Source organism: Collinsella sp. TF11-5AC, assembly GCF_003436775.1.
GTDB lineage: Bacteria > Actinomycetota > Coriobacteriia > Coriobacteriales > Coriobacteriaceae > Collinsella.
Genome location: NZ_QSQO01000019.1, coordinates 338 through 45,040, shown reverse-complemented (window position 1 = coordinate 45,040; position 44,703 = coordinate 338). Strand labels below are relative to the sequence as shown.

Annotated in this window: 35 protein-coding genes and 2 tRNA genes; 7 read left to right on the top strand and 30 right to left on the bottom strand. The window is 61.2% G+C overall.

All coding sequences use genetic code 11. The features are described from left to right. Nucleotides 1–424: 424 nt before the first annotated feature. Nucleotides 425–2,668: a DEAD/DEAH box helicase gene (locus DXD16_RS08150; RefSeq protein ID WP_117655758.1), complete on the bottom strand. Its 2,244-nt coding sequence runs from the start codon at nt 2,666–2,668 to the stop codon at nt 425–427. Nucleotides 2,669–3,228: 560 nt separating this feature from the next. On the opposite strand from DXD16_RS08150, the gene DXD16_RS08145 reads away from it, so the two are divergent. The 4 genes from DXD16_RS08145 to DXD16_RS08130 all read left to right on the top strand — a co-directional run bounded on the left by DXD16_RS08145 (nt 3,229) and on the right by DXD16_RS08130 (nt 6,878). Beyond that, complete coding sequence (locus DXD16_RS08145; RefSeq protein WP_117655757.1) at nt 3,229–5,568, top strand: cation-translocating P-type ATPase; 2,340 nt, start codon at nt 3,229–3,231, stop codon at nt 5,566–5,568. A gap of 147 nt (nt 5,569–5,715) precedes the next feature. Beyond that, nucleotides 5,716–5,937, top strand: coding sequence for a heavy-metal-associated domain-containing protein (locus tag DXD16_RS08140; protein WP_006235338.1), 222 nt, complete (start codon nt 5,716–5,718; stop codon nt 5,935–5,937). Between the two features lie 48 nt (nt 5,938–5,985). Further along, a complete protein-coding gene (locus tag DXD16_RS08135) occupies nt 5,986–6,258 on the top strand; it encodes a metal-sensing transcriptional repressor (RefSeq protein WP_055285698.1) in 273 nt (90 codons plus the stop codon). 146 nt (nt 6,259–6,404) lie between these two features. Continuing rightward, nucleotides 6,405–6,878: a hypothetical protein gene (locus tag DXD16_RS08130; RefSeq protein ID WP_117655756.1), complete on the top strand. Its 474-nt coding sequence runs from the start codon at nt 6,405–6,407 to the stop codon at nt 6,876–6,878. Between the two features lie 133 nt (nt 6,879–7,011). Here the strand turns inward: DXD16_RS08130 and DXD16_RS08125 are convergent, their stop codons facing one another. From DXD16_RS08125 to gltB, 5 genes are all read right to left on the bottom strand, one after another. Beyond that, nucleotides 7,012–8,382 (bottom strand): amidohydrolase family protein, encoded by a 1,371-nt coding sequence (locus DXD16_RS08125; protein ID WP_233502677.1) that lies wholly within the window; start codon nt 8,380–8,382, stop codon nt 7,012–7,014. Nucleotides 8,383–8,790: 408 nt separating this feature from the next. Next, on the bottom strand, nt 8,791–9,867 hold the full coding sequence (locus DXD16_RS08120) for a hypothetical protein (protein WP_147326473.1): 1,077 nt from the start codon (nt 9,865–9,867) through the stop codon (nt 8,791–8,793). Nucleotides 9,868–10,144: 277 nt separating this feature from the next. Beyond that, nucleotides 10,145–10,852 carry a hypothetical protein gene (locus tag DXD16_RS08115; RefSeq protein WP_117655753.1) on the bottom strand — a complete coding sequence of 236 codons (708 nt, stop codon included), beginning with the start codon at nt 10,850–10,852 and terminating at the stop codon, nt 10,145–10,147. Between the two features lie 354 nt (nt 10,853–11,206). After that, complete coding sequence (locus tag DXD16_RS08110; protein WP_117655752.1) at nt 11,207–12,688, bottom strand: glutamate synthase subunit beta; 1,482 nt, start codon at nt 12,686–12,688, stop codon at nt 11,207–11,209. Nucleotides 12,689–12,693: 5 nt separating this feature from the next. Further along, nucleotides 12,694–17,391, bottom strand: coding sequence for a glutamate synthase large subunit (gene gltB / locus DXD16_RS08105; RefSeq protein WP_117655751.1), 4,698 nt, complete (start codon nt 17,389–17,391; stop codon nt 12,694–12,696). Between the two features lie 566 nt (nt 17,392–17,957). Here gltB and gpmA point away from each other — a divergent pair. Further along, nucleotides 17,958–18,704 carry a 2,3-diphosphoglycerate-dependent phosphoglycerate mutase gene (gpmA, locus tag DXD16_RS08100; protein ID WP_199408180.1) on the top strand — a complete coding sequence of 249 codons (747 nt, stop codon included), beginning with the start codon at nt 17,958–17,960 and terminating at the stop codon, nt 18,702–18,704. A gap of 75 nt (nt 18,705–18,779) precedes the next feature. Beyond that, entirely contained in the window at nt 18,780–20,036 is a 1,257-nt protein-coding gene (locus tag DXD16_RS08095; protein ID WP_117655749.1) for an Nramp family divalent metal transporter, read from the top strand. 307 nt (nt 20,037–20,343) lie between these two features. Here DXD16_RS08095 and DXD16_RS08090 read toward each other — a convergent pair whose 3' ends face one another. The 6 genes from DXD16_RS08090 to DXD16_RS08065 form a co-directional block, all read right to left on the bottom strand. Further along, nucleotides 20,344–20,487 (bottom strand): rubredoxin-like domain-containing protein, encoded by a 144-nt coding sequence (locus tag DXD16_RS08090; RefSeq protein ID WP_055251878.1) that lies wholly within the window; start codon nt 20,485–20,487, stop codon nt 20,344–20,346. Between the two features lie 89 nt (nt 20,488–20,576). Beyond that, on the bottom strand, nt 20,577–21,080 hold the full coding sequence (locus tag DXD16_RS08085) for a flavin reductase family protein (protein WP_117655748.1): 504 nt from the start codon (nt 21,078–21,080) through the stop codon (nt 20,577–20,579). A 155-nt stretch (nt 21,081–21,235) separates the two neighbouring features. Further along, nucleotides 21,236–21,706, bottom strand: coding sequence for an SsrA-binding protein SmpB (gene smpB / locus DXD16_RS08080; RefSeq protein ID WP_006235325.1), 471 nt, complete (start codon nt 21,704–21,706; stop codon nt 21,236–21,238). After that, entirely contained in the window at nt 21,696–22,613 is a 918-nt protein-coding gene (locus DXD16_RS08075; RefSeq protein WP_055251875.1) for a hypothetical protein, read from the bottom strand. The genes smpB and DXD16_RS08075 overlap by 11 nt, the downstream gene beginning before the upstream one ends. A 95-nt stretch (nt 22,614–22,708) precedes the next feature. Further along, nucleotides 22,709–22,785: transfer RNA gene (locus DXD16_RS08070), tRNA-Glu, on the bottom strand. A 17-nt stretch (nt 22,786–22,802) separates the two neighbouring features. After that, nucleotides 22,803–22,876, bottom strand: a tRNA-Gln gene (locus DXD16_RS08065). 276 nt (nt 22,877–23,152) lie between these two features. On the opposite strand from DXD16_RS08065, the gene DXD16_RS08060 reads away from it, so the two are divergent. Next, on the top strand, nt 23,153–23,563 hold the full coding sequence (locus tag DXD16_RS08060; RefSeq protein ID WP_117655747.1) for a hypothetical protein: 411 nt from the start codon (nt 23,153–23,155) through the stop codon (nt 23,561–23,563). Nucleotides 23,564–23,635: 72 nt separating this feature from the next. Here the strand turns inward: DXD16_RS08060 and DXD16_RS08055 are convergent, their stop codons facing one another. The 18 genes from DXD16_RS08055 to DXD16_RS07970 form a co-directional block, all read right to left on the bottom strand. Further along, nucleotides 23,636–23,995, bottom strand: a complete 360-nt coding sequence (locus DXD16_RS08055; RefSeq protein ID WP_117655746.1) for an arsenate reductase family protein — start codon at nt 23,993–23,995, stop codon at nt 23,636–23,638. A gap of 92 nt (nt 23,996–24,087) precedes the next feature. Further along, nucleotides 24,088–25,140: a MupG family TIM beta-alpha barrel fold protein gene (locus tag DXD16_RS08050; RefSeq protein WP_117655745.1), complete on the bottom strand. Its 1,053-nt coding sequence runs from the start codon at nt 25,138–25,140 to the stop codon at nt 24,088–24,090. 117 nt (nt 25,141–25,257) lie between these two features. Continuing rightward, nucleotides 25,258–26,688 carry a PTS transporter subunit EIIC gene (locus DXD16_RS08045; RefSeq protein WP_035137407.1) on the bottom strand — a complete coding sequence of 477 codons (1,431 nt, stop codon included), beginning with the start codon at nt 26,686–26,688 and terminating at the stop codon, nt 25,258–25,260. Nucleotides 26,689–26,745: 57 nt separating this feature from the next. Beyond that, nucleotides 26,746–27,669: an N-acetylmuramic acid 6-phosphate etherase gene (gene murQ, locus DXD16_RS08040; protein ID WP_117655744.1), complete on the bottom strand. Its 924-nt coding sequence runs from the start codon at nt 27,667–27,669 to the stop codon at nt 26,746–26,748. A gap of 10 nt (nt 27,670–27,679) precedes the next feature. Continuing rightward, nucleotides 27,680–28,531, bottom strand: a complete 852-nt coding sequence (locus DXD16_RS08035; protein ID WP_117655743.1) for a MurR/RpiR family transcriptional regulator — start codon at nt 28,529–28,531, stop codon at nt 27,680–27,682. A gap of 204 nt (nt 28,532–28,735) precedes the next feature. Next, a complete protein-coding gene (locus DXD16_RS08030) occupies nt 28,736–29,317 on the bottom strand; it encodes a VanZ family protein (RefSeq protein WP_158566981.1) in 582 nt (193 codons plus the stop codon). Between the two features lie 104 nt (nt 29,318–29,421). Continuing rightward, complete coding sequence (locus tag DXD16_RS08025; RefSeq protein ID WP_089572227.1) at nt 29,422–30,027, bottom strand: recombinase family protein; 606 nt, start codon at nt 30,025–30,027, stop codon at nt 29,422–29,424. 177 nt (nt 30,028–30,204) lie between these two features. Continuing rightward, complete coding sequence (locus DXD16_RS08020) at nt 30,205–32,340, bottom strand: ribonuclease R family protein (protein WP_117655741.1); 2,136 nt, start codon at nt 32,338–32,340, stop codon at nt 30,205–30,207. Between the two features lie 135 nt (nt 32,341–32,475). Beyond that, the gene (gene ftsX / locus DXD16_RS08015) at nt 32,476–33,396 is read right to left on the bottom strand and encodes a permease-like cell division protein FtsX (RefSeq protein WP_089572231.1); all 921 of its coding nucleotides are present in this window, start codon (nt 33,394–33,396) and stop codon (nt 32,476–32,478) included. Further along, a complete protein-coding gene (gene ftsE / locus DXD16_RS08010; RefSeq protein ID WP_117655740.1) occupies nt 33,383–34,603 on the bottom strand; it encodes a cell division ATP-binding protein FtsE in 1,221 nt (406 codons plus the stop codon). The genes ftsX and ftsE overlap by 14 nt, the downstream gene beginning before the upstream one ends. A 451-nt stretch (nt 34,604–35,054) precedes the next feature. Beyond that, entirely contained in the window at nt 35,055–35,996 is a 942-nt protein-coding gene (locus DXD16_RS08005; protein ID WP_006235309.1) for a transketolase family protein, read from the bottom strand. A gap of 1 nt (nt 35,997) precedes the next feature. Continuing rightward, nucleotides 35,998–36,828 (bottom strand): transketolase, encoded by an 831-nt coding sequence (locus DXD16_RS08000; protein WP_117655739.1) that lies wholly within the window; start codon nt 36,826–36,828, stop codon nt 35,998–36,000. Between the two features lie 207 nt (nt 36,829–37,035). Next, nucleotides 37,036–37,926 carry a YitT family protein gene (locus tag DXD16_RS07995; protein WP_117655738.1) on the bottom strand — a complete coding sequence of 297 codons (891 nt, stop codon included), beginning with the start codon at nt 37,924–37,926 and terminating at the stop codon, nt 37,036–37,038. 165 nt (nt 37,927–38,091) lie between these two features. Continuing rightward, nucleotides 38,092–39,240 (bottom strand): peptide chain release factor 2, encoded by a 1,149-nt coding sequence (gene prfB / locus DXD16_RS07990; protein ID WP_117655737.1) that lies wholly within the window; start codon nt 39,238–39,240, stop codon nt 38,092–38,094. Beyond that, on the bottom strand, nt 39,240–42,047 hold the full coding sequence (gene secA, locus DXD16_RS07985) for a preprotein translocase subunit SecA (protein WP_117641062.1): 2,808 nt from the start codon (nt 42,045–42,047) through the stop codon (nt 39,240–39,242). Before secA ends, prfB begins: the two co-directional genes overlap by 1 nt. Before the next feature lie 307 nt (nt 42,048–42,354). After that, entirely contained in the window at nt 42,355–42,780 is a 426-nt protein-coding gene (rpmE, locus tag DXD16_RS07980) for a 50S ribosomal protein L31 (protein ID WP_006235303.1), read from the bottom strand. A 366-nt stretch (nt 42,781–43,146) separates the two neighbouring features. Continuing rightward, complete coding sequence (locus tag DXD16_RS07975; RefSeq protein ID WP_117655736.1) at nt 43,147–43,491, bottom strand: hypothetical protein; 345 nt, start codon at nt 43,489–43,491, stop codon at nt 43,147–43,149. Between the two features lies 1 nt (nt 43,492). Beyond that, a partial coding sequence (locus tag DXD16_RS07970) for an ATP-binding cassette domain-containing protein (protein ID WP_199408175.1) occupies nt 43,493–44,703 on the bottom strand: 1,211 nt, incomplete at its 5' end.

Here is a 44,703-nt window from a genome sequence, read left to right as displayed (position 1 = left end):
GGACCTCGGGACGCTCTTACACCACGTCTGCGCGCGCCACCAACGTGACCGCGCCAGCACCGCCGCGGGTGGGCAAAACTGTAGGGCGCCGTATCGTTCTAAGTCCCGACATGGCGAGAATGACGCGCCCCTGCTCCGGAAAACGGCGAAATCTGACTCGGAACGCTCGCTAGGGATATCCGAAGGCCACCGTTGGCGACGTCGAATCATATGCAGACAACTCGAACTGCAGAATACTCCAAAAAATGCACGGCGCACCCCATAGGACCCATTGCTGCATGGCGGAAAATAGGTCCTCAGCATCCCCCAGATGCATTCCCGAGAAAATCACGTTTGAATTAGCGATGGACACGGCAAACAAAAGGGCCCGAGCGTTGTTTGCTCGGGCCCTTAGCTTGTCTCACGCTAGCGCGCGATGCGCATCTTACTTGCGCTTGCCGCCGCCGTCACCGGGGCGACGGGAGCTGCCGCCGCGCTTGCCACCACGGCTGTTGCCATAGCTGCCACGGTTATCGCGACCGCCGGCACGGCCGCCACGGGAGCCGGTCTGGTTGCCGCCACGCCCGCCACGATAGCCGCCACGACGCTCCTCGCGGGTATCGTCGTAGTTGCGCCAGTCATCGCGACGATCGCGGCTGGCACGCGGGTCACGACGATCGCGCGACTCGTTAGAACGACCAGCGCCGCCGCGGCCGCCATTGCCGCGAGCACCCTCGCGACGCTCGCCGCCGCGGCTACCGCGCTCTTCAAAGCGCTTGCCGCCACGGGACTCGCCGCCGCGGGTGCTACGCTCACCACGGCCTTCGCCGCCACGGCGCTCATTGCGCCCGCCGCGCTCGCCATCGCGACCGGAACGACGACGGTCGCCCGCACCGCGTTTGCCGCCACGCGAACCGCGGCCCTCGTCCTCGCGCTCAACACGGCGACGACCTCCACGGTCCTCGTCCTCACGACGACGGCGGTGTGCCTCGCCCTGGAACTGCTTGGCACGGCGCTCGGCACGGTTGCCGCGCGGGCCCTGCTCAACAGCACCAGCGCGCTCCTCGGCAGCCACCTCGCGAGCCACGCTCTCCACAGCCTCGTCCACGCGAGCCTGAACGCCCTCGCGCACGCGGGTCTTGCCGCCGCGCTTAGGACGGCTCGGACGCTCGCCGTCGCCGCGACGCTCGTCACGACCGCGGTTGGAACGACCGGCCACATCACCGTAATCGTCGCCGTTGCGCTTGCCGTCGCGACGCGCCTGCTCAAGCTTCTTCTTGCTCTTGGACTTGCCTCGCTTGGTCTTCTTCTTCACCTTAAAGGCCGCAGGGTCGCGCTCGGGATCAACCGCGGGCGGATTGGGGCCCACGTGCAGGTCGCCGGCCTCGTAGATGTCGGCGGTCTTGTCCATGAGCTTCTCGATCTCGTAGAACTCATCGACATCCTGCTCGGTCACGAACGTAATGGCCCAGCCCAGCTCGCCGGCGCGGCCCGTACGGCCGATGCGGTGGATATAGTCGGTCGGCTCGGCCGGCACGTCAAAGTTCACGACGTAGCGCACGTCGCTAATGTCGATGCCGCGGGCGAGCACGTCGGTTGCCACCAACACGTCGACGGTACCGTCGCGGAAGGCCGAAAGGGCACGCTCGCGCTGGGCCTGGCTGCGGTTGCCGTGAATCGCGGCGGCCTTGATGCCCTTGCGCTCCAGGCGACGGCAGCAGCTGTCGGCACGGTGCTTGGTGCGCATAAAGACGATAGTGCGCTCCGGGCCCTCCTTCTTGAGGAACTCGGGCAACAGGTTATTCTTGGCCTCGATGGACACCGGGAACACAAACTGGTCGACGGTGTCGGCGGTCGACGTGGCAGGCGCAATCTCCACGCGTGCCGGGTCGCTCACCAGGTCGGTGATCTCGCCCACGGCCTCCTCGTCGAGCGTCGCCGAGAACAGCAGCGTCTGGCGCTCGGCAGGCGTCTCGCGCACAATGCGACGGACGGCGGGCAAAAAGCCCATGTCGAGCATGCGGTCGGCCTCGTCGAGCACCAGCACCTTGACCTCGTCCAGGTGGCAAGCGCCCTGCTCAATCAGATCGACCAGACGGCCCGGCGTGGCGACCAGGATGTCGCAGCCGTACTTGAGGGCCGCGGTCTGGGGCTTGTAGCTCACGCCGCCCACGACGGTCACGGCAACATGGCCCGTAACGTCGGCGATCTTGCTCGCGACCTCGTCAATCTGCTGTGCGAGCTCGCGCGTGGGGGTGATGACGAGCATCACGGGACCGCGGCCGTTGCCCTCGGGCTTTTTAGCACCGCGACGGCGGTTGCGGCCGCTGCGCTCGCGCACAGGCTTGGGCGGAGCGATGTGCTCCAGGTTGTTCATGGTCGGCAGCAAAAAGGCAGCCGTCTTGCCGGTGCCGGTCTGAGCGGCGGCAAGCAGGTCGCGGCCTTCGAGCACCACGGGGATCGAGCCGGCCTGCACGGGCGTCGGCGCCGTGTAGCCCAGGTTCTCGATAGCACGAAGTATCTCGTCCGAAAGTCCCAGCTCGTCAAAGGCGGGCAGGTTCTCGGTAGCGGACTCGACGGCCTGGGCAGCATTGGCCTCATCGGCGGCATCGAAGGCAGCCTGGGTCATGGCCTCGCGGGTCTCGTCCAGGATCTCGGCGTCGGTGACGTCGGATACAGAATTACGCATATGTTGTTGTTCCTTATCTGCACGCGCAATGGGCACGGCATGCGGCCGCGCGGGCGTGCTTGGTAGTGCGCTAATACATACAAAAACGGGTGCGCACAGAGAGGACGTTGCTCAGCACGCTGGCGATCGCTTTGGCAGCCCTATCACGCGCCGTCCAGACGCAGCAGCTCTAAGCGATGGAGCAGATTCGCCGCTGGTTAGTATACCCGTGCATCGCATGCCCCCACGTAAACCACAGATGACGAGGCGGACGCAGCGGACCTGGGCCAATTGTCTCAATCTGTAACAGATACTCAGCAAAAACCGGTCCAGCTGTTATAGATCGAGACAAACTCAAACCTCGCAAAACAAAATCTCGATCTATAACAATTAGAGGTCATTTTCCCTGCTAGATGTTACAGATTGAGATGTTTGGCAGGGACTGCCAACGATTGAGCAGCCGCCCTCATCTGTAATGAAAAGTCATACATTCCAACTATTACTAGACACCCCCAGGGGGTATGGGTGTATAGTATCGGTTGGTTAACAATTCCAACACTAAACTACAGAAAGGAGAAGCCATGGCTCAAGATAAATTCGATGTGGGTGGCATGACGTGCGCCGCCTGCCAGGCGCACGTAGACCGCGCCGTGAGCAAGCTCGACGGCGTCGAGAGCGTCGCGGTCAATCTGCTCGCCGGCTCTATGCTGGTGGACTACGACCCTGCGCAGGTCTCCCCCGACGATATCTGCACCGCCGTCGACCGCGCTGGCTACTCGGCCTCACCCGTCAGCACGGGCACCGACGCCGCCCAAAGCGGCAGTACGCAAGCCAGGTCCGGCGCCGCCCATATGGAGTCGCCGACCAAAAAGTTGGAGGCCGCCGCCTCTGCCATGCGCACCCGCCTCATCGTCTCAATCGTCTTCCTCATCCCGCTGTTCTACATAGGCATGGGGCACATGCTCGGTTGGCCACTGCCCGGCGTCTTCACCGACCACACCCACAGCATGACGCTCGCCCTCACCGAGCTCGTCTTGCTCATCCCCATCGTCCACGTCAACGACGCGTACTTTATCAACGGCTTCAAGTCGCTCGTGCACGGCGCGCCCACCATGGACGCCCTCATCGCCGTCGGCGCCACCGCTTCCATTGCCTGGTCGCTCTACGCCATGTTCATCATGGCCGACCAGCTAGCCGCAGGTCAGGTGCACGAGGCCATGATGACGGGCATGGACAACCTCTATTTTGAGAGCGCGGGCACGATTCTGTCGCTCGTCACCGTGGGCAAATACCTCGAGACGCGCAGCAAGTCCAAGACCGGCGGCGCCATCGAGGCGCTCATCGACTTGGCGCCCAAGACCGCGACCGTCGTTGCCGATGACAGCACCGAGACCACGGTGGACGTCGACAGTATCCTTCCCGGCCAGGTCCTGCGCGTGCGCCCCGGCGAGTCTATCCCCGTCGACGGCGTGGTACTCGAGGGCGCGTCGGCCGTGGACGAGAGTGCGCTCACCGGCGAGTCCATCCCCGTGGAAAAGACCGCCGGCGACACCGTCAACGCCGCCACCGTCAACCGCACCGGTTCGTTTACCTTCCGTGCCACACGCGTGGGCGCCGACACGTCGCTTGCCAAAATCATCCAGCTCGTCGAGGACGCCAACGCCACCAAGGCGCCCATCGCCCGCCTGGCCGACAAGGTCGCCGGCGTGTTTGTGCCCGTGGTGTTCGTGATCTCGGCCGTGACCTTTGCGGTATGGATGGCGCTGACCGGCAGCATAAACGAGGCGCTCACCTCCGCCGTGGCCGTGTTGGTGATCAGCTGCCCGTGCGCACTCGGCCTGGCCACGCCCGTCGCCATTATGGTGGGCACCGGCAAGGGCGCCGAGATGGGCATTCTGTTTAAGAGCGCCGAGGCGCTGGAGAATCTGCGCAACGTGGGCACCGTGGTGCTCGATAAGACCGGCACCGTCACCCGCGGCAAGCCGGCCGTGACCGACATTGTGGTTGCCGTGCGCGCCGACGGCTCGCCCGCCATGAGCGAAAAGTCGCTGCTCAAGCTGGCCGCCGCGTTGGAGCGCTCGAGCGAGCACCCGCTGGCCGAGGCGATTATGGCCGAGTGCGAGGCACGCGGAATTGTCGCGCGCATGGTCGAGGACTTTGCCGCCGTGCCCGGTCGTGGTGTAACGGCGCGCGAGGGGCAGAATGTCATCGCCGCCGGCAACGTACGCCTGATGAACGAGTTGGGCGTTACCGTGCCCGCGGGTCTTACCGAGCAATTTGCCGCCGAGGGCAAAACACCGCTGTTCTTTGCCAAGAACGGCGAGCTTGTCGGCACCATCGCCGTGGCTGACGAGGTCAAAGAGACGAGCGCCGGGGCCATCGCCGCGCTCCGCAAGCTCGGCGTCGACGTGCGCATGCTCACCGGCGACAACCGCGTGACGGCCGAGGCTATCGCCCGCCGCGTGGGACTCACCAGCGAACAGGTCATCGCCGACGTCCTCCCCGCCGACAAGGAACGCCACGTGCGCGAACTGCAGGATGCGGGCGGCAAGGTCGCCATGGTGGGCGACGGCATCAACGACTCCCCCGCCCTGGCGCGCGCCGACGTGGGCCTTGCGATCGGCACCGGCGCCGACATCGCCAAGGAGGGCGCCGACGTGGTACTCATGCGCAGCGACCTCATGGATGTTGCGCGCGCCATCGAGCTTTCGCGCGCCACGATCCGCAACATCAAGCAGGACCTGTTCTGGGCGCTGTTCTACAACGGCATCGGCATTCCGCTGGCGGCAGGCGTGTTCTTCCCCCTCACCGGTTGGCAGCTCTCGCCGATGTTCGGCGCCGCGGCCATGAGCCTGTCGAGCGTGTGCGTCGTAAGCAATGCGCTGCGCCTACGAACCTTTAAGCCTAAAGTGGCAAAATAGGTTCACCCTTAAGTCCATTTAGAACGGGTTTTCCAGGTGCCCGAGATTGACCTGAAAGAGGAGCGACGCGTACTTTGGTACGCGAGCGACGGCTTGAAGGCCAAGGTCGGGTGCCTGGGAAAGCCGACACAACAGAGAGGAATACCGATGCGATACACAATCAAGACTTCCGGCCTCATGTGCGGCCACTGCGACGCCACCGTCGAGACGGCGTTGCTCAACGTTGCCGGCGTGACCGACGCCGACGCCGATCACGAGACCCAGACCGTCCAGGTTGAGTGCGCCGACACCGTGACCGCCGAGCAGCTCGCTGCCGCCGTCGAGGGCGCCGGCGAGAAGTTCCACGCCCTGTCCGTGACCGCCGCGTAGCAGCTACCAGAAGCATTCGACCCCATCGACCAGAAACGAGGACCCGCCATGATGGCAGACCACAAATCGGTGACCCGCATGCTCAAGACGGCACGCGGCCAGATCGACGGCATCTTGCGGATGGTCGATGAGGACCGCTACTGCGTCGATATTTCCACGCAGCTCATGGCAACGCAGGCGCTCATTGCGCGCATCAACGCCGACGTGCTCAAGGCGCATATCGAGGGCTGCGTGACTTCGGCAATCGAATCGGGCGACGAAGACCTCAAGGCCGCCAAGCTCGCCGAGATCGAACGCGTCGTCGACAAGCTCTCCAAGTAATTGGGGCATTGGGGACGGACTGCTTTGCACCTTCTTGGTGCATCGGGGACAGGTATGTTTGCACCACCTTGGTGCAGATTGACCTGTCCCCCTTGCTCTAAATCGGGTATAAAGGCGTGCAGCATATCGAACGAAAGGCAATTTGCATGAATGACTTTATGAAGGGCCGCAATGGCGCCGATGAGCTCACCATCGTTATGGGCTTTGTCGGCATCGTCATCGCGATGATCGGATCGATAGCCCATATCCAGTGGCTCAGCTGGATTGCCATCGCCGTAATCGTGATTGGCGTGCTGCGCGGCCTGTCCAAAAATATCGATGCACGTCGCAAGGAAAACGCGGCCTTTGTCGCCGCGACCGCTAACGTCCCCGGCCTGGGCAAGTTCGTAGCGAGCTTGGGTAGCGGCACCGCGGCTGCCAACGCCTCGCGCACGGCCGGTACCAGCAAGGAAGACTTTGAGCGTGCCAAGCGCACGGCCAAGAAGATGTGGAAGGGTCGCAAGACCACAGCATACCTCAAGTGCCCCAACTGCGGCCAGATGCTCTCCGTCCCCAAGGGCAAAGGCAAGATCCGCGTCACCTGCCCCAAGTGCCACGCCAAGATGGAAACCCGCTCCTAGCGCCCGCACGCGGGACAAATTAATCAGGTTTGTTTGTCCCAAATCTTAAGTATTTGTTCGATAAAAAAGCCGAGGCCTCGTGTTGAGACCTCGGCTTTTTGCATGCGGCAACGGAGCTGCCCCTTTGTCACATCTACGCCACACCGTCGCGGGCGAGCTCCTCAGCCAGCGCTTCGGCAGGCATGGCCATAATCGCGTCGAGCTCGGCGTCCACCTCGGGAATACGCTTCACCTTGAGTTTGCGCACCAGATCACCACGGCACATCACGTACGTCGGCTCACGCAGTGCGCACAGATCATCGAGCGGGTTCTTGCGCGTTACCAAGATATCGGCAGCCTTGCCGCACTCGATCGTACCGGTCTCGCCGCCCAGCCCCAGCAGCTCGGCATTGATCTGCGTAGCCGTATGCAGCGCAAAGGCGTTGCTCACGCCCACGTACTTGGCAAAAAAGGCAACCTCACGCCACATGTCGTACTGCGTCACAAACGGGCAGCTCGAGTCCGTGCCCAGGCCCACCTTAACGCCAGCTTCCAGTGCGGCACGGGCGCTCTCGATGATGCCCGAACACACAATGTCGCCGTTCTTCTTTTGCGTGTCGGTCGAATGGGTCTTCTCCGGATCGAGCAGCACAAACGGCAGCGCGGGGCTGATAGTGCAGGTAACGCTGGGCGCACGCCCCTCAAGCTGCGTGCCCGCGGCGCCGCGGTACAGTTCCAAGATCTCGGGAGTCATCGGGGCACCGTGCTCGATCGTATCGACGCCGGCCTCAAGCGCGGCCTTCACGCCCTCGGTGCTCTCGACATGAGCCATAACCGGCAGGCCCACCTCGTGCGCAGCCTTGCACGCCGCCGCGGCAACCTCGACCGGCATGCGCAGCACGCCCGGCTCACCTACTTCGGTCGCGTCGAACACGCCGCCCGTCACGAACAGCTTGATGACGTCGGCACCGCGCGCATACAAGTCACGCACTTGTTCGGCCGCCTCATCGGGGGTATCGGCGACCTGCGCGAACAGCCCCGCACCGTGACCGCCCGGCACCGTGACACCCGTTCCCGGCGCCACCAGACGCGGACCCTGATACTTGCCGGCGTCGATAGCGTTGCGCACGGCAATATCGGCAAACAGCGGGTCACCCGCACCGCGCACCGTGGTCACGCCGCTTGCCAACTGCTGCTGGGCGCTGCCCTTAAGAATATGGCGCACGATGGCGCGCCCCACGGGATTATCGAGCTTCTTCATCAGCGCGCCCGCATCGCCGGCCGAGACAGGCTTGCCCGAGCCGCACAGGTGCACATGCATATTGATGAGGCCGGGCATGAGGTACGCGCCGGCCAGGTCGATGACCTCGGCACCTGCAGGCGCCTGCGCCACAGCACTCGGCCCCACCCACGTGATGACACCGCGCTCAACGGCCACGGCCATATCGGGTTGCGGCTCCATATGCTCCGAGCCATCCAGGACGGTCGCATTGATAAACAACGTGGAACGATCGGCAGACGCCATATCGAGCTCCTCCCTCACGAGCAACTTGAACATTTGTCCATTATCACCCAGTGCGGCAGGGTTGCTGCGGACATATCGGTTAACGGAGAAAGGATGAGACACGGAGAACGGAATGCATTGCAGTCCCATCCCAGCGACATCCGGGAAATGTCTAGATCTGTAACAGGTAGACCGGGTTTTAGCAGCCAGATGTTACAGATCGAGATCTTTCGGCACCGCGTCCAACCTTTGTCTCAATCTGTAACAAGTAGACAGGTTTTCGGCCTCTAGATGTTACAGATCGAGATATTTTAGCGGCAGCCAACCTTCTGTCTCGATCTGTAACAGTTGCGAGGCCAAACGGCCCCTTGTTGTTACAGATCGAGACAAACTCGGCAGGAACAACCACATCCGCGTCAGTTACACCCCTCAGCGCCCATACCACTGCCGCCTCCACTGCTCAGCCAAATCGGCCCGCTGTGGAATTCCCGCCAGTCTCATCTTTTCAGCCAGGTTCCCCGGGTTCTTGAGTTCATCAAACGTAAACCGAAGCACCTTGTGTCCGAGCATCGTCAGATGAGACTCTCGCTGACGTTCTGCCACGAATGGGTCAACCGACTCCCGACCCTCGCCGCTCTGCAAGGTGTACTTCCCCTTTCCGTCGAGCTCGCCGATGACACACGTCCCGTCCTCGAGCCGCCAAAAATAGTCGACGCGAAACACCTGGCTCGGATCGAGCGGGTCGCGAAACTCCACCTGCAGCTCCGGAACCGGAAAGCCGTACGCAATAAAGAATGCTCGGAACCGAGACTCGCCGCCGTTTTCAGACAGCCCGTCCGCATACGACGCAATCACCTGTGCCCTGCGATACCCTCGCCTGCCCTCGCAATCGGCGCGGAGGCGCTCGCACAAATCCCCACGTGATACGCCTTTCGCCCGCAGTGCAGAATCGGCAATCGCCAACCCATAGGAGAACGGCGCACGCAGTAGGCAATCCTCCACCGTGCGCCAAAACGACGTCACCCGCACGCCATCAACATGCTCGAGTGCGCCCGCCATCTGCGGACGCAACAACCTGCACCCGCCGCTCAACGTCACCGAACAACCCGTCTTAACAAGAAAACGCGACCCAAGCAGATCATTCGGCACCTCCAGACCCCACAAAAGCGCCGCGTCATAGCCCCAAAACGCCCAATCGGGATGAAACTCTGCAAGCCCTTTGATGGTACGCAGCGTTCGCTCCGCCGGCGTCAGCACACCCCAATCATGTTGAAAGCAGAACAAATACGGCTCGGGCTCCGCAATGTCATCGGTTCCCACATGGCGCCGCAGCCACATGAGCTCGGCATTGTCATGCGTTGCGAGCAGCGCACCTTGCTCGGTCGCCTCCGTGAGTCGCGCGAGCATCCTATTCCGCGCCAACGTGTTGCGAGTCGTATGTTTGTGTTTGAGAACGGTATTAGGCACTTCCATCACCACCACATCGGACAAATGGACCATCGTCACCGTTGCCTCCGCTGATAAATGTCTTGATCTGTAACAGGAAGACCGATTTTTGGACTGTAGATGTTACAGATTGAGACATTCCCCCAGCCAGGTGCCAAACGTCTCGATCTGTAACAGTTAGACGTTCTCCAGGCCCCTAAACGTTACAGATTTAGACAAACCAGCGGCGCCCAAGCATTCGTCTCGATCTGTAACAGGTAGACCGGTGTTTTGCCCCCAAACGTTACAGATCGAGACAAAAAGGCAAAAGGCAAGGCAGGCGACAACTACCCATCCCCTACTCCCACTCCTGCTCGTAGATGTTGAGCGACTTTACGTACCGCCCCTGGGCGCCCATGATGTCGCGGACCAGACGCAAGAAGAAGCAGATGCACGAGGTGTCAAAGCCGTCCTGCAGGTCCTCCGGATGCACCGCACCCGGCCCATCGACCGCCGTATCGCTCAGCCGCGCGATGTCATACAGGTAGAGCTGTCCCGCCGTAAGCCAGACATCGTCGACGCAGGCGAGGCGCACCGCAATCGCGCCGTCACTCCAGTGCTCCTTCTGCACGATATGCGAATCGTAGACATCAAAGCGATGATCGGTGCGCGTGTCCTTCAGCGCGACCATACCAGTCGCAGGATCCTTGTCCAAAATGCCAAAGCGCGAGAAGTACTGCGTGTCGCGCACCTGCTTAAGTCGCCCAAGCGAGGCAGGAGAAATTGACGCTGGCGGCTCATCCACATATAGCTCAAGCAGCGTCTTGCCATGGCGATAGGGGCGCTCAAACAGCAGCCAATCGGTAAACGCCATGTTGTAGGCCATGATTTCGTTTTGAGAAGGTTCCTCGCAATAGCTGAGCCACGGATCGACGATAATCTCGAACTGCTCGCGCGCCGGCTCCAGGAATTGAAACTTCCGCAGCATCCAAAAGTGAGCCATGTCAGCAATATCGTTGCCGACGGCCTCGGCCAGCTGCGCTCGATCAAAAACTTGGTCAGTCATGGCATCCTCCTCAAACTGATGGACCTCAATTTGAGCTTACGAGGAGGGTGGGCAGCCACGACCAGCGCGGACAAAATAGGCCTCCGACTGCAAACCAGATGCTGACCAAACACCTGACGAAAAGCTTGACCGAAAATGCGCGCCGCAACAAAACCGCAGGTAAACATCGACGGCCAACCCGCCCTTTTGAGCCAGATGCCCGCAGCCACCACAGAAACAACAGGTGACCACAGCCCAAGAAGTCGACAAATGAACACCCGCACGTCGACAAACGAGCAAATTGCTCGCAAAGAGTGTCCCCAACGACTAGACAAAAAAATGGCTAGTCATTGGGGACGTTCTTAAATGACTACTTTACAGCTCCAGCGCCTCGGCGACTTCGGCTGCGCAGGCCAGGGCATCGGCCATGGCACTCACCACGAGCGAGCTGCCGTTGCGGGCATCACCCGCCACATACACCGGCGCGGCATCCGCGGCGACGCCCTCCGTGCGAGCCGCGAGATGCGAGCCCTCGGCAGCCATCACCGGCAGCGGACGACCAGCGGTGGCAACAGGCACGCTCACCGCATCGAACACACCGTACTCCGGACCCGTAAAGCCGCAGGCGATGAGCACCAGCTGCGCCGGCACCTCGTGCTCGGAGCCCGCGATGCGCTCGGGCTTTCCCGCCGACCAGTCCAGATCGACCACGCGCAGACCCGCAGCCGCACCCTTCTTGTCCAGCAGCACCTCGAGCGTATCCACGCCCCAGGCGCGCATCTCGCCACCCATCGCAGCAATAGCCTCCTGCTGGCCATAGTCGGCCTTCTTCACATTGGGCCACTGCGGCCAGGGGTTGCTCGCCGCGCGCTTATCGGGCGCAGCCGGCAAGAACTCAAACTGGCGCACGCTGCGCGCGCCCTGACGCACGGCAGTACCCACGCAGTCGTTGCCCGTATCGCCACCGCCAATAACCACGACGTCCAGGCCGCGTGCGTTCACCGCGGGCTCGCCGCCATCGAGCACCGAGACGGTCGAAGCCGTCAGATAGTCCACGGCATACACCACGCCGGGCGCATCGATGTTCGCAGCCGAAAGCCCGCGCGGGGCACGGGCGCCGGCAGCCACCACGACGGCGTCAAAGTCGTCGAGCCTGGCGGTAACCTTGGGATCGCTCACGTCGGCACCAAGCTCAAACACAATGCCCAGCTCACGCATGAGCGCTACACGGCGCTCGACCACAGACTTCTCGAGCTTCATGTTGGGAATGCCGTACATGAGTAGGCCGCCGGGGCGGTCGTCGCGCTCAAACACCGTCACGCAGGCACCGCGACGTGCAAGCTCCCATGCTGCCACCAGGCCAGCCGGGCCGGAACCAACCACGGCGACCGAGGGCGCGTCCTCCCCTGCCGGCTCAAAGCGACGTGGGCCGCCGTTGGCCCACTCATGGTCGCTTATCGCACGCTCGTTATCGTGAATCGTCGTGGGTTGGCCGTCGACCGAGCCCAGGTTGCACGCGGCCTCGCACAGTGCCGGGCACACGCGGCTCGTGAACTCAGGCATGGGCGAGGTGAGCGACAGGCGCTCGGCAGCCTCATCCCAGCGGCCGCGGTACACCAGCTCGTTCCACTCGGGAATCAAGTTGTGCAGCGGGCAGCCGCTCGGACGTGCCTTGCCAAAGCTCGCGCCCATCTGGCAAAACGCCACGCCGCACATCATGCAGCGGCTCGCCTGGGCGCGACGTGCGTCGTCGTCGAGCTCCACGTACAGCGGATCGAAATCACGGCTGCGCTCCTCCACGGGGCGAAGCTCGTGGGTCACGCGATCGATATCAAGAAAAGCACCGGGCTTACCCATGGCACTTACGCCTCCTTCTTGGTCGAAGCAACAGAGCTGGCGTCCACGGACGCAGCACCCGCAGCACCGCCCGCAATATCGAAGCGAGCGACATCCGCGGCGCTCGCGCGACCGGTCACAATGTCAAACGCCAGCTCCTCTGCCTGCGCATGTGTCTTGCCGGCAGCCTCGCTCGCGGCGACAATCGCCAGCACACGCTCGTACTCGGTCGGAATGACCTTCACAAAGTGCTTGCTCATCGTCTCAAAGCTGTAGAGCAGCTTGATGCCGCGCGGGCTCTGCGTCGCGTCCACGTGCTCCTGGATGAGCTCGCGAATCTGCGCCAGCTCGCCGGCAGTCGGGGCCTTGAGCTCAACGCTCTCGTGGTTCACGCGGGCATCGAGCGTGCCGTACTGGTCAAAGACATAAGCCACGCCACCCGTCATGCCGGCAGCGAAGTTCTGCCCGACCTCGCCCAGGATGAGCGCCAGGCCACCCGTCATGTACTCGCAACCGTGGTTGCCGCAACCCTCGACCACCACGGTGGCACCGGAGTTGCGTACGCCAAAGCGCTGGCCGGCCAGGCCGTTGATGAAGCCACGGCCGCTCGTGGCGCCAAAGAACGCAACGTTGCCCACGATGATGTTTTCGTCGAACTTATAGGTCGCATGCGGGTTGGGGCGCACCGACACCTCGCCGCCCGAAAGGCCCTTGCCAAAGTAGTCGTTGGCGTCGCCGCACACGTTGAGCGTAATGCCGCGCGGCAGGAAGGCGCCAAAGCTCTGACCGGCCGATCCATCGCAATCGATGGTGATGGAGCCGACGGGCAGGCCCTCGGGATGTGCCTTGGTCACCGCGTTACCCAGGATGGTGCCCACGCAACGGTTGACGTTGGCGATATCGGCGCGGAAGCGAATCGGGCGCAGGTGCGCGCGGGCGTCGGCCGTGTAGGGCACGAACAGCGTGGAGTCGAGCGTCTTGTCGAGCTCGCTGTCCGCGGCCATCTGGGGCAGGAAGTGACGGCCGTCGGCACCCGGAATATGGGCACCGAACTCGCAGGTCACGCTTGCCAACACGGGCGACAGATCGAGCAGGTTGGCCTTGCGGTTGCCCGGGACCTCGATCTGGCGCAAGCACTCGGGATGGCCGACCATCTCGTCGACGGTGCGGAAGCCTAGGCTCGCCATGACCTCGCGCAGTTGCTCGGCAACAAAGAGCATAAAGTGCTCGACGTGCTCGGGCTTGCCGCGGAAGCCGCGACGCAGGCGACAGTTTTGCGTGGCGATGCCGGCGGGGCAGGTATCCTGCTGGCAGTCGCGCTGCATGAGGCAGCCCATCGAGATGAGCGGCATGGTCGCAAAGCCAAACTCCTCGGCGCCCAACAGGCAGGCAACGGCGACATCGGTACCGTCCATGAGCTTGCCGTCGGCCTCGAGCACCACGCGCGAGCGCAGGCCGTTTTGCAGCAGCGTCTGTTGAGCCTCGGCAAGACCGAGCTCCAGCGGCAGACCGGCGTGCCAGATAGAGTCGCGCGCAGCGGCACCCGAGCCGCCGTTGTGGCCGCTGATCAAGATCTTGTCGGCAGCGCCCTTGGCCACACCGGTTGCGATGGTGCCGACGCCGGCCTCGCTGACCAGCTTGACCGACACGCGCGCGCCGGGGTTGGCATTCTTAAGGTCAAAGATCAGCTCTGCCAGGTCCTCGATGGAGTAGATGTCGTGGTGCGGCGGAGGCGAGATCAGGCCGATGCCGGGCGTGGACTGACGGACCTCGGCAATCCAGGGGTAGACCTTCTTGCCGGGCAGGTGGCCACCCTCGCCGGGCTTGGCGCCCTGGGCCATCTTGATCTGAATCTCGAAGGCGCTGCACAGGTAGCGGCTCGTCACGCCAAAGCGCGCACTTGCCACCTGCTTGATCGCGGAGTTCTTGGAATCACCGTTAGCCAGCGGGGTCTCGCGACGCGGATCCTCACCGCCCTCGCCGGAGTTGGAACGGCCGTGCAGGCGGTTCATGGCGATGGCCATGCACTCGTGTGCTTCCTTGCTGATGGAGCCGTACGACATGGCGCCGGTGTTAAAGCGGCGGACGATGTTGAGCGCGGGCTCGACCTCGTCGAGCGAAACCGGCGTGCGGCCGCTGGCATCAAAGTCGAGCAAGTCGCGCAGACGCACGGCACGGCCGGTGCGGTGCAGGCGGGCGCTGTACTCCTTAAAGGTGTCGTAGCTGTCCTCACGGCAGGCGGTCTGCAGCAAGTAGACAGTCTGCGGATCGATGAGGTGATCCTCGCCGCCGAGCGGGCGCCACTTGGTCAGACCCAGTGTGGGCAGCTGATCGGGAGCCGGGCTCTTAAGGATAGCGAGCGCGGCGTCGTAGCGCTCGTTTTGCTCGCACTCAACGTCCTCGACACCCATACCGCCCACACGGCTCACCGTGCCGGCGAAGTACGCGTTGACGAACTCCGGCGTAAAGCCCACGGCCTCGAAGATCTGCGCCGAATGGTAGCTCTGCACCGTGGAGATGCCCATCTTAGACATGATGGAAACGATGCCGGCGGTCGCAGCCTTGTTGTAGTTGGCGATGCCCTGCTCGACCGTCACGTCCAGGTCGCCGCGTGCCGCCAGATCGCGGATGCACGCATGTGCGTTGTACGGATAGATGCCGCTCGCGGAGTAGCCCACCAGTGCCGCAAAGTCGTGCGGGGACACGGCGTCGCCGCACTCCACCACGATGTCGGCAAAGGTACGCACGCCAGCGCGAATCAGGTGGTTGTGCACACAGCCCACGGCGAGCAGCGACGGCACGGGCACCTCGCCCGCAGCGGCACGATCGCTCAACACCACAATGTTCACGCCGTCGCGGACCGCAGCCTCAACGTCCTCGGCAAGCTGTTTGAGCGCAGCCTGCAGCGCGCCCTCGCCGGCATCGCGGCGGTAGACGGCACGGAAACGACGGGTCTTAAAGCCAACACGGTCGATGGCACAGATATGCTCGAGCTCTTCCTCGTTGAGCAATGGGCGCTCCAAGCGCACCAGCTGACAGGCCGTGCGGGAATCCTCGAGCAGGTTGCCGTGGTTGCCCAGGTAGAGCGTGGTCGAAGTCACCATGTGCTCGCGCAGGGCATCGATCGGAGGATTCGTGACCTGAGCGAACAGCTGATAGAAGTAGTCAAAGAACGAACGCGTCTTCTTGGACAGGCAGGCCAACGGCGCATCGATACCCATCGAGGCGAGCGGGGCCTTGCCCTGCTGGGCCATGGGGCGCACGACCTCGTCAACATCATCCCAGTGATAGCCGAGCTTGGCCATGCGCACGGCGGCGGGCACCTCGGCATCCTCGGCGGGCGCGGGCGCGGCGGGCTCATCGAGCGCGTCGACGGTCAGTGTCTCCTCGGCAATCCAGTCGCGGTAGGGCTTCTCCTTGGCATAGCGGGCGCGCAGCTCGTCGTTGTAGATCACGCGGCCGCGGGCAAAATCGACCTCGAGCATCTGGCCCGGTCCCAGGCAGCCGCTCGTCAGGATGTTCTCGGGGCTCACCTCGATGGTGCCCACCTCGCTTGCCAGCATAAAGCGGCCATCGCGCGTCACGTAGTAGCGGGCGGGGCGCAAGCCGTTGCGGTCGAGGGCGGCGCCCAGCGTGCGACCGTCGGTAAAGGCGATGGCCGCCGGGCCGTCCCAGGGCTCCATGAGCATGGACTGGTAAGCGTCGTAGGCGCGGCGCTCCTCACTCAGGCTATCGTTGTGGTCCCACGGCTCGGGCAGCAACATGGACGCGGCACGCGTGAGCGGGCGACCGTTCATGACCAAGAATTCGAGCACGTTGTCCAGAATCGCGGAGTCGGAACCCTCGCGGTTGATGATGGGCATCACGCGCTCAAGATCGTGCTGCAGCACGGGGCTGTACAGGTTGGGTTCGCGGGCGCGAATCCAGTTGACGTTGCCCTTGAGGGTGTTGATCTCGCCGTTATGGATGATAAAGCGGTTGGGGTGCGCACGCTCCCAGCTGGGCGTGGTGTTGGTGGAGTAGCGCGAGTGGACGAGCGCCACGGCCGTTTTGACGGCGGCGTCGTTGAGGTCGATGAAGAAGCGGCGCATCTGCGTGGCGACCAGCATGCCCTTGTACACGATGGTGCGCGAGCTCATGGAGCACACGTAGAAGATCTTGTCTCGCAGGGCAAACTCGGCATCGGCCTTCTTTTCGATGGTGCGGCGGCACACGTACAGGCGACGCTCAAAGGCATCGCCGGCGGGCGTGTCGTCCGGACGGCCCAGGAAGGCCTGCAGGATAGTGGGCATGCAGGCGCGGGCCGTCTCGCCCAGGTCGTGCGGGTCGACGGGCACCTCGCGCCAAAAGAGCAGCGGCACGCCGGCCTCGGCACAGCCCTCCTCAAACACGCGGCGGGCATCCTCTACGCCCTTGTCGTCCTGCGGGAAGAACAGCATGGCCACGCCATAGTCGCCCTCTGCCGGCAGAATCTGACCGCACTTTTGAGCCTCTTTACGGAAAAAGTGATGCGGAACCTGGAACAGGATGCCAGCGCCATCGCCGGTATTCTTCTCGAGTCCCGTGCCGCCGCGGTGCTCCAAGTTGACCAGAATGGACAGTGCGTCGTCCAGAATCTGGTGATGGCGCTCACCGTTGATATCGGCAAGCGCGCCGATGCCACATGCATCGTGGTCGAATTCGGGGCGATAAAGGCCCTGCTGCTGAGCGGAATCTGCCTGCATCGCGATCCTCCCCTAGATATTTAGACAGTCAGTTGAATAGGCATAGTAGGAGCATCGTCGGCCCGTTGTGTTTCCCACCCGTTTCGAAACAATCGCGTAACGCACGCCCTACGAGTGGACACCGCCGACCTCAAGGGCGAAAACATAGGCCCCAAGTTCGGCCTGCAAACTCACCTCTTCAAACATCTCAATCTGTAACAGTAAGACCCAATTTCGACGACTAACTGTTACAGATTGAGATGTTTTCGAGAGACGGTTCCAAATGTCTCAATCTGTAACATGAAGGGCCGGTTTTTGCAGCTAACTGTTACAGATCGAGATTTTCCATAGGACCATTTCTTCCTGTCTCGATCTGTAACACCTAGGCCCAATTTCCATCCCTAGTTGTTACAGATCGAGACATTTCGGCAGCCCCCCTTCACCATCCCATTCAAATAGAACAATTTTGTTAGTCTTGGTTAACTTTCAAGCTTAAAACGGGTATCCTTTGCGGCGTCAAGCAAACGGCACGCACACCGTGCCAGATCAAGGAGGCCCCTATGGCGCACCAAGCAGACCAGCAGACGATGCAACTCGTCCTTATCCGTCACGGAGAGTCCGAGTGGAACAAGCTCAACCTGTTCACCGGCTGGACCGATGTTGAGCTCACCGACACGGGCCGCGAAGAAGCCGCAGCAGGCGGTCGAGCCCTCAAAGAAGCGGGCTTCGACTTCGACGTCTGCTACACCTCGCGTCTCAAGCGCGCAATTCACACCCTCGACATCGTGCTCGGCCAAATGGATCGCGAGTGGTTGCCCGTCATCAAATCCTGGAAGCTCAACGAGCGCCACTACGGAGCGTTGCAGGGTCTCAACAAGGCCGATGCCGCAGCGGAGCACGGCGACGAGCAGGTGCTCATCTGGCGCCGCTCCTTCGATGTCTGCCCGCCGGCACTCGAGCCGGACGACGCGCGCGATCCCCACACCCAGGAGCAATACCGTGATGTCGCGCCCGATCAGCTGCCCTATACCGAGTGCCTCAAGGACACGATCGCCCGCGCCTGGCCTTATTTCGAAGACGAGATTCGCCCCCAGATGCTCGCCGGCAAGCGCGTACTCATCGCCGCACACGGCAACTCCCTGCGCTCACTCGTCATGAAGCTCGAGCACCTCACGCCCGAGGAGATCCTCAAGGTCAACATCCCCACCGGCGTGCCGCTCGTCTACAACTTCGACACCGATTTCAACGTCCTCGACAAGCGCTACATCGGCGACCCGGCGACCATCGCCGCCAAGATCGACGCCGTGGCCAACCAGGGCAAAGCGCACAAGTAGCCCCAACCCAAATCCGACGCGTGGTGCCGCACGACCCAGATGCGACGTCACGCCGCCCATACGCAGGAGCGCACCATGCTCAACCATCTCAAACAACACTTTGGCTCCCGACGCACCGGTGGTCACGGAGGCCTAGACATTGCGCGGCATATCGGCCCCGGGCTGCTCGTGACCGTCGGCTTTATCGACCCGGGCAACTGGGCCTCCAATATGGCCGCGGGCTCGCAGTTTGGCTACGCGCTGCTGTGGATCGTCACGCTGTCCACGATTATGCTCATTGTGCTGCAGCACAACGCGGCGCACCTGGGTATCGCCACGGGCGCCTGCCTTGCCGAGGCCACGACACGTTACCTCCCCCGCTTCGTTGGACGCACGGTACTCGCCAGTGCCTATCTCGCGACTGTCGCCACCGCCATGGCCGAAGTCCTGGGTGGCGCGATTGCCCTTCAAATGCTCTTTGGGCTGCCCGTGCGCGCGGGCTGCGTCATCGTGGCGGCAGTATCGATGGCGATGCTCATGACGAACTCCTACAAGCATGCCGAACGCTGGATCATCGCCTTCGTAGGCGTGGTAGGACTCTCGTTTTTGGCCGAGCTTGCACTAGTCAAGGTCGACTGGCCGCAAGCCGCCGCAAGCTGGATCACGCCTAGTATGCCCACTGGCTCTGCCGCGATTATCGTGAGCGTTCTGGGTGCGGTCGTTATGCCACACAACCTTTTTCTGCACTCCGAGGTCATCCAATCCATGCACTTCGAAGGCCAAGGCGAGCAGGTTATCGAAGAACGCCTGCGCTACGAGCTCTTCGACACGCTCTTTTCGATGGGCGTGGGCTGGGCAATCAACTCGGCCATGGTCATCCTTGCCGCAACGACCTTCTTTGCGCACGGCATGGTCGTAGACGACCTCGCCGTCGCAGCGGCCACGCTCTCCCCCATCTTGGGCCCGGCGAGCTCGACCATCTTTGCGGTAGCGCTGCTGTTTGCGGGCCTCTCGAGTAGTGTGACGGCGGGCATGGCGGCGGGCACCATCACCGCGGGCATGTTCGACGAGGAATACGACATCCACGACCGACATTCCTCGATCGGGGTGGCGGCCTGTTTCGTCGGCGCAGTGACGGCGTGCCTGGTCGTCCCAAATCCTTTTGAAGGTCTCATCTGGAGTCAGGCGCTGCTGTCGCTTCAGCTGCCGATTACGGTCTTTGTGCTCATACGGCTCACCAGCTCACGCCGCGTCATGGGCAAATATGCCAATTCGCGCCCGCTCAACGCGCTGCTCGTAGGGATCGGTGCCATCGTGACGATTCTCGATGTCGTGTTGTTGACAGGGATGTAATGGGGCGGGGCACCTACTCAGGCAAACGTCTCGATCTGTAACATCTAGACCCGCTTTCGATGTCTAGATGTTACAGATTGAGATCTTCTGCCGGACGGTTTTGGTTTGTCTCGATATGTAACAAGTGGGCCCAATTTCCACCGTTAGATGTTACAGATTGAGACAAAAGGTCGGCCGGACTCACGACGGACAGGATCGACTAACAGCAGCCGTGATCCCTTGGGGGCGGAGGAAAAGGGCCCCGGCCGAGAATTCGACCGAGGCCCTTGGACAGAGCTATGTTCGGCTTTCGCCGTGTGTCTGCGAGCTACTCCTCGACGAGCTCAAACTGATCGGGACCGACGCCGCACACCGGGCACACATAATCCTCGGGCAGCTCGGGCGTATCGACCTCAACCTCGTAACCGCAAACGACGCACACGAACTTATACGTCTTCTTCTCCTCAGCCATGATGTTCTCCTCTCGAACGCGACTGGTGATGTACTTCATTTATCAGTATAAATTCTCAATAATATAATGCAAGTATTTTTAAAACATTTCTAGCCTTGATACGAGGACGCCTTCGGAGGCGTCTTGCCCTTCAGGACCTTATGGTAGTAATCGTAGGTGAGCGGCGTCTCGTCACTCAAGCGCTCGGCATCCTCGACCTCGCCGATAAACAGTAGATGCGTGCCAACATCCACAGTGTCGATCAAATGGCAGCTAAACAGGGCCGCCGCGTGCTCGGGCACATAGGGCATGCCCAGTGCGGTCTCGCGCGTCTCGTACTTGGCAAATTTGTCATAGTCGCTGCTGGTACGGAAGCCAAAGTTGCCAATGTAGAGCATATCGGCCGTCTGGTCGATCACCGTCAGTGCAAAGGCCTTGGCAGACGCGATAACGCCAGACGTGACGTTATCCTTGTTCACGGCAATCGAGATGCGTGGTGGCGCGGACGTCACCTGCACCGCCGTGTTGATGACGCAGCCGGCACGCAGTCCATCGGCCGCGGCGCTCACCACATACAGACCGCTCGGCATCGTAAAGAACGCAGTTTTGTCCATAACGATCACTCCCCTAACCCGGAATCGAACCTCACGGTTGTATGTACCCACAAAAAAGGCGCCGCCCATAACGGACGCCGCCCTTGAGGAATATGTGTCAAAAAAGTTAGGAAGACGGGACGGGCACAGCAGGGCAGCTCCCCGCAAATTCGTTCCTAGCGATTACGCTCCTTAAGCGCGCGGTCGATCTCGCGCTGAACGTCGCGCTTGGCCATGTCTTCGCGCTTGTCGTAGAGCTTCTTACCACGGCCTAGACCCAGCAGCAGCTTTACGCGGCCGTCGGTATTAAAGTAGAGCTCCAACGGCACCAACGCATAGCCGCGGTTGCGCAGCTTGCCGTCGAGAAAATCAATCTCCTTGCGATGCAGCAGCAGACGGCGCCGGCGATCGGGATCACGATTCCACACACCGCCGTGACTGTAAGGGTGAATATGCAGGCCCACCAGCCAGCACTCGCCGCCACGAATCAGCGCAAAGGTGTCAGTGATCTGGCAGGCGCGCTCGCGAATCGACTTGACCTCGGTGCCGCTCAGTTCAATACCGCATTCGAACGTCTCGTCGATAAAATACTCGTGATGTGCCGAGCGATTCTTGGAGATAAGCTTGCGCTCGCGCTTACTGGGCATCGCCGGCCTCCTTGGCGCCATCGGAACCCTTGCCCGCAGCGTCGCGCTTTGCCTTGCGCTCAGCATTGAGCTCGGCGTCGCTCTCGCGCACCAGTTTGATAATCGCTGCGCAGGCCTCCTCGCCCACCAGGTCGCGAGCACGCACCGTCAGGCGCGTCGCCTCCTGCTTGTCGCCGTCGCTCGCAGCATCGGTCGCACACATGATCAGGCAAATGGCAATCTCGGCCGAAGGCGAGGTCGGCACGCCCTGCAGGGCGAGCTCACCCATCACGTGCTCGTCGCTCTCCTCGGCGGCATCGGGATAGGCAGTATGAATCTTGTTGAGCAGGCGCGTCGTATGCGCATCGCCAGGCGCTAAGCGTAGTGCCAAACGCGCACAACCCACGGCGGCCGAGACATTCTCGGTCTCGGGCTCCAAGAAGTACTGCCCCAGGTTGGCATAAGCACGGGCGGCACACTTACCGTCGCTCGCACGCTCCAGCACCGAAAACGAAAGCGAAGCCCACTCCTGCTTGTCCTCGAGCGCGCGGAACAGCTCGGCCAGATCCAGGCGATAGTTACAGTTCATGGGGTCCCAACGCACAGCCTGCATCAGGGCATTACGAGCACTCACATAATCCTGCTGGCGAATGTAGGCAAACGCCATGTCGGAATACAGGCGATCAAAGGGCACCTCGACCTGCACCAGCTCGCGCGGATCCTTTTCCACGCGGCGGTAGGCCAGACGCTCAAACTTGCTATCGAAGCTAAAGTACTGACGGTTCTCCTCCGTCTTGCACTCGGCGTCGATATACTCCTCGGCGAGCTCAACCAGACGCTCCAGCAGCGGCGTCGCCGTGGTCAGGTCGCCCTGCGCCAGATAGTTCTCGGCATACGTGATGTCTTGCAAGCTGATGGGCAGATCCATGACTACTCCTCGATCTGGGCGAAACACGGCAGGCGCCGTATAAACGGTCGATACACAAAACCCGGGTCTCTTGCGAGGCCCGGGCGTTCATTTTGTGGTAGCCCGTACCAGATTCGAACTGGTGATCTCCGCCTTGAGAGGGCGGCGTCCTAAACCGCTAGACGAACGGGCCATATGTAGCAAATGCAATGGCTGGGATGGAGGGAGTCGAACCCCCATTGACGGAACCAGAATCCGCTGTCCTGCCATTAGACGACATCCCAATGACTGCATCGCTGCGCTCGGCTGTGCCTTTGCGCAAGAAAGAAATATACGGGAAGATCCGTCGTGACGCAAGCCCCAATTTTGACTTTTTTGAAATTCAGCCAAATTGGCCCGATTTAGTCCGACCCGTGAAGGACCTGTGGAGCTAGCCGCCGCACACGAAGGGCAGAACGCCGCGAACGGTAGCCGTCGACCGTTGGCAGATTCTATCGCGAAAACGATAGCACCAGGTAACACAATCGAAGTGACAATAATCGCGTAGACATCGAGGCACTATGGACGAAGAGCTGGATTACCTATGGGAGACCTTGGGGCTCGAGATATCCGCCGGACCTTGGCCCGACCGAGACAAAATCCATCCCACGCTGCGTCCCGCCATCACGGTGATGCAAGCGGAATACCGTCGCGCCTCGTTTTTAATTATGCGGACGTCATGGCACGCGGCGCTCCCCGACCTCAAGCGCATCCAGGCAAGCCTCGTCGAGCTGTCCGGCATGCCGACCGTCATATCCGAGACGAACCTGGAGCGGCGGCAGCGCGAGCGCCTGCAGCGGCAACGGATTCCGTTTATCTGCCCCGGCATTCAGGCATACCTGCCCTTTATGGACGAAGAGTACTGGAGCGGCAAGCCCAACAAGCACGTAAAGGTCTACGGTCCGCACGAATGGGCACAGCTCAAGGATTGAGCCGAGCGAGCCCTCCGATGGAAAACACGTCCCACCCCGAGCGCTCAAAACGGGTCGCACTTTCCGCAGCCGCTACAGCAGCGCCTCGGTCCAAGCTGCTTCCCTAAAGCCGGGAATCGCAAAGTCGTCGCCCACCAACAGCGGACGCTTGACCAGCATGCCGTCGGTCGCCAGCAGCTCGTAGCACTCCCGATCCGTCATGCCCGCATCTAGACGCGCCTTCAGGCCCAGCTCTCGATATTTCATGCCCGACGAATTAAAGAAGCGCCGCACCGGCAGTCCCGAACGAGCAATCCAGGTCGCAAGCTCATCAGCCGCGGGATTGTCCAAAACGATATCGCGGTCGATATACTCTACCCCGTGTTCGTCCAGCCATGCCTTGGCCTTCTTACAGGTCGAGCACTTGGGATATTCAACAAACAGTACGGTCATGGGAATCCTCCGAATATAGATCGGCCAACGCAGGCACACGCCACACGAGGCGCCTTCGTATGATGGGCCAATTGTAGCCCACGGGTCACACGCTAAACGAACCGTACCCCGAATCCGCGTCTGATGAACGGCAGCAGCTCCATTGCCTCGGGCGTGATATGGCCCGCAACGTTCATGCGCTCGTCACCGGGAAGATCGACCCGCGCAATCTCAAGCTCGCCTTCGTAGCGCCCATATCCGCTATTGCTCACAGCGATCGACCCCGCCTTTCGCGGCAGGCCGGCTCCGGCATCCGTCGGCACGGAATCCGGCTTATGCGTCGTACGTGACTCCTGAGACCTAAAGATGAGGACACTCGAGTCGGGCCGGTCGTGATGAATCTGCCCGCGCACATAGGCATAACCGGGCTCAAGCTCGCATTGCAGGTCCACGTATCCGGCGGAAACTTGAGCAAACTGCGCCCAGCCCGCATCGGAAAGATCGGGGTCGCCGACCAACACAATGTCGCAATCGGCGCCATGTGCAAGCTCAAGCATATTGAGGGCAACCTTTGACGCGCGACCGCGCTGCGTCTCGACCGTCGGCAGTCCCTCGAATACCGGCCCGCGAACGTTGGCATCGCCCGGCACAAAAGCCATGATTTCGAATCCAAGCGCCGCAAGACGAAGATTCACCCGAGCAATGTCCTCCAGAGCTAAACCGGTATAAGGCTTGGGGTAAAAATTGTGGCAGGCGGCAAAACGAGTCACATCGGCACCGGCCTCACGCCACGATGCGATTTCATCAGAACTCACCGTCGATGCATTGACCACAATGCGAAATACACCGGACAGCTCCGCGACCCGCCGGGCGCTAAAGCCATAGTCCAAACGAAGGTATTCCAACCCCAGATCGCGCAGGTCCTCGATGCGCTCAAGCCCGAGCAAATCGCACGTGCGCGGCCCCACATCGGCAATGAGCGCAATGCCGCGGGCGGAAAGCAGCGACAGCACATGACGGACCTTATCGGTATACGCCGCTCCCCCATCCTCGGGAATATGCAGCGAGGTGAACGCATAGCGCGCACCCGCCGCGGCACCGTGTTCAATCGTCCGCTCAATATCCTGCAGAGGGTTGGAAAGATAAATCGAAATACCCGTTTTCACGCTTCAACACTCCTTTAAAAAAGGCCGGCGGAGCAGTTAGCCCCGCCGGCACAACCATAGCATCAAGAAATCTGCCGCGCGCCGCGAGCCCTGAGCAACACGGCTCGCGATATCAAACTACTCGCCAAAGAACTCGTTGATCTTCTGCTCGTCGACGCCAAAGAACCACGTCAGGACAAAGCCGGCGGCATAGGCAAGCAGCATAGCGGCAACGTAGCCGAGCTGCTGACCAGGAACGACGATCAGCAGGCCAAACAGACCGGAAACGCCCTGAGAAACCGTGCCGATGTGAAGCAGCGCCGCGAGCGCGCCGCCAAATCCGGCACCCAGGCAGGCCGTTACAAACGGACGAACGAGCGGCAGCGTAACGGCATACATCAGAGGCTCGCCCACACCGAGGATTCCAACGGGAATGGACTCTGCGACGTACTTCTTGAGCTTGGCGTTCTTGGTCTTAAAGTACAGCGCCAAACCGGCACCGACCTGGCCGCCGCCAGCCATCATAAGGATGGGGAGCAGGTAATTGATGCCCTTGGTAGCGCCGTCGGGATCGTTGAGCATAGCGTGGATCGGCGTGAGCGCCTGATGCAGGCCGACGGAAACCAGCGGCAAGAAGCCTGCCGACAGGATATAACCGCCCAGGACGCCCAGCTTCTCGAAGATAAAGGTCAAAACGCTAAAGATGGCAGTCGTCAGCCATGCGCCAACCGGCTGGATGACGAGCATCAGAGCAAAGGCGCCGATGATGAGCACCAGCAGCGGGGACAAAAACGTGTCGAGTGCGTTGGGCATAACCTTGCGAATCTGACGCTCCATCCAGGCAAAAAATGCGCCGGCGATAAGAGCCGCGATCATGCCGCCCGCTGCGGGGTTGTACTGTGCATTGGTGAGCGGCAGCAGAATGGCAGTGGCAGGATCGGCCGCGCCAGGCGCAAGCAGGGGCATGGCACTGTTGGCAATACACATCATGCCGGCGATGCCGCCCAGCGCAGCGGAGCCACCAAACTCACGTGCCGCGTTATAGCCCACCAAGATGGGCAGATAGGCAAACAGGGCCCAGCCCATGGAACGAATGCCCTGGTACCACCACTCGCCTGCAAGCGCGCCTGCCGTCGAAACGTTAATGACGTTGCAGATACCGTTGATGAGGCCAGCCGCAATGATGCCGGGAAGCAGGGCGACGAAGACATTGGAAATCTTCTTGAGGAAGGCCTGAACCGGCTTGGACTCGTACTTTGCCTTCTGCGCGGCCTTGTTTGTGGCCGCAGCGTCAACCACGCTCTCGTCAGCAACGCCTTTCGCAAGGCCGGTGAGCTTGGAGAACTCCTCGAGCACCTTATTCACCTTGCCCGGACCCAGCACGATCTGCATCGTGTCGTCCTCGACCAAGCCCATCACGCCGTCGAGTGCCTTAATACCCTCCGTGTCGACGTTGCCCGTGTCTTTGACGGTCACGCGCAGGCGCGTCATGCACGCCGCGTTTGCCAACACGTTGTCTTTACCGCCCAAAAGGTCCAGCAGCTTTTGAGCCAGCTCTTTGTTCGTCATAACTCCTCCTTGTATTGGGTATCTCGTCTGGATGTCATATCAGCTCACGCCGCGCACCTATTGGGCATCGGCATTGCTCTTCTCATGGCCACTCACCGCAGCACGGACATGGCCTCTCGCTCGCTCAAGAGCTACCGCAGCCTGCTCGGCATCGCAGCCCAGCAGTACCGAGACAATAGCGGTTTTTACGTGGCCGCCGGCATCTGCAAGCGCCTGAATAGCGCGCTCGCGCGTGCAGCCGGTCGCCTCCATCACGATGTTCTGGCCGCGCACCACCAACTTCTCGTTCGTCTGCTGCACATCGACCATCAGGTTTTGGTATACCTTGCCGATCTTGACCATGGCACCGGTCGAAATCATGTTGAGAATGAGCTTTTGAACCGTTCCCGCCTTGAGTCTCGTTGAGCCGGTCAGCACCTCGGGACCGGGCACGGGTTCAATGGCAAGATCTGCGCTCTCCCCGATCTTCGACCCTTGGTTGCAGGCAATTGCAATGGTCTTGCACCCAGTTGCCTTGGCGTACACAAGGCCGCCCACCACATAGGGAGTACGACCGCTTGCCGCCAGGCCAACGACAAGATCCCTGTCCGAGAGTCCACGCTCCCGCAGGTCGCTCGCGCCAAGCTCCTCGCTGTCTTCGGCACCTTCGACAGCCTTGATAAACGCCGTCTCGCCTCCGGCAATGAGCCCGACAATCAGATCGGGTGACACGCCAAACGTGGGCGGACACTCCGAAGCGTCGAGTACGCCCAGACGACCGCTGGTGCCTGCGCCCATGTAAAAGACGCGTCCGCCGCGCTCGAGTGCCTCAGCAGCCCAGTCGATTGCTGTGGCAACCTGGGGCAACACCTTCGTGACCGACTGGACGGCACGAAGATCCTCATCATTCATCGTCGTGACGATTTGCAGCGATGTCATCGTATCGAGGTCCATTGAACTTTGATTACGCTGTTCGGTCGTGAATTTTGTTAAATCGAGCATTTCATTCACCTCATCTTTCCTGTTTCTCGATGTAGTTTTGCTTAATGACATGCGTCGCCCGTTCGTAGTCGCTGGCAACGTAAGCAGCGTACAGGGCATCGACAACCATAAGCTGGGCCATACGCGAAGCCATGGCACCGCTGCGGACCAAGGGTTCACTCGCAGCGACGCCGAGCACGGCATCGGCCACGGTGGCAAGCTTGGATGATCCATCTACTTTGGTAACGGCCACAACGGGACAGTTGTGACGTTGAGCCTCGGCGGTGCAGTCCAGCACCTCTTGCGTCAAGCCCGAGTAGCTAAAGGCGATTGCCATATCGCCCTCATGCATGTTCTTGGCACACAAGAGCTGATCATGCCAGTCGTCGTACAGATGGCACTCTTTGTCGACACGCATGAGCTTTTGCGCCAGATCGTGCGCGACCAAACGAGAGGCACCGATACCGAACAGATTGACTGCGCGTGCCCGCTTAAGATAGGCCGCGCATCGCTCCAAGACGGTGTAATCGAGCGTTCGCGCCGTCGCTTCGATCGTGCGCACGTTGCTTTTCATCACCTTCCCCACGATACGTTCGACGCTGTCATCCATGGAGATGTCCTCGAGGGCTACGTCTTTCTTGTCACCTAAGAGCGCCAGCTCGGCAATCAGTTCGCGCTGGAACTCCTTGTAGCCCGCAAAACCCAAACGCTTGCAAAAGCGCAAAATGCTCGAGGGCGAGGAGAACGTGGCATCGGCAAGACCGCGGACGGACAGCCCGACCACCTCGTGCGGATGAGCGCTCACATATGCGATGACATTGCGTTCCGCCGGGCTCGCGCTGAGCTCACGCTCGCGAAGCCGCAAAAGCAATCCGTTTGCCATCTCAAACACCTCCGTTGAGAAGAATTAAAGACCAACGAACGATTCGTACCGGATACAAACAGCTTTTACGGTACATTGTGCCGCATCGTGGCGCACAAAGGACGAGCGTTCTACCGCTCGCCCCTCAAATCCGACCGCTCGGAAATACGCGCGACACAAAATAGTTCAACAAGGTCGCATGATCAGAAACGGGTTTGTTACCGGCTAGCGCCTCGCATGGGCGCCGATGGGGCGCGTCTCGTGGTGCACCCATGCGGAGACCAGCAATACCAACAGCATCGCGGTGACATAGCCCGCAGCATCGAATCCTAAATCGATAACGTCGAAATGCCTGCCGGGAACAAAGATCTTATGTACCTGATCGCCAACGGAGCAGACGGCGCAAAAGAGCAACACGGGCACGCAACGGGAGCAAACGCTCCACGGACGCCTGGAAAAGCAAACCACGGCCACCGAGGCGAACAATCCGACGAAGAAAAACTCTACGGTATGGGCAACGCGACGGACGTTCGTGCCCACCCACATGCGAATGGAAGCAAGTCGGCCAGACCGGACATTCGAGGCAGCCGAATCGATGCCCCCGGTCATCCCGTTCTCGGTCTGAGCTTCACCCGTGGCATCGGCAGCCTGAACGCCCGTAGCCTGACCCTCCACCACGCGCGCGGTGGACTCGCTCAGCAACGACGTCTCCACCGCATTTTGCTCCGTCAGCACCCAGATGCCCGCCAGCGTTGCAGCGAACAGAATGATCGCGGTCCATCCGATTATTTGTTTTACGCGCGCCAAGGGCCTACCTCCTTTTTTGAATATCAGCGAGTGTAGCCCCAAATGACATCGTCACCGTATCAAAATTTGAATCGCAACAGGAAGCGACAAAGCGACGCAAACCCCTACCCCGCCTCGCGCATCCAGCGATCGAACGTCCCCACGCACACGCCCAGGCACTTTGCTGCCTGGCTGCGGGTAATATCGCCCGCCTCATAGCTATCGCGCACCAGCTCAAACTGAGGAGGGCACGGCTTGCGAGGTCGACCGAAACGGACCCCTCGCGCCCGCGCCGCTGCAATTCCCTCCGCTTGGCGCCGATGGATATTCTCGCGCTCCACCTGCGCCACGTAGCTCAGCAGTTGCAGCACAATATCGGCAATCAGGGTATTAGTCACATCCGGCGTGCCGCTTGCCCTGGCGCGCGTGTCAAGCAATGGCATGTCCAACACCACAATGGCAACCCCGAGCTCCTTGGTAATGCGACGCCATTCCTCAAGAATCTCGGAGTAATTACGACCAAGTCGGTCGATAGAAAGCACCACCAGCACGTCCCCGTCTCCCAGGACGTGCAGCAGCTCGCGATAGCGCGGTCGATCGAAGTCCTTGCCGCTCGCATGGTCGGCATAAATATTCGCCGAGCCCACGCCATAGGCGCCCAGCGCATCCAGCTGCCGATTAAGATTCTGATCGCGCGAACTCACCCGCGCATAACCATACACCGTCGCCATCTCATCCCCGCTTTCTTGTAAACCTGCCAAAAAGGGACAGGTTTATTTTGGTAGGATTTACCTCTCCAATAGCAGGTAAGCGGGCGGCCGTGCAGACGGCAAGGTAGCCATGATCCAAATGCGGAGGGCGGCCCCGAAAGACCGCCCTCCGCTCTCCCGTCATGAGTCGAGATTTGGCTAATGGATAAGCTTAAAGTCCAAGTGCCCACGCGTGGTATTGACGCGCGAGACCTCGATAATCACGCGCTGGCCCAGTTCATAGCGAGTCCCCGTGTCGGCACCTGTGAGCGTGAGCGCATCCTCGTCGAACTCGAACCACTCGTTGCCCAGGCTTTTGATCGAAACCAAGCCTTCGACCTGCGTCAGGTCCAAGCGCACAAAGAGGCCCATGCTGCTAACCCACGAGACGGATCCGGCATAGCGCTCGCCCAGACGGTCCTCATAGTACTGGGCAATCTTGATCTTTTGCGTCGCATGGCTGGCGGCATCGGCCGCACGCTCGGCATCGCTGCATGCGCGGCAGATCTGCGGCAGAATGCGCGGCAGCGACTCGCGCCCCTTGCCGATCAGCCGCGGCGTACGGACCAAGGCGTCCTTGCCGCCGAGCTGCTCATAGGCCAACTGCAGTTTGAGCACGCGGTGCACCACCAGATCGGGGTAGCGACGGATGGGACTCGTAAAGTGGCAGTAGCACGGCGCGGCGAGCGCAAAGTGGCCCTCGTTGCGCGGCTTGTACAGCGCGCGCTGCATGCTGCGCAGAAGCAGCGTGTTGACGAGCGGTGCGTTGGCCGTACCGGCGGCAGCATCAACTGCAGCCTGCAGCTCATCGGGACTCCCCAGGGCAATACCGGCAGCACGGCGATCGTCGATGATGCCCAGCTGCGCCAGCGCAACGGCGGCACCGTGCAGGCTATCGGGGCTCGGATCCTCATGCACGCGATAGCAAGCCTCGATATCACGGTCTGCCAGCCACTCTGCAACGCACTCGTTGGCGAGCAGCATGGCTTCCTCGATAAGCGACGTGGCACACGAACGCTCACGCGCCACAATCTGCACGGGTACTCCGTCCTCATCCAATAGAGCGCGAATCTCGGCCGTGTCAAAATCGACTGAGCCGCGGGCACGACGAATACGACGGCGAAGTTCGGCGAGTTCGTTGGCGGCGACAAGGAAATCGCCGAGGTCGACGTTATAGCCGCGAGCAGTTTCCTCGCACGCAAGACCGCGCTCAAGCGCCTCCTCGCGCGAGGCCTCAGCAGCCACAACATCCTCAGCGGCGCCTTCCAGCACCGAATACTCAACCGCGTCGGCACGCACCAGCAGCGCCTCGGCTCCGTCATAGTCCATACGCACACGCGAGCGAATCACGCTGGGGTAAGGATCGTAATGCCGCACGCGACCCTGCGCATCGAGCTCAATGTCAACGGTAAACGCAAGACGGTCCTCGTCAGGGCGAAGCGAGCATAGGTCACAGGACAGGCGTTCGGGCAGCATGGGAAGCACGCGATCGGCCAGATACACCGATGTCGTACGATGGCGAGCCTCAAGATCGATATGCCCGTCCCAAGCCACATAGTGAGAAACGTCAGCGATATGCACACCCAGCTTGTAGCCACCCTCGGGCGTGCGCTCAAGCGAAATGGCATCGTCAAAGTCGCGCGCGTCGACCGGGTCGATCGTGATGACAAAGCGGTCGCGCAGATCGCGGCGGAGCGGGTCCTTAAGCGCCGCGGACACATCGAGCGAAAGCCCCTCGGCCTCGTCCAGCGCGGCCTCGGGATAGCTATCGGTATAGCCGTAACGCGCCATCACGTATTGAACGCCCAAATCGGGCGCGTCATCTCCGCCAATGCGGCGTTCGATCGTCACGGTGCCCGATTCCAGGCGCGTCGGGTAGGTCAAAATGCGCGCGACAACGGCATCACCCGGGTGGACGCCCAGACGATCCGCCGAGGTATCCTCGGGCAGAATGAAGAAGTCGGCCTTCAGGCGCGAATCGAGCGGCTCGATCACACCGAGCGGACCAGCGGTCTGGTACGTACCCACCACGCTTATGGCTGCGCGCTCAACCACGCCTTCGATCACGGCGCGCCGCTCACCGTGCGGGCTATTCTTAATGCTCACGGCAACGGTATCGCCATCCATGATCTCGCGCTTACCGCGGCCCATAACCTTGTAGTCGCCGCTCTCGGTTATGACATAGGCGCCATGCTCATGGAGCTGCACGCGCCCGGTCAGGCTCGGACGGCGTTCGCTGCGCACCGGCCCACGCTTATTGCGAGCACCGCGCTTATGCTTGTTGTTGCGCCCCATGGCGCCTCCTTGCTATCGATGACGAACTCCAAAGAGTCTACCCAAATGATTCGCTTTCCTGCCGTCCCCTAGAGATCAAAAAACGGGCCGCCCCATAAGAGACGACCCGTTGGAAGGGATGAATTCCAGGCATGCCTACACGCGCAGGTAGCGGCGCATGGCTATGGCAGAACCAAAGAGACCGATAATCACACCGACCAGAATCAGCGCAGCATAGGTCACCAGGTAGTACTGCATCGGCAGGGCAAACGACATCCAGCCGATGCTCTCCTGCAAACGCGGAATCATCAGATTGCGCAGCAGCTCCAGAACGCCGATGGAAAGCAGCGAGCCCAAAATGGCCTGCAGTACGCCCTCGGTGATAAACGGGCCGCGAATGAAGCCGTTGCTGGCGCCGACCAGACGCATAATCGCAATCTCACGACGACGCGCCGTGATGGACAGGCGAATCGTATTGTTGATGAAGATGAATGCGATAAAGGTCAAAAGGCCAACGAGCACCACGGCGGCGATGCGGATGTAGTTGGTCACCTGGAACAGGCGGCTCACTTCCTCTTGGCCGTACAGCACGCTCGCGTTGACGTCGCCGTCATCCGCGATCTTCTGGAAGTCGGCGTTCTTCTTGAGCTTCTGGGCCGTGCTCTCGACCTTGGACGGATCGTCCATCTCAATTGCAAACGAAGCCGGCAGCGGGTTCTGGCCATCGAGCGCGCTCATGGTGGCGTCGGCGTTGCCCGACATCTTGCTCGTATACTCGGCCAGCGCGTCGTCCTTGTCCTTATAGGTCACGGACTTGACGTTATTCCACGTCTTAAGCTCGGCCTCAAAAGCCTGAACATCGGCCTGATCGGCGTCATCGCTAATGAACGCGTTGATGACAACCTGATCCTCGACGGTGCCGATCACGGAGTTCAGCATCGCGGAGCCCATGATGAACAGGCCGATGATAAACAGCGAAAGGAAGATCGTGATGACGGCGCCGAGCGAGGTAGTCCAGTTACGGAAGAAGTGACTGATTGCCTCTTTGAAGGAGTAGCCCACGTTAGTTGGTGCCATAGTTGCCGTAACCTCCCCTCTCCTGGTCGCGGATAACGTGGCCGCCCTCGAGGGCGATCACGCGACGGTGCATGCTATCGACCATCTCGCGGTCGTGCGTGGCGACGATCACGGTGGTGCCGGTGCGGTTAATACGCTCGAGCAGCTTCATGATGCCCAGCGAGATCGCCGGGTCGAGGTTGCCCGTGGGCTCGTCGCAGATCAGCAGCGGCGGACGGTTGACCATAGCGCGGGCGACGGCGACGCGCTGCTGCTCGCCACCGGAAAGCTGGTCGGGCAGCGAATCCATCTGATCGGCCAGACCGACCAGACGCAGCACCTCCGGCACCTGGCTGCGAATGACGCCCTTGGGCTTGCCGATGCACTGCAGGGCAAACGCCACGTTTTCGTAGGCGGTCTTTTGCGGCAGAAGCTTAAAGTCCTGGAACACGGCACCAATCTGGCGGCGCAGGAACGGAACCTTGCGGTTCTTGATCTTCATGAGGTCCTGACCGGCAACCAAGATGCGGCCGCTCGTCGGCTTGACGTCGTGGTTGAGCGTCGACAGCAGCGTGGTCTTACCCGAGCCGGAATGACCGACCAGGAAGACGAACTCGCCCGGATAGATCTCGATGTTGATGTCGTCGAGTGCAGGCTTGTTGGGCTGTGCCGGATAGATCTTGGTGACATGCTCCATAAGGATGACGGGCTCGACACCGGCCTGCTTGGCCATCTTCTTGCGGCTGGCCTGCGGATCGATGGGCGCAAACACCGACGTAAAATCGGGGTTGTTGAGCGCGTTATCGAGGCTTGCGACCTCGGCTGCCTGATCGCTCTCGACCACCGGGGCAGCAGGCTGCGTGGGATCGGGAATAGCGGCAAAGAGGCCGGACTGCGCAGGCTGAGGAGCCGGTGTCGCAGGAGCCATGGGGTCGGGAATGCCGGCCATGCTAGGCTGCGGCGCGGCGGCGCCAGCCTGAGGCTGCTCCACGCGAGCGGTCACAGCCTGAACGGGCTCAAAACCCGCCGTGCCGGAAAGCGCGACATCGCTGGTGGGATTGTAGGCAAAGGGATCGGATGCCGGCTGTGCCTGATCTGCCGGCTGAGTGGGGGCCTGAGCAACAGGCTGGCCCTCTGAATCCGGAGTGGCGAAACGACTGCCCTGGACGCCTGTCTGCGTCTTGGGGGCATCATCGCCCGCACCGGAGGTACGGAAGTGGTTACCCACTGGTGCTCCTTATCGTCGTGCGTTTAAACTACATGAGCGCTTTGTATTTTAGCAGCATTAGCTTTGCTGCACATAAGAAGCATGGCGGGCTTTGGGATCCCACCGGCCGGGCGCAGGGTTACCTCCCAAATCGTCCTCGCGCATGGCCGGCATTTGTCCTGCTCCTGCGGAGCTGCGGACAAACGCCGGCCTGCGCTGCGGAAAGATTTGGGAGGTAACCCTGCGCCCGGCCTGCGGCTACTATGGGGCCGACGCACCAACTTGAGATGCTGCGCATACAAAGTTGGAAGGGTCTGAATTGCACTTTGTTGGGATGGGCCCGTTTCCCCATAGGAACCTTGCTTGGCAGGACTCTATTTTAAATTCAGCATAAACAGGGGCGCCCTCTTTGAGGACGCCCCTGTTCTGGCTTGTTTGCGGTTGTCAACGTGATACTTTGCCTCGTCTTGCCTTATGCCAAGAACTCCTTGGTGGTCGCCACGATGTTGGCGGCGTCCAGGCCGTACTTGTGCAGGAGCTCGGCACCCGGGCCGGACTCGCCGAAGGTGTCGTTGACGCCAATCTTCTTGAGCGGCGTCGGGCACTGCTCGCACAGAACATCGGCAACGGCGCTGCCCAGGCCACCGATCACGGAGTGCTCCTCGACGGTCACGACGTGGCCGGTCTTGGTGGCGCTCTTGACGATCAGGTCGGCATCGATGGGCTTGATGGTGTGCATGTTGATGACCTCGGCATCGATGCCCTCGGCAGCAAGCTGCTCGGCGGCCTCGAGAGCCTCGCCGACCATCAGGCCGCAGGCGATGATGGTCACATCGGCGCCCTCGCGCATGACAATGCCCTTACCCAACTCGAACTTGTAGGTCTCGGGGTCGTTGATAACCGGCGAGGCCAGACGGGCAAAGCGCATGTACACGGGGCCGTCGCACTCGTAGGCGGCGCGCGTCACGGCGCGGGCCTCGACATCGTCGGCCGGAACGATCACAGTCATGCCGGGGATGACGCGCATGAGGGCGATATCCTCGCAGCACTGGTGCGTGGCACCGTCCTCGCCCACCGAGATACCGGCGTGCGTGGCACCGATCTTAACGTTGAGGTGCGGGTAGCCGATGGAGTTACGAACCTGCTCAAAGGCGCGACCGGCAGCGAACATGGCAAAGGTACTCGCGAAGGCAACACGACCGGTGGTCGCGATACCGGCGGCGACGCCCATCAGGTTGCTCTCGGCAATGCCCACATCGAAGAAGCGGTCGGGGCAGGCCGCCTTGAACTTACCGGTCTGCGTGGCGGCGGCCAGATCGGCGTCGAGGACCACAAAGTCATCGTGCTCGTTGGCGAGCTCGACGAGGGCCTCGCCGTAGCTTACGCGCGTGGCGATTTTCTTGACGTCTGCCATCCTAGAGCTCCTCTCCGGCGGCCGTGAGCTCTGCCATGGCCTGCTCAAACTGTTCATCATTGGGGGCCTTGCCGTGCCAACCAACCTGGTTCTCCATAAAGGACACGCCCTTGCCCTTTGTGGTCTCGGCGATAATGGCAGTAGGCTGACCCTTGGTGGCGCGAGCCTCGGCAAAGGCGGCGCGAATCTGATCGAAATCGTTGCCGTCGGCAAGCTCCACCACGTGGAACTTAAAGGCACGGAACTTGTCGGCGAGCGGCATGGGGTCGTTGACTTCCTCGACGGGACCGTCGATCTGCAGGCCGTTGTGGTCGACGATCACGCAGAGGTTATCGAGCTGCTGGTTGCCGGCAAACATGGCGGCCTCCCAGACCTGGCCCTCCTCGCTCTCGCCGTCGCCTAGCAGGGCGTAGGTGCGATAGTCGTCGCCCCAGTGCTTGGCGGCAACGGCCATGCCCACGGCGGCGGAGATGCCCTGGCCGAGCGAACCGGTGGACATGTCGACGCCCGGGGTGTCGTTCATGTTGGGGTGACCCTGCAGGTGGCTGCCGATATGGCGCAGCGTCTTGAGGTCCTCTTTGGGAAAGAACCCACGCTCGGCGAGCACGGCGTACAGGCCCGGAGCGCAATGGCCCTTGGAAAGCACAAAGCGATCGCGGTCGGCCTTGCGGGGATCGGACGGGTCGACGTTCATTTCCTCAAAGTACAGATAGGTCATGATGTCGGCAGCGCCGAGCGAACCGCCCGGATGGCCGGACTTGGCAGCGTGCACGCCGGTGACGATGCCCTTCCTTACCTCGTTGGCAACCTTTTTGAGCTCTTCGTCGCTCATTGTGCCTTCCTTTCATCCTCATTAGACAAAATGCGCACGGCACCGAAGGTAATCCCAACACAGCCGCAATGCACGTACGTCATTCATTATGCTGGAAACTGATGGCTTTACCAGAGTTTTTATCATTATTTGAACAATTTAGCAGGCAGAACCGCTGATGAAACGGTTTATCAATGTGAACGTCTTTTGGATGGGACGCGGTCGGCCCTACGCGCTAATGTCCTTGAATCCCTCGCCGAAAGCTTCCGTAACGTCGGCGACCGTCACAATGGCGTGAGGATCGCGCTCGCGCACGATCGTCTTGAGGGTATTGAGCTCTCGACGGTTCACGATGACCATGATCACCGGCTTCTCGGCACCCGAATACATGCCAGTCGCCTTAAACTTGGTACAACCACGACCCAGGCCATACATGATATCGGCAGCGATATCAGGGAACTTGTCCGAGATGATGAGTACCATACGGCGTTTGTTGCCACCATCGACCACGGCATCGATCACGTAGCCGCTAATGACCATCGAAAGGCCTGCATATAGTGCATTTTCGATTGAAAAGACCGGAGCCGACAGCGCACATACGGCAACATCGATCGCCATGACGGTCGAGCCCACGGGCAGCGAGGTATTACGCGAGATGATTTGGCCAATCGTGTCCGAGCCGCCGGTGTTGGCGCCGGCGCGCAGCACCATGCCATAACCGATGCCCGTGATGATGCCGCCCCACATAGCGGGCAGCATCAGATCGGCATGTGCCAGCGGCGCCACAAACGGAGCGAACAGGTCGGTGAAAAAGCCCAGCAGCACAAAGCCTGTCGCCGTCTGCACCACGTAGAACATGCCGCCCTCGCGCATAACGACCAGCAGCAGCAAGGCGTTCATCACGATCGTCTGAATACCAACGGGAAGCGATAGACCGCGCGATGCGCCGACCGCCTGGATAATGGTGGCAAGGCCCGTAACGCCACCGGCAGCAAGGCCGTTAGGAATCAAAAACAGGTCGGTCGCAATAGCGGCCAGAGCGCACCCCAACATAATCTGGGGCAGGTCGTGAAAGAAGTTCATCGAAAGAATGCGCTTAATGTCCAGACGATATGCCATGCTGCCTCCCTCAAAAAAGCGCACCCCATCGGATGCGCTTTGAACTTCTTCTTGTATTCGATTCTACCGATTCGCCGGACAAAAACCACCCCTGCGCAGGGTTTATTCCGAATACAAACCCGTCCAACCGTTGGGCTTAGCATCGGCTTGAAGCCGCCCGATGTTTTAGATCTCCGAGCCTTCTACATCGGCGTTGCCGGTAGCCCAACGGTGATAGCCAATAACAAACGGATCCAAATCGCCATCGTCAAGAACGGCCTCGACGTTGCTGGTCTCCACGCCCGTACGCAGGTCCTTAACCATCTGGTACGGGTAGAGCACGTAGCTGCGGATCTGGTTGCCAAAACCAATCGTGGTCTTGGGTCCGCGAATCTCGTCCAGGGCCTCGGCACGCTTCTCGAGCTCAATCTCGTACAGGCGAGCCTTGAGGATCTGCATGCACGCGGCCTTGTTCTGGATCTGGCTGCGCTCGTTTTGGCAGGTAACCACAATGCCGCTGGGGAAATGCGTCACGCGCACGGCGGAGTCGGTGGTGTTTACGCCCTGGCCACCCGGGCCACTTGCGTGGTACACGTCGACGCGGATGTCGTCGGAACTGATCTCGATGTCGATATCATCGGGTAGTACGGGGATGACCTCAACGCCAGCGAACGTGGTCTGGCGGCGCTTCTTGTCGTCGGTGGGGCTAATTCGTACCAGGCGGTGCACACCGGCCTCGGCGCGCAGCATGCCAAATGCGTCCTTGCCCTCGACGGTAAAGGTCGCGCGGTCGATGCCGATGACCTCAGCAGCGGGGCAGTCGTTAATCGTGACCTTCCAGCCGCGACGCTGGCAGTACTTCATGTACATCTTAAAGAGCATGAAGGTCCAGTCCTGGGCCTCCAGACCACCCTGTCCGGGCTTGATGGTCACAATGGCATCGCCGTGATCGAACTCACCGGTAAACCAGCTCGAAAGCTCAAGCTCATCGATGGCACGGGCCAGGCGCTCAGCCGTGGCTGTAGCCTCCTCGCGAAGGGCGGCGGCATCGGGGTCATCCCCCATCTCCTCGGCAAGCTCCAGCGCGGCGCGGGCATCGGAAAGCTCGCCGCGCGCGTTGTCCACGGCGGCGATATCTTCCTTGGTGCGCGCGATTTCCTCCATGGTGGCACGGGCGGCGTCGGCGTCATCCCAAAAGCCGGGGGCCACGCTTTTGGCCTCGAGCTCGGTCACGCGCGTGCGCTTTTCGTCCAAGTGGAGATACGACTCGACCTCGCCGAGCCGGTCCGCAAACGCGTCCAGCTCGGCGGGCGTTACCTCTAAAGCCTCAGCCATTAACGATTCCTGCCGTGGCAGTACTTAAACTTCTTGCCGCTACCGCAGGGGCACGGGTCGTTGCGGCCCACGTTGACGTACGGATCGTCGCTCTCGGACTTGCGATAGGTGGTCACCTTGCCACCGTTGTTGACGGCAGCCGGACCACCCTGGACAGCCGTGCGGGCCTGCACCTGCGCCTGCTTGCGCAGCACCGAGTCGCCGTTGTCACCATCGACCTCGGCAGGACCGGAGAAGTGCGCACCCTCGAGCGCGGGCTCCTCCTTGTGCTCCACGGCACGCGGGGCAGCCTTGATCTCGATGCGCAGAACCGTGCGCAGGTAATCCTCGTACATGGTGTCGACGAGGATCTGGAACGCGCCGTAGGCCTCGGTCTTGTACTCGACCAGCGGGTCGCGCTGGCCAAAGCCGCGCAGGCCGATGCCGGTCTTGAGATAGTCCATCTCCTGCAGGTAGTTCATCCAGCGGGTATCGATGACGCGCAGCATGACCTGGGTGTTGAGCTCGCGCATCAGGTCCTCGCCCAAGCGCTCGGCCTTCATGTTGTAGCACTTCTCTACGTAAGCCAGGACATCGGCAGCCAGAGCCTCATAATCCTCGTCGGGGAACTTCGGCGTATCGATGTGGCCGGTGAGCTCCACAACCCACTTGCGCAGGCCCTCCAGGTCGCGCTCGCCATCGTGACTGTCCTTGGTGCAGAACTCCTGAACGCAGCGGTACACGGTGTCGTGCATGACCTCGGTGATGTGGTCGGTCAGGTCCTTGCCGTCCAGAATCTTATTGCGCTCAGCGTAGATGACCTGGCGCTGCTTGTTCATGACGTCGTCGTACTCAAGGACGCTCTTGCGCATGGAGAAGTTGATGCTCTCGACCTTGTGCTGGGCGCTCTCGACGGCCTTGGAGATGATCTTGTGCTGGATGGGCATGTCGTCGCCCATGTCGGCCGTGACCATCATCTTGGAGACGCGGTCCATCTTGTCGCCACCGAACAGGCGCATGAGGTCGTCCTCGAGCGACAGGTAGAACTGGGTCTCGCCCGGATCGCCCTGACGGCCGGAGCGGCCGCGCAGCTGGTTGTCGATACGACGGGACTCGTGGCGCTCGGTGCCGATAACGGTCAGGCCGCCGGCGGCAAGCACGCGCTCGCGCTCGGCCTTGCAGGTCTCCTTGGCCTCGGCGTTAAACTGCTCAAGCTGCTCGGGCGTCACGTCCTCCATGGTCAGGCCCTCGTACTCAAGGCGCTCGCGCACCAGCTCGTCGGGGTTGCCGCCCAACAGGATGTCGGTACCACGACCGGCCATGTTGGTAGCGATGGTCACGGCGCCGTAGCGTCCGGCCTGGGCAACGATATGAGCCTCGCGCTCATGGTGCTTGGCGTTGAGGACCTCGTGCGCGATGCCGCGCTTGGTAAGGGCGGCCGACAGCTTCTCGGAGCTCTCGATGGAGACGGTGCCCACCAGGACCGGCTGGCCCTTGGCGTGACGCTGCTCGACATCGTCGGCGACGGCGTTGTACTTGGCCTGAATGGTACGGTACACCAGGTCCTCGTGGTCAACACGCTGAACGGGTTTGTTGGAGGGGATGACCTCGACGGGCAGCTTGTAGATCTCGCGGAACTCGGCATCCTCGGTGAGTGCCGTACCGGTCATGCCGGAGAGCTTGTCATACAGACGGAAGTAGTTTTGCAAGGTGATAGTGGCCAGCGTCTGGTTCTCCTCGCGTACAAGCACGCCCTCTTTGGCCTCGATGGCCTGGTGCAGGCCCTCGGAGTAACGGCGGCCTTCCATAATGCGGCCGGTGAACTCGTCGACGATCTTGACCTCGCCGTTGGTGACCACATACTGCTTGTCGCGGTGGAACATGTACTGGGCCTTCAGCGCCTGCTGCAGGTGGTTGACCAGCTGGCCGGAGAGATCGGCATAGATGTCATCGATACCCAGGCGGCGCTCGATCTTCTTAAGACCGCGCTCGGTGGCAGCGATGGTGTGCTTGGCCTCGTCCATGACGTAGTCGCCCGTGGGTTCAACGTCCTCGGTGGCGGTAAGCATGTCGTGCGACACGTCCTCGCCGCGCTCAAGGCCACGCACGGCACGCGCGAAGTCCTTGTAGGTACTGGCGGACTTGGTGCCAGCGCCCGAGATGATCAGCGGGGTGCGAGCCTCATCGATCAGGATGGAGTCAACCTCGTCGACGATGGCGTAGTTGTGGCCGCGCTGCACGCGCTGCTCGGGACGGGTAACCATGTTGTCGCGCAGGTAATCAAAGCCGAACTCGGAGTTGGTGCCGTAGGTGACGTCGGCCTGGTAGGCCGGGCGCTTGAGCTCGAGCGGCATGTTGTTCTGGAGCAGACCGACGGTCATGCCCAGGTACTTGTAGATGCGGCCCATCCACTCGGAGTCGCGCTTGGCAAGGTAATCATTGACGGTAACGACGTGCACGCCCTTGCCGGCAATAGCGTTGAGATAGCCGGCCAACGTGGAGACGAGGGTCTTGCCTTCGCCAGTCTTCATCTCGGCGATGTGGCCCTCGTGCAGTGCCATGGCGCCAATGAGCTGCACGTCAAAGTGGCGCATACCCATGGTGCGCTTGGAAGCCTCGCGCACGGTGGCAAAGGCCTCGGGGAGCATGTCGTCGAGCGACTCACCGTTGGCGTAACGCTCACGGAACTTATCGGTCTGGCCGCGGAGTTCCTCCTCGGTCATCTTCTCAAACTGGGGCTCAAGACCGTTGATCTGGTCGACGATCTTGTAGTAGCGCTTAAGGTCCTTATCGGATCCAAAGGACAGCAGCTTTGACATGAATCCCATGTGGTTTTCCTTTTTGGCCATCGCCCACGCCGTGCAGCTGCGGGCGAGTTAAACACAGATGATTGTACTTTAGCCAAACAAGGCGCGGCCTATACGGTCGACCTCGACCGCCACGTAATAACTATGACCAACCTGCCGCAATGGAACAGGTTTATTTTGGCAGGTTTTATCTGAGCAAACGCCGTCTCTCTGCCATTTGGTGCCACGGGGACAGGTTAGCTTGCGCCAATAAAAAGAAAAGGGCCGCGCACCCAAATGGATGCACGGCCCTCATGCCATGAATGCGAGTGATTCCGCGGCGAGCTATTTACTCAGCAGCCTCGGTGGTCTCGGCCTCGGCAGCGGCCTCCTCGACGGGAGCCTCTGCGGGAGCCTCGGCGGCCTGCTTGGCAGCCTCCTCGGCGAACTTAGCGGCACGCTTAGCCTTCTCGGCAGCCTTAGCCTCAGCGGCGGCCTTGCGAGCGGCCTCGGCCTCAGCAGCCTTGGCGGCCTTGGCAGCCTTGGCCTCCTCAGCCTTCTTGAGCTGGGCGGCAGCGGCGCCACCGAACTTGTCGGCGAAGCGCTGGACGCGTCCACCGGTGTCGACGAACTTCTGCTGGCCGGTGTAGAACGGGTGGCACTCGTTGCAAAGCTCGACCTTCATCTCGGACACGGTAGCGTGCGTCTTGAAGGTGTTGCCGCAGGAGCACGTCACCGTGCACTCGACATACTGGGGATGGATACCCTGCTTCATGGTAGGACTCCTTATTGGTCAGGCGCTGGTTACCGATCAGCGCATAAGGCGTCTTGGTTTCCGACCAAGACAACAAACTCGGCTATGGTACCACGGCGCCGCGCGTCCCACAAAAGGTTCACGGTCTTTTCGGAACGACACGAATCTGACCCATCGAAACACATCTCCACCGTTCCTTCAACTGGGAAAATGCCGTCCCCGGGGCCTGAGAAGGGCCCCGGGGACGTTCGACTGACTGCGGGAACAGCCTTTCCGCTCAATGTGTTCGGCTGAGATCGGAAATCAACCAAACTGAACCAGGTTCAGCTGGCATGGTTAAAAACGGGGGCGACGCTTTTGCGTCGCCCCTCGTCCCAGCCGGTTGCTTTAGTTGTACACGCGGTAGTTACACTTGAACTGGGTTATGTGTCCATAGCTGGAGCGGTACCAACCCGACGTATAGCTGATTGCCTCTGGGCCTAGATATTCGTATCTCTTGTTGTAGCGAAGCTGACGGTAGGTCGTGTCGTACTCTGCTACGTAAAACGTGTCTCCAGAGAAGGCTTTGTACCGGTCTTTAACCGTCGAAGCCATGTACGCAGGTTCGACATCGCCTTTCTCCCCGTTGAGCGCATAGACGGGTGCCGCGATTCCGCATAAAGCCGTTGCCACGAGGATGGCGTAGACAGCCATGCGCGACGCATTGGACTTCAGCTGTTCAAACAGTTTCATGTCATTCGCCTCCTTCGTATGTATCGAGGTATTCCTGCTTGAGCGTCTGCGAGGACGACTTGATCTTTTCCACGAGCGTGCCGGCCTCGATGAAGTAGAACGAGTCGGTGAGGTCTGCCAGGTCGTCGAGCAGATGGCTTGAAATGAGCACGCTGCGTCCCCGCGCCACCTCGCTGCGCATCGCGTCGCAGGAGGTTTTCCGCTTTCCCGGATCGAGGCCGTTCAGCGGTTCATCGAGGATGAGGTACGGGCAATCGGTCGCTATCGCCATGGCAAGCTTTACCTGCTGCTTCATTCCTGTCGAGAGTTTACGGGTCGGCTTGTCGAGATATGGGGAGATTCCGAGGGAGTCGCAGAGCGAGTCGATGTCGGTGGCCGATTTCCACGCCTCCCTAACGAAAGCAAGGTGCTCGAGGGCCGATAGCGTGGGATAGAGATCCGCGCTACCCGAAGAGCTCAGGTAGACGAGTTCTGCAAATTCGGCTGATTGACGTTGGCTGATTCCGTCTGCCGCCAGGCTTCCCGAGCGGATGCGGGCGGGAAATTGGCCCGACAGCGCTTCAAGAAGGGTGGTTTTCCCCGAGCCGTTGGGAGCAACGAGGCCCGCCGCCGTTCCCGGGCTCAGGAAAAGCGACCCGATTGAAAGTATCGTCGTGCTCCCGTATCCCACGCTCGCGTCCAGAAGCTCGAGCCCATGGCGCTTTTTCGCGGGTCCAGGCTGTTTGGGGGAACGTGCCGCAACGGCGCCGACCGCAAAAAGGACCGCGACGTATGCCAGGGCCACGGCAAGCATCGATGCGCTGCCTGAACCGGAGCCAATGAATTCTGTCGGGAAGCATCCTACGTAGCCCGTTGCCTCGATAGGCGAGAACACGGCCAGCGGCAGGAGCCCGAGCACGGCATTATGCCCTAGTGCCGAATCGGACAGCAACGGGAATGCCGGGGCCGCGACAAGCAGCGCTGAGGTAAGGGGGCCCGCGAAGACGCGCCTCGTTGCGGTCGATAGGACGGCGGAGCAAACGGATATCAAGGTTCCGCCCGCAAGCAGCGCGAGAAGCAGGGCTGTGAAGACGTTTCCCGCGGTCGTGGTGGTAAGCGCGCCGTCATGGAAGAAGGCGATCGGGTACCCAATCTGCCCGAAGCCGTTTAGGGCCAAGGCGTAAATGCCCCCGGGTGCGAGGCCGGCGAGGAGCATCGCGGTCCCCGCGACGA

Bases quoted from the DNA above. Each gene is read 5' to 3' on its own strand.
- DXD16_RS08150 (WP_117655758.1), bottom strand. From the start codon at position 2,668: ATGCGTAATTCTGTATCCGACGTCACCGACGCCGAGATCCTGGACGAG.
- DXD16_RS08145 (WP_117655757.1), top strand. From the start codon at position 3,229: ATGGCTCAAGATAAATTCGATGTGGGTGGCATGACGTGCGCCGCCTGC.
- DXD16_RS08140 (WP_006235338.1), top strand. From the start codon at position 5,716: ATGCGATACACAATCAAGACTTCCGGCCTCATGTGCGGCCACTGCGAC.
- DXD16_RS08135 (WP_055285698.1), top strand. From the start codon at position 5,986: ATGATGGCAGACCACAAATCGGTGACCCGCATGCTCAAGACGGCACGC.
- DXD16_RS08130 (WP_117655756.1), top strand. From the start codon at position 6,405: ATGAATGACTTTATGAAGGGCCGCAATGGCGCCGATGAGCTCACCATC.
- DXD16_RS08125 (WP_233502677.1), bottom strand. From the start codon at position 8,382: ATGGCGTCTGCCGATCGTTCCACGTTGTTTATCAATGCGACCGTCCTG.
- DXD16_RS08115 (WP_117655753.1), bottom strand. From the start codon at position 10,852: ATGACTGACCAAGTTTTTGATCGAGCGCAGCTGGCCGAGGCCGTCGGC.
- DXD16_RS08110 (WP_117655752.1), bottom strand. From the start codon at position 12,688: ATGGGTAAGCCCGGTGCTTTTCTTGATATCGATCGCGTGACCCACGAG.
- gltB (WP_117655751.1), bottom strand. From the start codon at position 17,391: ATGCAGGCAGATTCCGCTCAGCAGCAGGGCCTTTATCGCCCCGAATTC.
- gpmA (WP_199408180.1), top strand. From the start codon at position 17,958: ATGCAACTCGTCCTTATCCGTCACGGAGAGTCCGAGTGGAACAAGCTC.
- DXD16_RS08095 (WP_117655749.1), top strand. From the start codon at position 18,780: ATGCTCAACCATCTCAAACAACACTTTGGCTCCCGACGCACCGGTGGT.
- DXD16_RS08090 (WP_055251878.1), bottom strand. From the start codon at position 20,487: ATGGCTGAGGAGAAGAAGACGTATAAGTTCGTGTGCGTCGTTTGCGGT.
- DXD16_RS08085 (WP_117655748.1), bottom strand. From the start codon at position 21,080: ATGGACAAAACTGCGTTCTTTACGATGCCGAGCGGTCTGTATGTGGTG.
- smpB (WP_006235325.1), bottom strand. From the start codon at position 21,706: ATGCCCAGTAAGCGCGAGCGCAAGCTTATCTCCAAGAATCGCTCGGCA.
- DXD16_RS08075 (WP_055251875.1), bottom strand. From the start codon at position 22,613: ATGGATCTGCCCATCAGCTTGCAAGACATCACGTATGCCGAGAACTAT.
- DXD16_RS08060 (WP_117655747.1), top strand. From the start codon at position 23,153: ATGGACGAAGAGCTGGATTACCTATGGGAGACCTTGGGGCTCGAGATA.
- DXD16_RS08055 (WP_117655746.1), bottom strand. From the start codon at position 23,995: ATGACCGTACTGTTTGTTGAATATCCCAAGTGCTCGACCTGTAAGAAG.
- DXD16_RS08045 (WP_035137407.1), bottom strand. From the start codon at position 26,688: ATGACGAACAAAGAGCTGGCTCAAAAGCTGCTGGACCTTTTGGGCGGT.
- murQ (WP_117655744.1), bottom strand. From the start codon at position 27,669: ATGCTCGATTTAACAAAATTCACGACCGAACAGCGTAATCAAAGTTCA.
- DXD16_RS08035 (WP_117655743.1), bottom strand. From the start codon at position 28,531: ATGGCAAACGGATTGCTTTTGCGGCTTCGCGAGCGTGAGCTCAGCGCG.
- DXD16_RS08025 (WP_089572227.1), bottom strand. From the start codon at position 30,027: ATGGCGACGGTGTATGGTTATGCGCGGGTGAGTTCGCGCGATCAGAAT.
- DXD16_RS08020 (WP_117655741.1), bottom strand. From the start codon at position 32,340: ATGGGGCGCAACAACAAGCATAAGCGCGGTGCTCGCAATAAGCGTGGG.
- ftsX (WP_089572231.1), bottom strand. From the start codon at position 33,396: ATGGCACCAACTAACGTGGGCTACTCCTTCAAAGAGGCAATCAGTCAC.
- DXD16_RS08005 (WP_006235309.1), bottom strand. From the start codon at position 35,996: ATGGCAGACGTCAAGAAAATCGCCACGCGCGTAAGCTACGGCGAGGCC.
- DXD16_RS08000 (WP_117655739.1), bottom strand. From the start codon at position 36,828: ATGAGCGACGAAGAGCTCAAAAAGGTTGCCAACGAGGTAAGGAAGGGC.
- DXD16_RS07995 (WP_117655738.1), bottom strand. From the start codon at position 37,926: ATGGCATATCGTCTGGACATTAAGCGCATTCTTTCGATGAACTTCTTT.
- prfB (WP_117655737.1), bottom strand. From the start codon at position 39,240: ATGGCTGAGGCTTTAGAGGTAACGCCCGCCGAGCTGGACGCGTTTGCG.
- secA (WP_117641062.1), bottom strand. From the start codon at position 42,047: ATGGGATTCATGTCAAAGCTGCTGTCCTTTGGATCCGATAAGGACCTT.
- rpmE (WP_006235303.1), bottom strand. From the start codon at position 42,780: ATGAAGCAGGGTATCCATCCCCAGTATGTCGAGTGCACGGTGACGTGC.
- DXD16_RS07975 (WP_117655736.1), bottom strand. From the start codon at position 43,491: ATGAAACTGTTTGAACAGCTGAAGTCCAATGCGTCGCGCATGGCTGTC.